This window comes from Deltaproteobacteria bacterium (genome assembly GCA_022340465.1).
Classification (GTDB): Bacteria; Desulfobacterota; Desulfobacteria; order Desulfobacterales; family B30-G6; genus JAJDNW01.
In genome coordinates, this window is the sequence record JAJDNW010000001.1 from 1 (window position 1) to 44,541 (window position 44,541).

A 44,541-nucleotide genomic window follows, 5' to 3' on the forward strand; every position below is an offset into this window, starting at 1 on the left:
GCCGGCCAGGCGACCCTCCGCAAAGGGCGCTTTGCCGTTGACAAGCACATGTTCAAGCTATACGAGTATCCCCGTACCAATATATCCCAACGTTGCACAAACCCACGGAGGACTACAAAATGGCCCCCTCGACCGATTATCCGAAATTGCTGACACCCCTCCCCGGCCCCAAAGCCCAGGCCGTCCTGGACAAAGACCGGCGGTTCATATCCCCCTCCTACACCCGGGGCTACCCTCTGGTTATCGAAAAAGGCGACGGCGTTCTCGTCACCGATGTGGACGGCAACGTCTTCCTGGACTTTACCTCCGGCATCGCCGTCTGCAATACCGGACACCGGCACCCGGAAGTCGTCAAGGCTGTCAAGGACCAGGCAAATCGTTTCCTCCACATGTCGGGAACCGACTTTTATTACGCCATCCAGTCCGAATTGGCCGAGAAACTTGCCGGGATATCGCCGGGTGCGAGTGATCGGCGCGTGTTCTACAGCAACTCGGGCGCCGAAGCCATCGAAGCCGCCCTGAAGCTGGTGCGCTACCACACAAAACGCTCCCTGATCATCTCTTTTTTCGGCTCGTTCCACGGCAGGACCATGGGCGCCCTCTCCCTTTCGGCCTCCAAATCGATTCACGAAAAAGGGTTCGCCCCGCTGGTGCCCGGCATCACCCATGTCCCCTACGGCTACTGTTACCGTTGCCCCTACAACCTCACCCACCCCGCATGCGACACCTATTGCGTGGACTGGATCAGGGAGGACCTTTTCAAACGAACCATGCCCCCCGAAGAGGTGGCCGCGGTTTTTTCCGAACCGATCCAGGGCGAGGGCGGCTACATCGTTCCACCTGCCAGTTTTCATGAAAAGCTGCAGGCCCTTTGCCGGGAGTTCGATATCCTGTACGTGGCCGACGAGATCCAGACCGGCATGGGCCGAACCGGAAAAATGCTGGCCTGCGAACACTTCGGCATCGACCCGGACATCTTCACCCTGGCCAAGGGCATCGCCTCGGGCATGCCCCTGGGGGCCATGATCGCCCGGTACGACATCATGGACTGGGCGCCCGGATCCCACGCTTCCACCTTCGGCGGCAACCCCGTGAGCTGCTCGGCCGCCCTGGCGACCATCCGGGTCCTGCAGGACGGCCTGATTCAGAATGCCGAAACCATGGGAGCGTATTTTAAAAAGCAGCTGCGGGCCTGTCAGCAGGAATTTGAGTTGATCGGTGATGTGCGCGGCCTCGGGCTGATGCTGGGCGTCGAGCTCGTCAGGGACCGCGAAAAAAAGACCAAGGCCGTCGAGGAAAGGGACAGGCTGGTGCATGCCTGCTTCAAGAGGGGGCTTCTGATTCTGGGGTGCGGGGAAAACAGCGTGCGTTTCATCCCCGGCCTGACCGTTTCCAAAACGGAAATCGACCGGGCCCTGTCCATCTTCGCCGAATCGCTCAAGGAGTGTTCATGAAAACAGCTCGCAGCGCAGCCGGCTGCATGATCCTGCTCATCATTTTTTCATCAGCCGCTTCTGCAGGGGATCTTCCGAAATTTTTCCTGTCGATCAGGCTGGCTGAAAATGGCGAATCGAACGTGCAGGGCCACCGGGGCCTGATCTTCGACAGCCGCTATTTCCTTACCGATCGCTTCGATTTAGGTTTATCTTATCAGCTGACGGATCCTCAAAGGATCGGTATGCCCTCCAAGATCGAAAACCGTTTATCTTCGGGAAGCATATCGAGTGAAGCCACCAGGCAAGTCTGTTCCTTTTATTCGCTGTACCACCCTTTTGCAAGGGATCGAACCGTCGATTATTATTTGGGCGCAGGCATCAATCTTCAACTGTTACATGTCGAAGACATCGTGGATGAGGATTACAGGGTTACATCGGAAACACCCCCTGCACTGGGCGTTAGCGCTAAAACGGGCGCAAATTGGTTTTTCCACGAAAATATAGGCTTAACCCTCGACGCAGAAGTCGGAACCCTGTTTCATGACTATTCAGCAAAAGAGCGGCATACAGGATTGTCTGCGGATTTTAAATCACCCTGGCTTGTAGGTCTTCTAAGCATCGGCATCAGTTTCCGCTTTTAGGAAAAGGGTTATTTGTCCACCGTGTCCCGGGAAGCCATCACCTCCGCCGCTGCGATGACAATGTGCGCACCCAGACGACTGCGGTTTGCCTCTTTTCCTTGCTTTTTTCCTGCGGCGGGGTCATTTGATTGCTCATCTCAATCAACATGCGGACGTTGGCCATGGTCCCGGCAAGCTGCGAGGCAATGGCGCGCATGCCCATGATGTCCACCTGGTCGAAATAGTCCGGTCGCTCGTGCTGCACAACCAGCACACCGAGTCTTTCGGTTCCGCGGCAATCGTTGGGCCGTATTTGGGGTTATAGACCCGTGTCTTTTTGCCCCGTGATATACAAAAAGCCCCGATTGTGATACATGCCCGGTTATGGCTATATCGCAAAAAACACCCCTTCCCGCGGAAATAGCCGACAGCGCCGGAGAAAAACTGGACGCATGCCGGCGGGCCATCGATGCCGGGGGGAGATCCCTCGACACCCCTCTGACCGACCTTCCCGCGGTCCGCCACGTCTGGGGATTCAGCGAATTCGTCTCCAGAATGTGCACCAGGAGCCCCGGCATCCTCGTCAGCCTGGTGAACAGCGGTGATCTCGAGACCCGGTATGGGCAGGGTGAGTACCTGTGGAGGCTGGAGGCTATGGAAGCCGTCGCGGAAGGAAATCCGGTTCCGCTGCTTCAGCAGCGCCTGCGGCACTTCAGGTGCCGGGAGATGATCCGCATCGCCTGGCGGGACCTGGGGGGCCTGGCCGACCTCGACGAGACCCTGACGGACCTTTCAGGCCTGGCCGATGCCTGCCTCGAGTACGCCCTTGCCGTCCTTTATGACCGGCAGTGCAGGACCCTGGGCGTCCCTTTTTCCATCGACGGCATCCAACAATTTTTAGTCGTGCTGGGGCTGGGCAAGCTCGGCGGCGAAGAGCTCAATTTTTCATCGGATATCGACCTCATATTCGCCTACGACCGGCCGGGAAAAACGTCAGGCGGCCAACAGACCATCACCAACGAAGACTTTTTCGTACGGCTTTGTCGCAGCCTTATCCGCACGCTGGGGGAAAGCGGCGCCGATGGCTTTGTGTTCCGCGTGGACATGCGTCTGAGACCGGACGGGGAGAACGGGCCGCTGGTGATGAGCTTCGACAACATGGAAGAATACTACCAGCGCCACGGGAGGGAATGGGAACGCTATGCCTGGATAAAGGCCAGGGTGGCGGCCGGAGACAAACAGGCGGGCAAGCGGCTGATCGAACGCCTGAAACCGTTTGTTTACAGGCGCTACTTGGACTTCGGCATTTTCGAATCGCTCCGGGACATGAAGCAAAAGATTGCCCTGGAGGTCAAGCGCAAGAGCATGGAAGACGATATCAAACTGGGTCCCGGGGGCATTCGTGAAATTGAATTTTTTGGACAGGTGTTCCAGCTGATACGGGGTGGCGTCACCCCCGGGCTCCAGGACCGCCGCATCCGCAGCGTATTGCCGACCCTGGTCCATGAGGGCTATATCGAGCAAGGCGTCTGCACGGAGCTGATCGAAGCCTATCGATTCCTGCGCCGCACCGAACACCGTCTACAGGAATTCAACGATCAGCAGACCCACCGGCTTCCCGAAGGCAGCCCGGCCCGGGCCAGGCTGGCCCTTTCCATGGAATTTTCAGATTGGGAATCGTTTCTGCTGCGGTTGGACCGCCACCGGGGACGCGTCCAGGCCCATTTCGGCAAGCTGCTTGAAACCGAGCGGTCGGTCGCCGTCGATTGTGACGACGATGCCAACCGGGAAGAGCTGGCCTGCCTGTGGCAGGACCTCGACACCGGCCGGCCCGCGCTGGAGGCCCTGGCCCAGTCGGGATACGATGTACCGGAAGAAGTGCTCAACACCCTGGTACAATTCAAAAACAGTCCCAGGACCCGCGCCTTGAGCTATGGCGGAAGGGAGCGCATCGACAAGCTGATACCGCTGCTACTCGAAGGGGCGACTGTCTCGAACAAGCCGGCCGTCATCGTCCAGCGCATCACCGGCCTGCTGGAGGCGATCGAACGGCGCACCAACTACCTGGCCCTGCTGGTCGAAAATCCCAACATCCTGGAGCATCTCATCCGCCTGGCGGATGCCAGCCCGTGGATCATCACCTTTTTATCGCGTCATCCGGTGCTTCTGGACGAGTTACTGGATAGCCGGAGGCTCTATTCCCCGCTCGACAGGGGCAGGCTCCAGCAGGAACTCAGGGAAACCATGGCCCGGATCGATAAGGACGATCTGGAGTACCAGATCGAGGCCCTGTGCATCTTCCGACAGGTGAACACCCTCAAGGTGGCGGCCGCCGACATTACCGAAGTCCTGCCGCTCATGAAAGTCAGCGATTACCTGTCCGACCTGGCGGAAATCATCGTGGATCATGTGGTGAACCTGTGCTGGAATCATCTGACCGCCAGGCACGGCCTGCCCGTGGCCCGCATGGGCGACGCGACCTGCACCAGAGGCTTTGCCGTCATCGCTTACGGCAAGTTGGGCGGCCTGGAACTGGGCTACGGTTCCGATCTGGACCTGGTATTCATTCATGCCGGTGCCGGCGGACTGACCCGCGGCGAAAAACACCCCATTGAAAATTCGCAGTTTTTCTCCAGGTTGGGCCAGCGGGTTATCCACGTCCTCACGGCCAACACGCCGGCCGGAAAAATCTACGATATCGACATGCGCCTGCGGCCCAGCGGCAGCTCGGGTATTCTGGTCAGCCAGTTCGAGGCCTTCGAGACCTATCAGGCTCAGGATGCATGGACCTGGGAGCACCAGGCGCTGCTGAGGGCAAGGGCGCTTGCCGGGGACGGCGGACTGATCGACTGGTTCGAACAAACACGCAAAAAAATCCTGATACGCAAAAAAGATCCGCAAAAATTGCGGCGCGAGGTCGTGGAAATGCGCAAGCGCATGCGCAAATCCCTGTTGAAATACGACCCCGGCACCTTCGACATCAAACAGGGACAGGGCGGCATGGTGGATATCGAATTTCTGGTGCAATACCTCATCCTGCTGCACGCCCATGATTTTCCCGAACTTACGACTTATTCAGACAATGTCAGACAGATAAGGGCCCTCGAAAAAGCCGGCATTCTGAATGAAAACAACGCCTACCTGCTGCGCAGAGCCTATCTCGTCTACCGTGCCACCACGCACCGGCTGAATCTCAAAGAGGCATCCACCGCCCTCTCCGAGGGAACCTACCGGAACCTCCGCAGGCGGATATCGGACGTCTGGTCGGAATATCTCGGCCCGGACGGTTAAACCAAGTCCTGCGGTCATCGTTACAAAATTGTAGTATTTTTTCGCCGAACCTGACAATTTTGTAAAGGGCCACCACGAAAACCGACATGAAAAATTGTTCCAACAAACTGTATTTTAACAATTATTTCATTTTAAGCCAGAGTGGCATGCTGCTTGCTTTTATAGATGGCACATTGATGAGTCCATGCCCAACAGGGATTGTAAGATGACGAAACCATATCTGCAAATATCAAACAAACTGAAAACAGATCGAGAAAAGCTCATTGCCTCCATCGACCGTCTGCCGGTGATCGATTTTTTGCAAAGCCACAGCCTGATCCTGGACAGCTATTTCCAGCAGAGCTTCGAAGAAAGCATGGTGGGTCCCAGGATCGGCCTCAATAAAAATCCCTATGCCATCATTGCCCTGGGCGGTTACGGCAGGGAAGAACAGTGCGTGCATTCCGATGTCGACATTCTTTTCCTGTTTAAAAAGCACATTCCCGATGAAGCCGTCAGCCTGATCCAGGAAATCATTTACCCGCTGTGGGATCTCGGGCTCCAGGTCGGATACGCCACCCGGACGCTGAGTGAGTGCATCGGCCTGGCCCGCAAGGACTATGAAATACTGACCCCCCTGCTGGACGCCCGGTTTATCTGCGGCATGTCCCTGCTGTTTTCCGAACTCATGACGGCAACCAGGGAAAAAATTCTGCGAAAGATGTCTAAAAAAGTCGTCGCCTGGCTGGTCAGGACCAATGCGGAACGCCACCAGCATTTCGGCGACTCCACCTACCTTCTCGAACCCAACCTGAAGGAAGGACAGGGTGGATTGCGGGATTACCACACCATGCTCTGGATCGGACGCATCAAGATGAACATTCGGCAGGCCAGGGATCTGGAGTATTTCGGCTACCTCTCCCACGACGAATACCTGACTGTTACCGAAGCGCTCTCCTTCATATGGAACGTGCGCAACCGGCTCCATCTGCAAGCCGGCCGCAAGATCGACCAGCTTTATTTCGAAAACCAGATCAAGCTGGCCCAGTCTCTTAATTTCAAAAGCACCAATGGGCTTCAGCCCGTTGAAAAATTTCTGGGAACGCTGCACAGCAAAATGGACTTTATGAAGCAGCAGCACCTCATGTTTCTGAGAGAACACGCTTTGACCAGGAAACCACGCTATAAAATCAAATCCAAAAAGAACCCGGGCATCGAAAGCATAAGAACAAAGGGCGACACCCTGGAATTCAGCTCTTCCGAAGCCATCCTGCAGCAACCGGGGCTGTTGATCAACATATTCGAGGAAAGCACCAGGATGAGCCTGCCGCTCAGCGCCGAGGCCAAGCGCATGGTGAGCGAATTCAGCTACCTGGTCAACAATCGGTTCAGATCTTCCGAAACCGTGGTCGAGTCTTTCGAAACGGTACTGAAAGAACCCGCCCCCACGTTCAACGTTCTCAGAGAAATGCTGAACACCGGCTTTCTGGTGAAACTGATTCCCGAAATGAAGGGCATCGCCAACAGAATTCAATACGACGAATACCACCTCTACCCGGTAGACAAGCACCTTCTGCGCACGGTGCAGGCTCTGAAAAGATTCAACAGCGACCTGGATGAATCCGGCTGCTCCCTGTGTGGAAAGATATGGAAGGGGTTGAAGAACCGTAAGCTGCTGCTGTGGGCCGCCCTGCTCCATGATATCGGCAAGGGCGAGTTGGGTAAGGACCACTCCAGTGCGGGGGCCGTTATAACCCGCCGGATTCTGAAAAGATTCGGCTACCAACCCAAAGACATCGATACCGTCGCTTTTCTCGTTCAGGAGCACCTTTTGCTGGTCAAGATCGCCACCCGACGCGACATTCACGATGAGGAAACCGCCATCCACTGCGCCAGAATCATCAAAAAGATCAGCAGGCTGCAAATGCTATACCTCCTGACCGTCGCCGACTGCGTCTCCACCGGGCCCAATGCCTGGAATGAATGGACCGCAACCCTTTTGAGGGATTTCTTTCTCAAAATCGCCAATGTGTTGACAAAGGGAGAATTGGCAACACAGCGTGCGGTGAAGGCCTCGGAGCACAAAAAGGAGATCGTGCTGGCATCCGCCACCTCGAAAGCCGGCAAAGAGGAGTTGGAGAAGTTGTACCACTATATGTCGCCCCGTTACCTGCTCTACACGCCGGACGAGGAAATCCTGACGGATATTGAACTGTACCGGAAACTGGGCGACCGTTCCTTCGTTTGGGACATCTCCCGCAACCGGATGGTCGACTCGAGAACGGTGAGGATCTGTGCCCAGGACCGCCCGGGTCTGTTTTCCCAAATTGCCGGCAGCTTCACCCTGAACAATCTCGACATTCTCAACGCCCAGATTTTCACCTGGCGCAACAACCTGGCCCTGGACATTTTTTACGTCAAGCCGCCGCCGGACAAACTTTTCGAAAAGGAGCACTGGGAGCGAGCGGAAAGGGATTTTCAAAAAGCCCTCGCCGGCGACCTGGATCTCTCCGCAAAACTGGCCGAGAAAATAAAGACCCGCCGGACCATCAGCCCCAAGGTGTCCAAGGTGCCGCACCGCATCGTCGTGGACAACCACAGCTCCAGCTTTTTTACCATTATCGAGGTGTTCACCTACGATTTCCCCGGGCTGCTTTTTACCGTTACGGATGCCCTTTACAGGGCCGGGCTGGACATATGGGTCGCCAAGATATCCACCAAGGTGGACCAGGTGGTGGATGTTTTCTACGTCAGGGATTTTGATGGACAAAAAGTGGATTCAGAGGAGCAGGCCGATGCCATCAAAGCCGCCATTGATGCACGTCTCCCCAAGATCGTCTAACTTCAGGGTAAGGGGATCGACATCATCGAGCTTATGAACGTAAAAAAAATGCAGTCGATCGAAAAAAACAGAAGCGGAAAAGGAGCTGCAACATGAAAAAAATCGAAGCGATCATTAAACCTTTCAAGCTGGATGACGTGAAGGAGGCCCTGAACGAGATCGGCATTCAGGGAATGACGATCTCGGAAGTCAAAGGCTATGGAAGGCAGAAAGGTCACAAGGAAATTTACCGCGGTGCGGAGTATGTCGTGGACTTCATCCCCAAAATCAAAATCGAAATCGTGGTCTCCTCGGAGCAGGCGGATGCGGTTGTCGAAAAAATCAGGGATGCGGCCAACACCGGCAAGATCGGCGACGGAAAAATATTCATCTTCGCGGTGGAGGAAGCCATTCGCGTCCGCACCGGCGAAAAGGGCACCGACGCCATATGACGGCCGCGTTCACGACCATAGCAGGCCCGGCGCACTTCCTGAACAATGGGAAAATGACAGCATGCACGTTTGACGAACAAAAAGGTAATCCAAATCCCACTATCAAAGGAGAAAAAAATGACAGCTAAACAGGTACTGGAAATGGCAAAAGAAAAAGAAGCAAAGATGGTTGATCTGCGATTCATGGACTTCCCCGGCGTATGGCAGCACTTCAGCGTACCCGTAGGTGAATTGGATGAATCCAGTTTCGAAGATGGCTTCGGTTTCGACGGTTCCAGCATTCGTGGCTGGCAACCCATCAACGCCAGCGACATGCTGGTAATTCCGGATGCGGCCACCGCCCAAATCGACCCGTTCTGCAAAGAGCCCACCCTCGTTCTGGTCGGCGACATCGTCGACCCGGTAACGCGCGAGGCCTACACGCGCGATCCCCGCCACATCGCCAAAAAGACCGAAAACTATGTCAAGAGCACCGGCATCGGCGACACCGTGTACATCGGCCCAGAGGCCGAGTTCTTCATCCTGGACGACATCACCTTTGAATCCTCGAAGCACCGCGCCTTTTACGAAATCGATTCCATCGAAGGCACCTGGAACACCGGCCGCGACGAAGCTCCCAACCTGGGCTACAAACCGCGTCACAAGGAAGGTTATTTTCCGGTACCTCCCATGGACAAGTTCCAGGATCTCAGAACCGACATGGTGCTCACCCTCGAAAGCCTGGGCATCGACGTCGAATGCCAGCATCACGAAGTGGCAACGGCCGGGCAGGCGGAAATCGACATGCGCTTCAAGCCCCTCCTGCAGATGGCCGACCAGCTCATGTGGTTTAAATACGTCCTGAAAAATGTGGCCTACCGCAACGGAAACACGGTGACGTTCATGCCCAAGCCCCTGTTTGAAGACAACGGTTCCGGCATGCACACCCACATCAGCATCTGGAAGGACGGCAATCCGTTGTTTGCGGGCGAAAAATATGCCGGTGTTTCTCAGGAAGCCCTCTATGCCATAGGCGGGATACTGAAACACTGCCAGGCCCTATGCGCTTTCACCAACCCGACCACCAACTCATACAAACGCCTGGTTCCCGGCTTCGAAGCCCCGGTCAACCTGGCCTACTCCAGCCGCAACAGGAGCGCCGCGGTTCGTATTCCCATGTACTCTTCGTCACCCAAGGCCAAACGCATCGAGTTCCGGACCCCGGACCCCTCGTGCAACGGCTACCTCGCCTTTTCGGCCATGGTGATGGCCGTGATGGACGGCATCGAAAATAAAATCGACCCGGGCGACCCGCTGGACAAGAACATCTACAACCTGCCGCCGGAAGAGCTGGCCGAAATCGGGTCCGCACCGGGTTCTCTGGATGAAGCCCTCGCCGCGCTAGAGGCCGACCAGGACTTCCTGCTCAAGGGAGATGTCTTCACCCAGGATGCCATCGACATGTGGATCGAGTACAAGATCGAAAACGAGGTCAATCCCGTGAGACTGCGCCCGCACCCTCACGAATTCTTCCTCTACTACGACATTTAAACGCAAAAACGGCCCGGCGCTATGATCGCCGGGCCGTTTTTTTCCCCGTTATCTGTAGTCCCGGTAATCCACCCCGTAACGTTTGGCCTTGTAGGCAAATTTCCTGACGGTCGTCTTGAGTATGTCCGACGCCTGGGTCACGTTCCCCCGGGTGTTTTTCAAAGCATCGATGAGAATCTCCTTTTCGAGTTTGGCCACAGCCTCCTCCAGGGAGTGGGTCGGCATGGTATCGGACTCCGTTCCCGTCTGCAGCGTCGGCGGCAGGTTGTAGCTGTGGATCACCCCTTCCTCGCAGAGCAGAACGGCCCGTTCGATGCAGTTTTCCAGTTCCCGGACATTTCCCGGCCAGTGGTAGTCGATCAGCATGTCGATGGCCGGCGTGGAAAAGCGCTTGATGGACTTATTGTTCTCCTTGGCGTATTTCTCCAGGAAATAATCCGCCAGCAGCAGGATGTCGGTTTTGCGCTCTCTGAGGGGCGGCATGTAGATGGGAAAGACGTTCAGGCGATAGTACAAATCCCCCCTGAAGGTTTCCGTCTCAACCGCCTCTTCCAGGTTTTTGTTGGTCGCCGCAATGATGCGCACGTCGATTTTTATGGTGGCGTGCCCTCCCACGCGCTCGAACTCTTTTTCCTGAAGCACGCGCAAAAGACGCACCTGGACGTCCAGCCCGATGGAGCCGATCTCGTCGAGGAAAATGGTTCCCTTGTTGGCCATTTCGAACTTTCCCAGCTTCTTGCTGATGGCGCCGGTAAAGGCCCCTTTTTCATGTCCGAACAGCTCACTCTCGATCAGGTTGGCAGGCAGGGCGGCACAGTTGACCTTCACGAAAGGCCCCTTGGCCCTCAAACTGTTGTAGTGAATGGAATTTGCCACCAGCTCCTTGCCGGTACCGCTTTCGCCGCGCACCAGTACCGTGGCGTTGCTTTTGGATACCTGGGATATCATCTGATAGACTTCACGCATCTTGTTGCTGTTGCCGACAATATCGGTAATGCGATATTTGTTCTTGAGTTCGCCCCTGAGCCTTCTGTTTTCTTCCCGCAACTGGTCCTTTTCGATGCGGATGGTTTCCAGGTTGATGACGTGTTGAGCAATCATCGTGGCAATCACGGCCATGAGATTCTTGCCTTTTTTCAAGGAATAGGTCTCGTCATACACCTTGTCCACACTGAATGCCCCGATGACCTGCTTGCCCCTTTTCACCGGAACACAAATAAAGGAGATCTCATCCTTCATTTTCATTTTGCGCGAGGCGGTCCGGTTGAGAAACAGCGGCTCCTGGCTGATTTTAGGAATGGCCAGCGCCTTTCCGGTTTCTATCACGCGCCCGGTGATGCCTTCGCCGATTTTGTATTTAACGCGCTCCATGGCTTTTTTTGAAATGCCGTGGGCCACTTCGATGTTGATCTCGTTCCGCAAGGGATCCAGTATGGTAACGGCCCCCCGTTCCATTTTCATGGAATTGGAAAGGATGTCCAACACCTTGTACAATGACGTTTTCAGGTCCAGATGTTCGTTCAGGGCCTTGCTGATCTCATAAAGCAGGGTGGTTTCTTCTATCTTTTTCATGGGTCCTCTGCGCTGCATCTTCCTGTCTTCACCGTTTCCGGTGAAAACAGAAAAAAACATTGAACACTCCCCGCAGCAAGCTTAAGGGGAATCTTCACCGTAAGGAATTCTATCAATTATGATTCACTCGCTTACCCTGCAGCAAGCTGCAGGGAATGCGCTCGCTATCTCGGTTCATCACGAAAGCGTGACAGGATGAACCCACGAAAATTTCGATCGCACTTTCGTGTTTTTCCCTGTTCGTGTTTTCATGATCATCTTTCATTATCCTACACTGACCGTCTAAATTGCCATATGTTAACATTTTTGTAATTATTTTCAAGCCTCGATTGATGCCCCCCCGCCGCAAGCTCAAGGGGAATCTTCACCGTAAGGAATGCTATCAATTATGATTCGCTCGCTTCAAAATTGTGCCCTGCCCTCCCCTGTTTGCGATCAGGCCCGTTATGCGGTATGCTGCCCTCATAGCGGCATGGTTCCGATCACCATGAAGGTGGCATGTCAATGGCTCTGAAAGGGCATCGTCTGTCTCACCACCCGCTGCGCTCGAACCAAAGAGGACGCCGAGGAACTAATTTTAGGGTTCGAGAGGCCGAGTGACCAAGTGAAAAAGAGGCCAGGTGTTGTCTGGATATCGCTGGAGCAGCCCAATGATTCTGCACATCGACATGGACGCCTTTTACGCCTCCGTCGAGCAACGCGACAATTCGGCGCTGAAGGACAAATGCGTCATCGTGGGGGGGACATCCGGGAGGGGGGTGGTTTCGGCCGCCAGCTACGAGGCCCGGAAATTCGGAGTCCATTCCGCCATGCCCATATTCCAGGCACGCCGGATATGCCCGGATGGTGTCTACATCCACCCTCGCATGGCGCGTTACCGTGAGGTCTCGCAGCAGATAATGGAGGTGCTGCAAGGCTTTTCCCCCCTGGTCGAGCCCGTATCCATCGACGAGGCGTTCGTTGACACCGCCGGCTGCGAACGCCTTAAGGGAACGCCGGAAACCATTGCCCGCTCCATCAAGGCCCGCATCGTGCAAGAAACCCGTCTGACCTGCTCCATTGGGGTGGCGCCCGTCCGCTTCCTGGCTAAAATCGCCTCGGACCTTCACAAACCCGACGGTCTGACTGTCATTCATCCACAGGAGGTTACCCGATTCATAGAAACGCTTCCCATTGAAAAAGTGCCCGGCGTAGGAATGAACGCCCGACGGATTCTGGAGGATGCCGGCATTCGCCACCTGGGGGACGTACCTCTCCATTCGCTGCGTTCCCTGGAGAAAAAACTCGGTAAATTCGGCCGCCGTCTTGCGGAGCTGGCCGCCGGCATCGACAAAACACCGGTTTCACCCGACAGTGACCGCAAATCCATCAGCTCGGAAAAAACCCTGGATCGCAACACCCGTGACCGGGAGCAATTGGAAAAAATACTGCTGCTGCAGGCACAGGACGTCGCCCGCGATCTCCGTATAAAAGCGTTCCGGGCGCGGACCATCACCCTGAAGATCAAACAGGCCGATTTCAAGCAGTTCACCCGCAACAAGACAATCGGCATTCCGACCCAGTCTTCCGAGACCATCTACGCAACCGCTCTCGAACTTTTCCGCCGGTGCCGCCTCACCCAGGCGGTCCGCTTGATCGGCGTGGGCGCCTCCGGGTTCATCAGCGACACCGTACCGGTCCAGATGGAAATCTTCGCCTCGACGGCAAAGAGCCAGGATCGAACATGGGCGGACGTGGACCGCGCTCTCGACCGGATATCCGAAAAATTCGGCCGCGATGCCGTAAAACGCGCCGTTCTGGCCGGAAACCGTCCCCTGCCCAAAAGCAGGACCTAACGCCTTTCGTAAGCCCCGGATCTGCCGGAGGTCGCTGACCTGGTCAGGAACAACCATTGACACACCCCCACTTTATTTATATGTTGGCGTCAGACATCCCCGTTCCGATCAACCATTAAAGAAATCGCGGCTTAAAGATCCGATAGCTGCGCACTAACCTTAAACGAAAGAAAGGTTAAAATGAAACGCATTGCGGCTCTAGTAGGCAAGCGGCTTTTCCTCGGTTTAGCGACCATCATTGTCATCTCCGTTTTGATCTTTGTCGGCATCGAAGCGCTGCCCGGCGATCTGGCCGAGGCTATCCTGGGGCAAGAGGCCACGCCGGAAACCGTGGCGGCCTTCCGCAGGGAACTGAAACTGGACCTGCCGGCCCACGTGCGCTACTTCGCCTGGCTGGGGGGTATTTTAAAAGGGGATCTGGGCAATTCACTGGCCAACGGCCGCCCCATTGCGGGACTGATCGGGTGGCGGTTTGCAAACACCCTTTTCCTGGCCGCCATGGCCGCCGTGATTGCCGTGCCCGTTGCCGTCATCCTGGGTATACTGGCGGCCTTGTACCGCAATTCCCTGTTCGACAAAATCATTTCCATGGCCACCCTCAGCACCATCTCCTTCCCGGAATTTTTTGTGGCTTACATCCTGATCGTCCTATTTTCGGTAAAGATCGAGCTCTTTCCCAGCATCTCGAACATTAACAGCCAAATGCATTTCTGGGAAAAGTTAGACGCCATCGTCCTGCCGTGCCTGACACTCACGCTGGTGGTCGTGGCCCACATGATGCGCCAGACCAGGGCCGCCATCATCAACATTTTGGCCAGCCCGTTCATCGAGATGGCGAGGCTGAAGGGCCTCAAGCCTGTACGCGTTATCGTCCTGCACGCCTTCCCCAACGCTCTGTCGCCGGTCATCAACGTCATCGCACTCAATCTCGCCTACCTGGTGGTGGGCGTGGTCATTGTCGAGGTGGTGTTCGTCTACCCGGGCTTGGGCCAGCTTTTGGTGGACTCCGTATCCAAAAGGGACATCCCGGTCGTCCAGGCCAGCGGACTGGTATTTGCGGCCACTTATGTCACCCTCAACCTGCTGGCGGATATTCTGTCCATCATCAGCAACCCGCGATTGAGAAACCCACGGTAAGCAAAGAGAGAAGGAGACAGAGAAGGATATGAACTTTTTCAAGTTGCTGCGACAATCTCCCTGGAGCGCCCGCATCGGTATGGCCATGGTACTTATCAACGTGTTGGCCGCCATTCTCGCACCGCTTATCTGCCCCTACGGTGAAACCGAAGTGGTCGGCGACGTTTGGATGACGCCCGGCGGTGACAACTACCTGGGAACCGACCATCTGGGCAGGGACTTGTATACCCGGCTTATCTACGGTGCCAGGAACACCATCGCCATCGCGTTCGTCACCACCCTGCTGTCGTTCTTCGTCGGTTCCATCATGGGTTTTTTTGCCGCGACCCTTGGTGGCTGGACGGACCTCGCCATCAGCCGCGTTATCGATATTCTGATGGCCTTTCCCACCCTGATTTTCGCCCTGATGGTTCTCTCCGTGGTCGGCACCGGTACAACGGCCCTGATTGTCGTCATCGCGCTGCTGGATTCGACCCGTGTATTCCGCCTTTCCCGGGCCGTGGCCATGGACATCGCCGTGATGGAATATGTAGAAGCCGCACGCCTGCGCGGCGAGCGCATCTGGTGGCTCATGCGGCATGAAATTCTGCCCAACGCGCTGCCGCCCCTGGTAGCCGAATTCGGTCTGCGTTTCTGCTTCGTCTTTCTTTTCATCGCCGCCTTGAGCTTTTTGGGACTGGGCATCCAACCCCCCACGGCCGACTGGGGGGGGATGGTGCGCGAAAATGCAGGCGCCATCACTTTCGGCATCTTGACCCCGCTGTTTCCGGCAGGAGCCATCGCTTTTCTGACCGTGGGAGTCAACTTGATTGTCGACTGGTTCCTGCAGATTGCCAGCGGGCTGAAAGACTAAATGACGCTAAGCAGATGACAGCGAAGCAAAATGACCGTAGTTAATATGGATACTATTGATCGGAACTGAATAAGAAAATTTACGAGACTGCAACCATCAAAGGAACAGATATGGCACCGTTGTTGAAAATGCGTAAAATCTTCATCGAGGGGATGAGTGACGAAAAGTGGAATCCCATCATCAAGGGCCTCGACCTCACCCTGGAGAGGGGCGAAGTGCTGGGGCTCATCGGTGAATCCGGGGCCGGCAAATCGACGCTGGGCATCGCCTCCATGGCCTATACGCGCCAGGGGTGCAGGATCTCCTCCGGTTCCATCGTTTTTGACGGCAAGGAGCTGTTCGGGGCGCCCAAGGAAACCCTGCGGAAAATACGCGGCAACCGCATCGCCTATGTGGCTCAGAGCGCCGCGGCCTCCTTCAACCCCGCCCACCGCCTGATCAAACAGTATGCCGAGTCCCCGGTTCGGCACGGTGTCATGAGCTTCGAGGAAGCCGCCAGGGAAGCCAAGGACATCTATAAGCGGCTGCTGCTGCCGGACCCGGATCACATCGGCTACCGCTACCCCCACCAGGTATCCGGCGGCCAGTTGCAGCGCGCCATGGTGGCCATGGCCATGTCCTGCCGTCCCGATCTGATCATCTTTGACGAACCCACTACGGCCCTGGACGTGACCACCCAGATCGAAGTCCTGGCGGCCATCAAGCGCATCGTTCGGCAGTTCAACACCTCCGCCATCTACATCACCCACGACCTGGCCGTGGTTGCCCAGGTCGCCGACCGCATCATGGTGCTGCGCTACGGCAACCTGGTGGAAGAAAACGACGCCCGGGAAATGATCGCCAACCCCAGGGAAGACTACACCCGCAGGCTTTTGTCGGTCCGCACACTCAAGGAGGAAAAGGATCTTTCAGAAAGTGAAAAAGACGTCATCCTGGAGGTCAACAACGTCACCGCCAGTTATACCGGCAAAACCAATGTCCTCGAAGATATCGATTTAAAAATCCGCAAGGGTAGAACGGTGGCACTGGTGGGGGAATCGGGCAGCGGCAAGAGCACCCTGGCCCGGGTGATCACCGGCCTGCTGCCGCCCACAAAGGGCAATGTGTTGTACGAAGGCAATGAACTGTCACGGGAGCTGAAATCGCGACCCAAGGAGCAGTTGCGGGTCATGCAGATGATCTATCAGATGCCCGACACCGCCTTGAACCCCAAGCAGAAGGTGCACAGAATCATCGGCCGACCGCTGCAGTTCTACTTCGGCATGCATGAAAAAGATCGTGAACAGAGGGTTTACGAACTGCTGGAAAAGATCGAACTGTCGGAAAAATATTACGACCGCTATCCTACCGAACTTTCCGGTGGTGAAAAACAACGCATCTGCATCGCCCGCGCGCTGGCCGCGGAACCCGACCTGATCATCTGCGACGAAGTCACGTCGGCCCTGGACCAGCTCGTTGCCGAAGGCATCCTCAAGCTGCTGCAGGATCTGCAGAACGAACTCAGGGTTTCCTACCTCTTCATCACCCACGACCTGGCAACGGTGAAGGCCATTGCCGATGAAATCGTGGTCATGCTCCAGGGCAGGATCGTCGAGCAGGGTGTCAAAAAAGAGATCCTGACGCCGCCCCATCACGAGTACACGGATCTTCTGCTTTCATCCGTTCCCGAAATGGACCCCGACTGGCTGGACAATCTGCTTGCGGAAAGGAAAGCAAAAGGAAAGCTGTCTACGTTCATGGACGCTTAAAAATAAAAAAGCCGCTTACGATTGAAATCGCGCGGGGCCTTTTTTATTTTGTTAACACCAGCGTGTCGGCCGGTTTCCAGGAAATCCAGACATCGCTGCCGATCAGGATCGACGTGGCCGTGTCGCTCTCTCGATTCCTCACTTCGACCATCAGTTCCCTGCCGGAGCTGTTTTCCAGAAATACCTGGCAGGTGCTGCCGTAGTAAACCACATTAACTACCCTGCTGCGGAACTTGATCCGCTCTCCGTCGGGTTCGACGTTTGTCAGATCGAGCTTTTCCGGGCGTATCGCCAGGATGACCTGGCCCTCGGCCCGCTCACCGGCGGGAAGCGTGTCCATCGGAACCAACGCCTTGCCGGCGCCCTCGATGTCGACCACCAGGCTGCGGCCCTCCACACCCATGACATCGGCCTTCAGCTGGTTGATCTTGCCGATAAAATCAGCACAAAATCTGCTGTTGGGCCTCTCGTACAGCTGCAGCGGCCCGTCCACCTGCTTCACTTCACCGTCCTTCATTACGGCAATACGGTCGGCCGTCGACAGCGCTTCCGATTGTGAGTGGGTGACGATGATGAAGGTAATGCCCACCGATTTCTGCAGGTTGACCAGTTCGATCTGCATGGCCTCCCGCAGCTTGGCGTCCAGGGCCGACAAGGGCTCGTCCAGGAGCAAAACCTTGGGTTTCTTCACCAGCGCCCTCGCCAGCGCGACCCTCTGCTGCTGGCCGCCTGAAAGCTGGTGCGGCATTCTGTGCTCGAATCCGCCCAGCTTGACCAGTTCCAGGGCTTCCGGCACCAGTTTCTGGATGTCGTTGTCCTTGATTCCGGTGACCTTCAGCCCGTAGGCCACGTTTTTGGCCACGGTCATGTGGGGAAAAACCGCGTATGATTGAAACACCATGTTGACCGGCCGGCGGTTGGGATCGACACCTTCCATATCCTGACCGCCCACGATGATCCTCCCGCTGGTGGGATTTTCAAAACCGGCGATCATACGCAGCAGGGTCGTCTTTCCGCATCCGGAAGGTCCCAGCAGGGCAAAAAATTCACCCTCGGCGATGTCGAGGCTGACATCGTCAACCGCCGTGACCGTGCGGTTGAAAATTTTCGTGACATTCTTGATGCTGATGATCGGTTGCTTGTCTGTCATACGGGCAGTCCTTTATTCTTCCCTCCGCGGGCCTGGAGAACCATGGTCACTACCGTCAGCAGCAGGGTCATGGCTATCAACACCGAGGATGCGGCATTGACCTCCGGCGTCACGCTGAAGCGCACCATGGAAAATATTTTTATGGGCAGGGTCGTGGATCCCGGTCCGGAGGTGAAAAAGGTGATCACAAAATCGTCGAGTGAGAGGGTCAGGGCCAGCAGCGCGCCCGCAACGATTCCCGGCATCATGTACGGCAACGTGACGTCCCTGAAGGTCTGCCACTGGTTGGCCCCCAGGTCGCGGGCCGCTTCCTCCAAGGATTGATCGAAGCCGGCCATGCGGGCCCGCACCACCACTGCCACGAAGGGCAGGCTGAAGGCTATGTGGCTGACCGTAATGGTAAACAGGCCCAGATCGATGTGCAGGCGCGAAAAGAAAGCCAGCATGGCAACGCCCATGCAGATCTCCGGTATGATGATCGGCAGGTGGATCCAGCCGTCGAAGGCGTTTTTGCCCGGAAACTTGAACCGGTACAGGGCCAGCCCGAGCATGGCCCCCAAAAGCGTGGAGACCGCCGTCGAGATGCCCGCCACGATGAGGCTGTTCAAAAAGGCATCGAAGAGGGAGTCGTTGTGAAAGGCCTTCACATAGTACTTGAACGTAAAGCCGCGCCAGGTAATGTTCCGCCGGCTGTTGTTGAAACTGAAGGCAACCAGGGCCACGATCGGAAAATAGAGAAAAATGAAATTGAGCAGCATCACCAGCTGAAACCACTTCTTGCGGGTGTACTCCAGCGGGGTCGGCCGCGCCTTTTTTACACGGGGCCGCGAACCCTTTTCGCGGCTGCTGTTTTGCAAAGACCTGTCCGACATGTCAGTAGCTGACTCCTTTCGACTTCGAAGACACCACCGCCCTCAGCCAGAGCGCGATGAAGGTGACGTACAAGAGTAAAAAAGAAAGGGCCGACCCAAAGGGCCAGTCCCTGGCCGGACCGAACTCCTGGGCAATCAGGTTGCCGATCATCATGCTGTCCGTACCCCCCAGAAGCACCGGCGTCAGGTAGGTCCCCAGAGAGATGATGAAAACCAGCAGCAGTCCCGAGAGGATGCCCGGGAAGGCCAGTGGTATGGTCACCGAAACCATGGTGCGCCACTGGCCGGCCCCGAGGTCCAGGCTGGCTTCCATGAGCGAGCGGTCGATTTTTTCGAGGGTGGCGTAAATGGGCAGCACCAAAAACGGCAGCGCCACATAGACCAGACCGATGACCACGGCGGAATGGTTGTACAGGAGGGCCAGGGGCTTGAACGTCCCCATGATGTCGGGCAAACCCACCAGGCTGAACAGGGCATCCAGCCTGCCGTGAACCCACTCGAGCCCGAAGTTCAGGAACCCCCGGGTCCTGAGCACCGCTATCCAGGCATAGGTGCGAATGAGCAGGTTGGTCCAGAAAGGCAGAATCACCAGCAGCAGCAGCATATTTTTGTAGCGCGCCGGTGCAAAGGCAATCCCCAGGGCCACGGGAAATCCCATGACAAAACAGATCAGGGTCGTCAGAAACGCCGTCCAGGTGGATTTCCACATGATGCCCAGATGGATCCACTTCAGCGCCCGGGCATAGTTGCTGAATGACAGGGCCAGCAAGGTCTGCCCCTGGGGTCCGCGCTGGCCGAAACTGTACACCCACACGATGACCAGCGGCAGGGTGAAGAATATCAAAATCCATGCGGAGGCAGGCACCAGAAGAATGGCCGCCACCAGTTTGTTGTCACGCCAGTTTTCCACGGTTACTTCTCTCGAACCCCTTGCAATGCATCGGAATCAACCACGATGATCTCACATCGATGCTCGGATCGGATTCCATCAATTTAATTACTCATATCGTGTCAATGGTAATGCCGAGCTACCGTAAACCGGCTCGGCACGCAGCTGATCGGTTCGGGAGCAAGGCATTTCAGCCTGAAGTTGTAGCTCTTTACCTCGATGGCTGAATAACGCAGCTCCTGGGCCGATCAGCGATGCCCAAAAGGTTAACATTGACACGCAGATCGGAGTTTATCAATTTAATTACTCATATCGTGTCAATGGTAATGCCGAGCCGGTTTAGCCGGCTTGAATCTTTACCCATGCCTCGTCGTACAACCTTGCCTTGTCGCCCACATCGATGATGACCTCGGATGCGGAGATGGCGCTCGCCGGCGGGTAGATCGCCGGGTTTTTCAGATCCACTGGCAGGATGTATTTTCTGGCGGCGGCATTGGGGGTGGCATAGTGGATGAAGTTGGCGATGTCGGCGCCGACCTTGGCATCCAGGATGTGGTTGATGAACGCGTGGGCGTTATCGGGATGGGGCGCCCCTTTGGGAATGCACATGTTGTCCATCCAGACCACGCCGCCTTCTTTGGGAACCACGTAGCCGATGTCGTCGTCCTCTTCCATCACCTGCACGATGTCGCCGTTCCATTCCATGACCACATCGCACTCGCCGGATAGCAGAAGATCCTGGCCGTTGTCCTCGGCAAAGGATTTAACATTGGGTTTCTGCTTGATCAAAAGGTCCCTCGCCTCGGCGATCTCCTTGGGATTGGTGGAGTTGAGCTTGTAGCCCAGATACTTCAGCGTGACGCCGATGCAGGCCCGCTGGTCCGCCATGAGGGCGATTCTGCCTTTGAATTCGTCGCTGTCCAAAACGGTTTTCCAACTGGTGGGAGGCGTTTTCACTTTCGATTTACGGTAGCCGATCCCGATGGTGCCCCACATGTAGGGAATGGCATACTTCATCCCCGGACTGTAGGCCGGGTCGGAAAAGTTGGGGTCCGGATCGATGTTCTTGATGTTGGGTATTTTGGAGTGATCGAGGGCCACCAGCATGTTCAGGGTCGTCATGGTCTCCACCATGTAGTCGCTGGGGAAAATGAGGTCGAAGCCCGGATTGCCCTCCTTCAGTTTGGCAAACATCTCCTCGTTGTTGGCAAACAGGTCGTACTGCACCTTGATGCCGGTTTTCTTGGTGAACTGCGGGATGGTGTCCTCACCGATGTAGGTATCCCAATTGTAAACGTTCAGCTGCTTTTCCTCGGCCCCCCACACCATGCCCGGGGCAAACGTCATGCCGACACCTACGGCGGCCGCACCCTTCATAAAGGATCTTCTCGAAATCGGTCTTTGCATCATCTTTTTCATGCCTTCCTCCTCCTTTTGCTTGTCTCCCTGGTCATCAAAAGTCTAACCCCAACGATGCATGAACCGCTTCGTTGAGGCAAACGACATGGTAGCGATTAGAAGCCATATAGCCAATCCGAACAAACCGGAATTTCCAATATCGAATGATAAAAATGAACATAGTAACCGATCAGCCACCGAAAATGGGGCGATACATGCGCACGAAATTACCCGCGCCGAGGACACGCGTATCTTTCACCAGCCTGCCGTCCACGGAAATGATGCCCACTTTTTTTCTGGGAATTCCCAACTGTTCTATCAAATCGAGAATGCGCATCCCTTCCGGAAGCTCCACTGTCATCCCTTTCAGCGGATCATGCTCCCTCAGATCCTTTCCCAGGGCGCCGTACAGTTTGACCCGTATTTCCATATCGCCTGTCTACAATTTGACTACAGCCGGAGCTGCCGCCCCGGCTATAGTCAAATTTAAAACTCCCAGGTGCCGTCCAGATCTTCCTCGGTGACGACCACCACCTTGTTGTGGGGCGGAAGCGGCTCTTCGTAAAACATCTTGGGCAGCCTGTCGTCCTCTTTGGTAAAGCCTGCCTTGCGGTTGAACTCCCTCTCGGCTTTCAGAATACGGATGCCCAGGGCGGCCCAGTCATCTTCGCCGAAAGGCTTGCCCAGCTTGGCCGAAACCATCTTGCACACCGTGTCCAGTCCCGCGGCAAAGCCGCTCTGGGCAAAGTCGCAGATGCCGACGGTGTCGACAGCCGCCATGTGCAGCTGCGAATTCCGCGAATTCTCCACCTGGCCCTCGGCGGAAAAGCGATCCAGTTTACCCCCGAAATCCTCCAGATTGTCGGCCACCACCCATCCGGCCGTATGATCGCCGCCCATGGGGGTCGTGGCGTAGGTTACCGCCATCCCCTGAATGGCCCGGGGGTCGTAGGCGGCCATGCTCTGCCGCTTCATCACCGGCACGCGGTCGTGATTGAAATGCTCGCCCACGGCTGCCGGTCCGTTTCCGATCAGTTTGCCCATTTCGGTGCCCTCGGCCACGGCTTCGACCATCTCGATGGCGGCCTGGGCATCCCCAAACGGTTTATAGCCCGCGTCCATGGCCACGGCCACGGCCACGCCGGTGCTGATGGTGTCCAGACCGATGTCGTCGCACAGGAAATCCAGTTTGGCGATGGCGTCCAGGTCGTCGTTACCCAGCATGCCGCCCATGGACCAGATCGTCTCATACTCGAGGGAAGAGGTGACATACGCCCCCTCTTTATCCACGTACTCGTTGGAACAGCGGATGATGCATTGAGCGCAACCCATGTGGGTACATGCGCCGCCGCGCTCCTTGATCACCTCCGCCATGGTTTCGCCGGTGATCTTTTCCACACCATCGAACTGGCCCTCCCGGGCGTTGCGCGTCGGAAACGCCCCCACCGCGTTGATGGATCCCACCAGCACGGCGGAACCCAGTTGGGCCAATACCGAGGTGAAGTCGTCATCCCTGACGGCCTGGGCATATTTTTTTGCACACGCCTTGAAGAGATCGGCATCCGCCAGCGGATCGGTGGCCTTGCCGCCCCGGTCCACGACAACGGCCTTCAACCCCTTTGACGCCATGACCGCCCCCAACCCACCGCGGCCGGCAGCCCGGCAGGGGCGACCGTCTGCATCGGTTGTCTGTATGGAAGCCGCCGTCAGCAAAGACTCGCCCGCAGGGCCGATGCAGGTGATGCTGTTTTTCTCGCCGTAGGCCTCTTTGAGACGGCGCACCAGTTCATAGGTCCGCAGGCCCCTGTAGGCGCCGGCGTCCACAAGCTCGACCTGGCCCTCGGCGTCGATTTTAATAAGATACAGAGCCTCCCGATCGGCGGGCTGCCCCTCCACGATGATGGCCGTTATCCCCAAGTGGGCGAGGTCCGCTGCCGCCGTGCCGCCGACGTTGCTCTCCTTGATACCACCGGTCAAAGGACTCTTGGCCCCGATGGACAGGCGGCTCGTGTTGACCAACATGGTTCCGCTCAGATAGCCCGGAGCGATAATCAGCTTGTTCTCCGGCCCCAGGGGGTCGCAGGTGGCGGGAACCTCCTTGTTGATCATGATGGAGGTCAATCCCCGGCCGCCCAAACCCTCATATTCCGTCGGGACATCGCCGGTAGTTATGCCTTGAGACGTCATGTCGATTTTCACAAATTTCATTGCACCCTCCTTTGGTTATACCCGTCATTTCTCACAACTGGAGCTGTTCTGTTTGATTTGTTTGATGGGAGAGTGCCCTTATATCACGATCATCGTATTTATGCGAGTCTAAATTCTAACCCGCAAGCTCTAAGAATAACCACGCTCACAAGCTGCTTTGTCGGTGCTTTGTCGGTCGCATGGTGGTAAAGCAAACAAAATGCCAACATTGAAAACTCCACATCTATCTGTTATCAATAACGATTTATTTTTTTGGTCTCCCGTGCACCAACATAAATTACGTTTTTGTCTTAATGCCGACCTCCCTTCTACATATTTGTAATTTTAGAATGCGGGCATCGATTTTCCGCTTGACCGGCCAACGGCAGTGACCTATATTTCGCTGAAAGTAGAACGTAAGACTTTCCACTCCTCAGTAACAATGCTGGGGTCCACCGATCGAAAACGGAGGCACCGATGAACATCCCCGAAAAAGGAATGGCAAAAGACGCGATACTGGACACCCTGAAATCCTACAAAAAAAAGGATCTGGATTGGAAATCGGGCAGGGTCATGGGTTATGTGTATGACGCCGGTGAAAAGGCCAAGGACGTCATCAACGATGCTTACACCATGTACCTTTCCGAGAATGCCCTGGATCCTACCACCTACCCGAGCCTGCTGCGCCTCGAAAACGAAGTCGTCAGAATGACCGCCAACCTCCTCCGGGGGGATGAAAATGTGGTGGGCAACTTCACCTCCGGCGGCACGGAAAGCCTGATCCTGGCCGTGAAGACCGCGCGGGACATGATGCGCTTCAAAAAGCCGGAAATCAAGAAACCGGAGATGGTGCTGCCGATCACGGCCCACGCTTCCTTCTACAAGGCCGCCCACTACCTGTGTATCGAGCCGGTGATCGTACCGGTGCATGACGGCTCTTTCAAAGCGGATGTCGCCGCCATGCGCGAAGCCATCACCGACAACACCATACTTCTGGTGGGATCGGCCCCCGGGTATGCCCACGGCATCGTCGACCCCATCCCGGAGATCGCCGGGCTGGCCCTCGAGCATGACCTGCTCTGCCACGTGGATGGCTGTGTGGGCGGCATCCACCTTCCCTACATGCGCAAAATGGGCTATGAGGTGCCCGAATTCGACTTTACGGTGCCGGGGGTGACCTCCATCTCGGCCGATCTGCACAAATACGGCTACGCCGCCAAAGGCGCCTCGGTTATCCTGTACAGGAACCAGGAAATCAGGCGCCACCAGATGTTTGCCTGTTCCCGGTGGACCGGTTATACCGTCATCAACCCGGCTGTCACCAGCAGCAAATCCGGCGGCCCCATGGCGGCGGCCTGGGCGGTGCTCCACTACCTGGGCGACGAAGGTTATAAAAAGATCGTCAAGGAAGTCATGGACGCCACCCAATTGACGCTTGCAGGCATCGAAAAGATCGACGGCATACGGGTGCTGGGCAAGCCCGATATGTGCATGTTCTCGTTTGCCTCCACCTCCGAAAAGCTGAACGTCTACAGGCTGGCCGACCGGATGAAAACCAAGGGGTGGCTGGTGCAGCCGCAGTTCGCCAGGAACAACTCCCCTTCCAACCTGCACGTGTCCTTCAACCGGCTTTCCGTGCCGCGGGCCCAAGAATTTCTCCTGGCCTTGGAACAGACCGTCAAGGAGGTGATGGCCGAGGAGATCGACGACAAAACCGGTGCGCTGCGGTCTGAAATCGAAAAGCTCTCCGTCAATTTCGACGAGGCGTCCTTTTTCAAACTGGCTGAAATGGCGGGCATCACGGGAATGGAGCTGCCGGAACAAATGGAAACCATCAACATGCTCCTGGAGGCGCTCCCCTACGATGTATCGGAGTTCATGCTGGTGGAGTTTCTGAATAATCTGATGAAATGAACATTATGTCTTTGTGGTTTGAAACCGTTATCGAACCAGTAAACCGAATCACCAATGAAAAATGGCCGCAACAAGGAAGAACCGCCTGAAAATAAGCCAGCTGGCCCGCAGAGCGGGGGTAACCGTTCCCACGGTAAAGCACTATGTCCGGGAAGGGCTCCTGCCCCGCCCCGTGAAAACCAGCCGCAACATGGCCTATTACAGCGAAGAAAGTATCGACAGGATCAGGCTGGTTAAAAAAATCCAGAAGGAACGGTATCTGCCGCTGGCGGTCATCAAGCGGCTGCTGGACGCCGGCGAGTCCTTCGACGAAGAACTGGCCCTGGGAAGGGCCATTCTGAAAACGAACCGGATCGGGTCCACGGAGACACCCCTAAAACGCGCCGGCATCGAAGCGGCGACCGGATGCCCCCTGGACAAAATCGACACCATAGAGGAAAGGGGTCTGATCCACCCGCTGACCGAAGGGGGTGAAAAGGCCTACCTGCCCGAAGACGTGGCGCTGATCCGTGTCGTGAAAGCGAGGGACGACCTGGGCGTGCCTTTCGAAGCCTCCCTTTCCACGCTGCGCATCTACGGGGATGCCCTGACCGGTGCCGTTCAGGAGGACATCAACTTTTTCGTACGCAACATCACGGCCAGGACGCCCACCCGCCGGGCCATCCGTTTTATCACCGAGGCGGATGAAACCCTCGATCGCTTCATCGTCTTCTTTCGTCAGAAAATGCTGCGGCAGTTCGGCGAAAAAACCATCGAGGCCCTCAACCGGCTCCCGGAAAACCTGGCCGTACTCAACTTTCTGCCGGTAACCGGCATCACGCTGCCCGACCATCCGCCGGCAACGCCCCCCTACAACCGTATTTACAACCTGCTCAAGGGAGCCACGCTGTTGCCGGCCGGTGCGGTTCGGCCGCTAGACCTGGTCGCAGAGCCCCCGCGCATGAAGGCGCTGGCAATTTTGTCGCTTCTGGTTACCGGCGACACGCAAAACGCGCTGAAGCTCGTCCAAGCCCTGATTCCCGAACCGGCGGAAACGGCGCTGGAAAACGCGGCGGCCGCCCTGACCTACCTTTTTGCCATGGATACGTCATCCGGTTTTGCTCTGCCCATGTTAAACGTCAACAAGGTGTTTCACCACCTGGCACGCATCGAAAAGCTCGAGCCGGAAACCACACCGGACCGTTTTTTCAGCCGCTATGTCTGCGGTTCAGTGTATCTATTCCTGCCGGGCGTCTTCAACACCCGCCGCACCGGAATCGATCTTCTGGGTGCCCTTAAAAAGGAATTGGACGGCATCGATTTTAAGAAATTCGATTGGCCCGTGTGGCTGATCCGGACCCTGGAAAAGGAAATCGCACCGCGGCTGAGGGTCAGAATCAACCGTTTCCTGGCGTCGGCCTACCTGACATGTGGAAACCGCAAATCCGCCGGCGCATGCCTGGACGCCGTCCTCCAAGGAACCGGCCCGCAAAGCGAACACGCGGCCTGGGCCAGGACCGAAAAAAGAAAGTTTTAAATCTTTCGTGATTTCATGATAAGCATTTATCTACGGTTTTGAATTTATGTCATTCCAAATTTAGATTGAACACTCCCCGCAGCAAGCTTAAGGGGAATCTTGACCGTAAGGAATTCTATCAATTATGATCCGTTCGCTTACCCTGCAGCAAGCTGCAGGGAATGCGCTCGCTATCTCGGTTCATCTCTGTTTCCGGAGAAGAAAAACATGTCGTCGAAGCAGTTGAAGGCACTCGACCTGGATGCCCTCCAGGAAGCCGCGGACAGAATCGCCCCCCACATCCACAAAACGCCGGTCATGACCTGCGGGAGCCTCGATGAAATGGCCGGTGCCAGACTCGCCTTCAAATGCGAAAACCTGCAGAAGGTCGGCGCCTTCAAATTCAGAGGAGCCGCCAATGCAGTGTTGTCGCTCTCAAACGAAGAAGCGCGCCGGGGGGTTGTCACTCACTCCTCCGGAAATCACGCCCAGGCCCTGGCCCTGGCCGCGCGGCTCAAGGGGTTGAAAGCGTTCATTGTCATGCCGGCAACCGCCCCCGGCGTAAAAATCGCAGCCGTGCGGGGGTACGGTGCCGAAGTCATTCTATGCGAGCCGACCCTCGAAGCGAGGGAGGCAGCTGTCGATGAGGTGATCGAACACACCGGGGCGGTGCTGATCCACCCCTATGACGACGCACGGGTCATTGCAGGGCAGGCTACCTGCGCGCTGGAATTTCACCGGCAGGTGCCGGGACTCGATGCCGTCATCGCGCCCGTGGGCGGAGGCGGCCTGTTGAGCGGCACGGCCCTGGCGACCCGTTTCGTTTCACCGAAAACACGGGTTATCGCCGCCGAACCCGAACTGGCCGACGATGCTTTCAGGTCGTTCCGCCAAAAGGCCCTCCTGCCGGCAGGGCCGCCGCGGTCCATCGCCGACGGGCTGCTGACCTCGCTGGGCCGGATCGCCTTCCCGCTGATACTGGCGCATGTGAATGACATCCTCACGGTCGGCGAAGAGAGCATCGCCGTTGCCATGCGCCACATTTGGGAGCGCATGAAACTAGTCGTGGAGCCATCGGGCGCCGTGCCCCTGGGCGCGGTCCTGACGCATGCGGACATGTTTGGGGGTAAGCACGTGGGCATCATTCTTTCGGGCGGCAATGTCGACCTACAAAAAATGCTGCGCATTTTTTGTTAAACGCGGCTTCGCCGCAAATATACCCCAGCGTTGCGGGGTATCCGCATGGAGCACAGTCACCTATGAAAATCGCCTTGATGCAGTTCCAGCCCGAATTTCTGGCACTGGAAAAAAATCTTGAGAAAGCGGCGGCCCTGCTGGACAACACAACCGCCGACATTGCCGTGTTTCCCGAGCTGTTCCTTTCCGGGTATACCTTTTTCGACGCGGACCAAACCAAAGCCTGCAGCGTGCCGTTCGAGGAAGGTCCCGGGCTGAATCCGCTGTTGCAAATCAGCCGGGAAAAATCCCTGGCCGTTTGCGGCGGCTACGCCGAAATCGATGGCGATGCACTTTACAATTCCGCCTTTTTCATCGGCGACGGGAAGCTTATCGCCAACTACCGCAAAGTCCATCTCTTCGACCGTGAAAAGCTTTATTTCACCCCCGGCAACCGGCGATTCGAAGTCTTCGAATACCGGGGGGTCACGCTGGGGATGATGGTCTGCTTCGACTGGATCTTTCCCGAGGCCGCCAGATCCCTGACCCTCCAGGGCGCTCAGGTGATCCTGCACCCGTCCAACCTGGTTTTGCCGTACTGTCAACAAGCCATGTTCGCCAGGGCCCTTGAAAACCGGGTGTTCATCGTTACCGTCAACCGGGTGGGCACCGAAACCAACGGCCCCCTCAAAAACACCTTCACCGGCGGGTCCCAGATCGTGTCCCCCAAAGGGAAGTACCTTGTCCGCCTGGCCACCAACCGGGAGCAGATCGAAACGGTCGACGTCGACCCGTCGGCCGCCCTGGACAAATTCATTACCAAACGCAACCACGTCACGGAGGACCGCCGCCAGGCGTTGTACGTGCTATGAAAAACGAAAAAAAGAAAGCGTCCGGACGCCACACCCCCTATTTCGAACGTCTCAACACCCTGATGCGCGAAAAGGGCCCGGGCCACCCGGTGCTGGTGCTGGATCTCGACATCCTGGACGCCAACATCGACGCAATGAAGACCCGAATCGGCGATGCCGGACGTTTTCGGCTGGTGGTAAAGTCCCTGCCTTGCCTGGAACTCATTCGCCATGTTCTCGAACAAACCCTCACCGCCAGGCTCATGGTCTTCCACCGCCCCTTCCTGAACCTGGCGGCCGCCGAGTTTCCGGAGGCGGACATTCTGCTGGGAAAGCCCCTGCCCGTCCAGGCCTTCCGCACCTTCTTCAAGGTCAAAAGCGCAGCCTCTCCCACGGCGCCGGACAAAAACATTCAGTGGCTGATCGACACGCCCGAGCGGCTCGATCAGTACCGCGACGCCGCCCGCAGGCTGGGTAAAAAAATACGCGTCAACATCGAAATCGACGTCGGTCTCCACCGGGGAGGCATACCCGATCCGGAACAGCTGGCTCCCCTGCTGAAAATCATCAACGAGGATCCCCTGCATCTCGACCTGTCCGGTTTCATGGGGTACGACCCCCACGTGGCCCGGTCCGGGAAGCTGCTCATCCCCCGCTCCGTCGCTCTGGCACAGGTAAGCGTTCGCTACGGCAGATTCGTCAAGTACCTGCAAAATGAATTTCCGGCCCTGTATCGCCCCCAGCTGACCTTCAACGGCGCCGGCAGCCCGACTTTTTCGCTGTACCGCAAAAAACGCATTCTCAATGATGTTTCCGTGGGCTCCGCTCTGGTCAAGCCCGCCGGTTTCGACCTGAAGACGTTAAAAGACCACCGGGCCGCCATGTTCATCGCCGCCCCGGTTCTGAAGAAAAACGATGGGGTCCGCATTCCTTTTCTGGGGCCTGTTTCCGGAATCTTGAAAAGGGTGAAACCCTCCTGGAAAACCACTCTGTTCATCTACGGCGGCTACTGGAAAGCCGTGCCGCTGTCGCCCAGGGGGCTGGTAAACAACCCCCTGTACGGCCGCAGTTCTAACCAGGAAATGCTGAACGGTCCGGCACACACCGCCCTGGAGGTGGACGACTATATTTTTTTGAGACCCGTCCAGAGCGAGGCGGTCATGCTCCAGTTCGGCGATCTTTTCGTGGTGCGGGGCGACCGGTACGTCGGCCGCTGGCCGGTGTTTGCGCAAGGGGCCTGATGTTGGAGTCCGCCAAGGGGAGGCAGCGAAAATGATACCAGAAAACGAAAACGGAAGTCACGCGGCCGATGCGCTGAAGCTGGGGCGGTCGGTGGGGCTCTTGGGCGGCATTGCCCTGGTGGTGGGCGGTGTGATCGGCATGGGCATCTATGCCCTCATCGCCGCGGTGGGTGCCCAGGCCGGAACCGGACTGTGGGTGGCGTTTCTGCTGGCGATCTTCATATCGGGCGTCGGCGTCGCGCCCCTGATTCAGATCGTCAGCGCCCTTCCCAGGGCCGGGGGCGGCTACCTCTTCACCAGCCGGCTGCTCCACCCCCTGATCGGCACCCTGGCCTCCTGCTGGGCGATATTCGGCGGTACCTGCATGACGGCCATGGTGGCCCTCGGCCTGGCGGGCTACATCGCCCCCTACCTCCCGGGAAGCCCGCCTGTGCGGCTGGTGGCCTTTGTCCTGCCCATTCTGTTTTATACGCTCTTTCTCTTCGGCCTGCGCCTGGCCGCCTCCGTTCAAATGCTCCTGGTCGCCCAGTTGATCGTCGCCCTGCTCGTTTACGGCCTGTCGGGCGCCTTCAGCTTCGACCTGTCCCTGGCCGTCGACATGCCCCGCGGCATCGACGGGCTCATCATGGCCACCATTCTGTGCTACAGCGTTTGCATGGGATTCCAGGTCATTGCCGAAATGGGGGAAGAGATAAAAACGCCCCGGCGAAATATCCCGCTCGCGCTCGTCATCGGCGGGTCGATCGTCCTTTTGGTTTACATCCTGGTCGGTACGGTATTCATCAACTCACTGCCCTACGACTTTAACAGCATCGGCGCCCTGACCGCTCCTCTCATGGACAGCGGCAAACGGTTCCTGTCCGGCTTCTGGGTCCTGTTCCTGAGCATCGGCGCACTCAGCGCGGGCCTCACTTCCTTCAATGCCGGCGCCATCGCTTTGCCCAGGGAACTGTTGGCTCAGGCTCGTGACGGTATTCTGCCCCGTTTCCTGGAACGCGTCCATCCCCGAACACGCACGCCGCTGAATGCCGTGACCGTCTATTTCGTTCTGATGCTCGCCCTGATATTGACGGGTCGCAGCATCGACTTTTACGGTGTCGTCACCGCCGTGGGCATTCTCATGATGACCGCCACCATTTCAATTGCGGCCGTGAGGCTGCCCAACAAATTTCCCCGTGCGTACGCCAAGGCTTATTTTCACATCCCCCGCGGCTGGCTGATCATCCTGGCCGCCGTGTCGGTCGTATCGTCCCTGGGATTCGTGTTCATCGTGACCGTGGAAATGCCGGCGGCCGGCTTGATCTATGTCATCCTGTCGCTGGCCGTTGCGGTTTACTACTTCCTGCGGGTTAGATGGCTGAAGCATACCGGTGTCGACTGGGAGCGGCGGGTTCTGACCGTACCGGGTGACGATGGCTGAGAAGATGCCGGGGATCGGCAGGGCCCGCTCTGGTCTCACCCTGCGTTTATTGTTATTGGGGACGTTGATAAATATATAAATAACGATAGGCGCGTGGCTCTGGCTTTCGTGACGATAAATTATTGATCATCAAACAACCTCAATTGACCTGACCTTCGAATGCTCTGTGCCGGCGACTCCGTCTTCAAGCCACTGCCCGTTGCATCGCTGTTACCATCAGGAGCCACATGGGGTGTCTTGTCATAAGTCACCATCCAGGTGTCGCCGTCCGTCTGGTCGACCCTCTCCAGCGCGTCGAAGAAAATCGCCTTTTCCTGGTTGGTCACTACGGGAAAGCCGTAAAACCGGCTGGTGTATTTCATCGGTCTGCCCTGCGCCGTCCGTTTCCGGACAAACGCTAAATGCGCCGCCAGCCGCCGTTCAATGCGCCGGTTGGCAAAGGATACGATGTTTGCGGCACCGACGCGCATGAGCGGTAAAAGCGCCGGTTCGATCTCCACATTGACGCTGTCGCGGCCGGCGGCCATGGCGGCGGCCATGACGGTACCGGTGCCGGCAAACGGATCCAGAACCGCATCACCCCTGACGGAATACATATTGATCAGACGATAGGCCAGCTCGAAGGGAAAGGCGGCGCTTCTGGTCCTGGCCCGTTTTTCACCCAGGTCCTGGACGGCCCCCTTGAGATCGGTCCACACGTCCGAATACCACTCGTTGCGTTCCTCCCAGAAGATGGCGCTCCGGCGCCGGTTTTCCTGTTCGGCACCCGTCTTGAACACCCGCTTTATTCCCTTTCTGACAATCAGGATGTATTCGTGCTCCAGGGTCACGTAGGCACCGGCCGGCAGCATGCCGGAACCCATAAACTTGGTGGGGGCATTGGTCTGCTTGCGCCACAGGATGTCCGGAAGCGCGCTGAAGCCCTTCCCGGACAGGTATTGCAGAATACGGGCATGGTTGGCGTATAGACAAAATTCACTGTCAATGGTGCGCGTGGCGTCCCCGATGTTGATGCAGGCAAACCCACCGGGCTTCAACACCCGGTACACCGTATCCCATACCGGAAAAAGTTCCCGGTGCATCAACTCGAACGCCTCGCCCCCCAGCCCCCCGGCGAGCTTTGCGGTAATTGCGGCATTCCGGCGGCCAAACAACTCATCCCACATGGCGATCATCGGATAGGGCGGAGAGGTGACCACCAGGTCTACGGATTCCGGCATGATCCCCCGTGCCACGGCGGCATCGCCGAGAATGATCCTGTGCTGGGTTGTAAGGCTCATTTCAGAACTGAAAACTCCATTGACACAAACACCTCACGCGTATGCAGAAAAGTAAAATTGCCATGAAATCCTTAGCAAACGAAGCCGCCGAAATCAATCGGTTACCACGGTATGCCTTGACACGAGGGGATGTAAAATTATAACCTTAATTGAGTGGTTCAGTTTCAGGGATCGGTTATTTCCATTTATTTTCGGAGGCTAAGGATTCACCGCCGGCTTGGCGGATAATATTGCATGGACAACGAATCGCCACTTTACAACAGCCGGATTACCAACACCTACCTGGAATATGTTGGCGAGCACTATCCGGAAATCGACATCGACAGGATTCTGCAGTCCGCCCGGATCGAACGCTACGAGATCGAGGACCCTGCTCACTGGCTGACCCAATCCCAGGTAAACGGATTCCACCGGGCCCTGGTTTTGGCGACCGGTAACGGCGAAATCGCCCGGGATGCCGGCCGGTTCACGGCATTGACCAAAAGAATCGGCACCATCAAGAAGGTCACTCTCGGCCTGATCAGTCCCTCATCGGTTTATCTCAAAGCCGGCAGGCTGTACGGGGCCATGAGCAGGGGCGCATCCATCGAAACCCGAAAGCTGGCTGCCAACAGAATCGAGGTCTGCGCCACCCCCAACCCCGGTGTGCAAGAAGAGTCGTTCCAGTGTGAAAATCGCAAAGGCACGCTTGAATCCCTGGCCCTGTTGTTCACCAAAGACTACGCCACCGTCAAGCATCCCGACTGCTTTCACAGGGGGGACAAAACCTGCCGCTACGTGATCACCTGGGCGCAGACGGACTCCATGCGCTGGAAGAGAATCAGCCGTTTCACCGGGCTTGGGACCCTGGGGCTTGCCTGCATCACGCCATTCATCCTTCCTTTCACAGCCAGCGCAATCGCCGTCCTGACGGCGGTGATCGTGAGTGCCGGATGTTTTATATCGTCGCTGGCAAAAGAAAAAAACGAACTGATCCAGACCATCGAAAACCAGGGCAATGTCGCCAGGGAAATGCTGGATGCCGCCAATAGCCGCTACAACGACACCGCCCTGATGCACGAAGTCGGCAGCGCCACGGTCTCAATCGAGGATGTGGAAAGCTACGTCGGTGCTGTTACGGCCCTCATGGAAAAACGGCTCTCCTTCGACCGCGGCTTGATCATGCTTCAAAACAATCAGAAGGGAAAACTGCAATACATCGCCAGCTACGGGCACACCGCGGAACAGCTGGATGTGCTGAAAGGGGCCGAATTTCACCTGGACAACCCTGATTCCAGGGGCCTGTTTGTCAAGGCCTTTAAAATGCAACGGCCGTATATCGTCGATGACGTCGAAAAAATCATCTCCTCCCTTTCGGCCAACAGCAAGGCTTTTGCCCGAACCATAGCCGCCAAGTCCTTTATCTGCGTGCCTATCGTGTACCAGGGCGAACCCTTCGGCATTCTGGCGGTGGACAATTACCACACGGGCACCCCCCTGACCCAGAGCAACCTGAGCATCGTCACCAGCATCGGCACCCAGATTGCGACGGGCATCGCCAACGCCAACGTCATCACCCAACTGCGCGAAGGGGAGGAGAAATACCGGGAGCTCTATCAGGAAGCCAAGAAGGCGGAAGCCGTTTACCGCTCCCTGATCCGCTCATCCGCCGATGCCATTCTGCTGTACGACCTGGATTACAACCCGCAGTACGCCAGCCCTGAATTTCAGAGCACCTTTCAGTGGACCCTGGAAGAGCTGCACGACAAGGGCCTGTCGATCGTTCCGGACACGGCCCGGGAATCCGTGGCCGCGGCCCTGCGCCAGGTCGCCGAAAACGGCGACCCCATACGTGGATTCGAAACGAAAATCTTTTCCAAAGACAACGAACTGCACCATGTCAGCGTGAGCGCCTCACGCTACGACGACCACGCGAACAAACCCGCCGGGGTGTTGTCCGTCATCCGCGACATTTCCGAAAACAAACGCCTCGAAAACCAGTTGCAGCACGCCCAGAAAATGGAGGCCATCGGCACTCTTGCAGGCGGCATTGCCCATGATTTCAACAACCTGCTATCCGTTATCCAGGGAAACCTGTCCTTGATGAAAATGGAGATCGGCCCCGACCACGCGGCTACCAAACGCCTCGACAACATCGACAAGCAGTTAAAAAGCGGCTCCCGGCTCACCAGTCAGCTGCTGGGGTATGCCCGCAAGGGCAACTATCAGGTCCAGGCCTTGAACATGACCAGGCACCTGAAGGAAACGGTCGAAGCCTTCGGCAGAGCCCGCAAGGAGATCATTGTCCACTTCGATCCCCCCCCAACCGACTACATGGTGGAGGCGGACCCGGGACAGATGGAACAGGTGCTGTTCAACCTGTATGTCAATGCCGCGGATGCCATGCCCGAGGGAGGCGACCTCTTTCTGAAAATCGGACTGGTGGACCACACAAAAATCAAGGCCAGACACTACTCCCCCGCACCCGGCAACTATGTCATGGTGGAAGTCGCCGACACGGGTCTGGGTATGAGCGCCGATGTCCGGCAGCGGGCCTTCGAACCCTTTTTCACCACCAAAACCATGGGCAAAGGCACGGGCCTGGGACTCGCCTCGGTCTACGGAATCATCAAAACGCACCAAGGCTACGTTGAAATCGAATCGCAACCCGGCCAGGGAACCGCCATTCAGATCTTCCTGCCGGTATCCGCGAAGCAGCACACCGCCGCCGAACAAAAAACCAACGACAAGCTCGCCAAGGGCCGGGAGTGCATCCTCTTCGTGGATGACGAGCCCATGCTGCTGGAGGTGGGGACGGAAATGCTCCAAATGGTGGGCTACCGGGTTCTGGCGGCCGGTTCCGGACAGAAAGCCATCGAGATCTTCGAAAACAACCGGGACGACATCGACCTGGTCCTGTTCGACATGATCATGCCCGGAATGAACGGCGGTGAACTTTTCGACAAGATTGCGAAAATAAAGCCGGACGTCAAAACGGTCCTCTCCAGCGGTTACAGCATCGACGGCCAGGCCCAGCAGATCATGGAGCGCGGCTGCAACGGCTTCATCCAGAAACCTTTCGATGTCAAAAAATTGTCGCGGAAAATCAGGGACGTACTCGAAGACAAGGAGGAAAATGACTGAACTGGTCACATGGTGGCAGCATCTCCCCGGGAGTTTATCACCGGTGCTGCTGGACCTGGGTCCTCTTAAGCTCCGCTACTACGGCCTGATGTACGTGGTCGCCTTTGCCGTCGTTTACGCCCTGGTGCTTTTCAGGATAAAAACGGAGGAAAAGATCGTTATCTCCAAAAACCAAGCCGCCGACCTGATGACCGCCATGATCCTGGGGCTGATCATCGGCGCCCGCCTGGGATATGTTCTTTTCTACAACCTTTCCTATTATCTGAACCATCCGCTCGAAATCGTTCTTCCCTTTGACTTTTCGAACGGGTTCCGGTTCGTGGGCATAGCGGGCATGTCTTATCACGGGGGCCTGATCGGTGTTATTGCCGCCGCTCTGATTTACTGCCGCAGAAACAAGGTCGATTTCTGGAAGGCCGCGGACCTGTTCGTCCCGGCCGTCCCGTTGGGCTACACCTTCGGCAGGCTGGGCAATTTCATCAACGGCGAACTCTACGGCAGGATCACCTCCTACGGCATAGGCATGTATTTTCCCCAGGCTCCCGGAAAGTCCCTGCGGCACCCCACCCAGCTTTACGAAGCTTTTTTCGAGGGCATCTTCCTTTTCTGCATCCTCTGGCTGACGCGCAAAATGCCCAAACCGGCCGGCGCCTCCATTGCCATCTACATCATGGGGTACGGGATTGTCCGCTTTTTCATCGAATTTTATCGTGAGCCGGACGCCCAGATCGGGTTTGTCTTCCTATCCTTCACCATGGGACAGCTCTTGTGCTTCTGCATGGTCGCCTGCGGTGCCGCGCTGCTCTATCTGCGTGCGCGAACGTGAGCTTGTGGAGTCCAAGGGGTCGAGTGAAAATCAGCTTACAGGTCATAACTCATAGCTGATAGCGGGCTATGGGCTGCGTGCTATCAGCTATGAGCTTTCCCATGGAATCCTCGAATCCTGGAACCTTCGAACCCTTTATTGAGTTTTGAATTGTGAATTTTTATGCAACGTTCAGGTATCGCGCCATTGGCTGAAAAGATTCGGCAGTACGTCGAAAAAGGCATCCTGCCCGGGCCGGACGTGCGGCATTACATCGCATCCACCTTCTCACACCCGACACGCCGTGACCTCCAAACCATTTTGAACGACCGGGGAAACTGTGAACGCGAAACGCTCCTGGAACTGATCTTTTTTCCCGACCTGGAACTGCAGGTGGCGCTGGAGGACACCATCGAAGCCGGGCGCTTTCATAGAGACGCGGAAGCGGACGTCCTCCGACGCCTGATGCGAAAAAAACCCGTCGCCGCTTTCTTCTATCCGGACGAGAATGCCGCCGTACGCTTCGCCCTTCCGGAAGATGCCGCCAGGCAGTTCATTGCCCGGCTGCACATTTCCAAAGACCTACCCGGCGACCTGCGAGAAGCCGTCGACGGCACCCTGCAGGGTGAGGACCGGCTGCGTGCGAGGGTGATGATCCGTAATGCGCGTTTCGCATGCCGCGGCGCCGGGGCCGCTTTCCTGGCATCCCTTTTTATATCCATGGACGGACAACCGGCACCCCTTTTCGAGTGCCTGGAATTTGTCCTGCATTTTCTGGAAACCGTCCCGCCCGACAGTGACCTGAAAACGGCCCTTGCCGCCCGGAAGCAACGGTACCGCAACCACCTTTTAAAAGCCGGATATGTTGAAAAAATGCGCGGAAGCCGCAATGCGGAAACCCTGATGGTGCAGGGGGTGCGCCTTCCCCATTGCGATCCCGGGGACGCCATGCGGAAAATTGTCATGCTCGACGCGGTCGCTCTTGCCATCTATGGACAAACCCTATAAATAATGCAAAAATTAAATTCGAGCGTTTTAAATTTCAAGCTTATGAAGCGGTAGGGGACATTATGAATATAAAATCGGCAACCATCACCTGCCTGATCATATTCCTGGTCATCGCGGCCGCCGGCATGCCCGGAAGTGCCGGTGCCCAGGAAGAACAGCCCGGCCAACCGGCCATGACGGTCGACCAGATCCTGGACGAAGTGGAAAAGGTATACACGGCTGCGGGGTTTTCAGCGAATTTCATGCAGGCGTCCACGGTAAAGGCCATGGACATCACCGACACGGCCGCGGGGAAACTGTGGGTCAAGTATCCCGGAAAGATGCGCTGGGTCTACGAGCGACCGGAGAAGCAGATCATCGTCTCGGACGGCGAGCACCTGTGGATCTACCGACCGGAAGACAACCAGGTGCTGAGGGGCCGGGCGGATGCCTTTTTCGGCGACGGCAAGGGGGCGGGATTTCTTTCCGATATCCGCAAGGCCCGGAAAGATTTCGACATCACGCTGGAGAATATCCGCTTCGGGGATCATTACAACCTGATGATGATTCCCCGGCAGAAAACCTGGGACCTGGCCCGCATCAACCTGCTGGTATCCCGAGAGAACTACCGCATCACCCAGGTCTACACGTACAATGCCTACGATGATGTCACCCGCATCGAGTTTGTCGACCTGAACTTCGATTCAAACCTTGCGCCGTCCCTGTTTGAATTCCAGATACCGGACAATGTCGACATTCTCGAGCTCGAATAACGCCTTATCCCGGTCGCTTTCTAAGCGACCGGGATAAGGCGTTGTGGAACGCGGCTTCCCTCTTCGCTCACCGAGCTACGCCGGGACCGGCCGCCCCTATTATAGGTTAGGAGAATCCTAATGAAGGAAAAAATAAAATCCCTGGTCAAGGAAAAAAACGCCATCATTCTGGCACACAATTACGAACCGGCCGAGATTCAGGACATCGCCGACCTGTGCGGCGATTCACTGGAGCTGAGCATCAGGGCCTCCCAAACCGACGCCGAGGTCATCCTGTTCTGCGGCGTGCATTTCATGGCGGAAACCGCTTCCATTCTTTCCCCGGAAAAAACGGTTCTGCTGCCCAGACAGGAAGCCGGGTGCCCCATGGCGGACATGATCACCCCGGAAGCTCTCGAGAAAAAACTGAAGGAGCTGCCACCCATGCCGGTAGTCACCTACGTTAACTCCCCGGCGGCGGTCAAGGCCCTTTCAACCATCTGCTGCACCTCCGCCAACGCCGTCAAGGTGGTCAACAGCCTTCCCGACGACGAGGTTCTCATGGCGCCGGACCGCAATCTGGCCCGTTACACCGCCGCCCACTCCGACAAAAAGATCCATTTGTGGGAAGGGTTCTGCCCGGTCCATGACCGCCTGACCGTAGAGGAGGTGCGAAGCGCCCTGCAGGCGCACCCCGAAGCGGTGTTCATGGCCCACCCGGAATGCCGCCTCGACGTGCTCGAGCTGGCCGACGCCGTGGTCAGCACCTCCGGCATGATCAGGTACGCCGCCGAAAGCCCTGAAAAGGAATTTATCGTCGGAACCGAGGCAGGCCTGCTCCATCCCATCCGGAAAGCCAATCCCGGAAAGACATTCTACCCGGTTTCGGAAAAGATGATCTGCCCGGACATGAAAAAAATCAGTCTGGAAGATGTCGCCAGAAGCCTCGAATTCATGACCGGGGTCGTCAAGGTGCCCGATGAGATCAGGATGCCGGCGCTCAAGGCCGTGGAGCGCATGATCGAACTGAAATGAAAAATGCGGGTAACACCCGCATTTCCCAGTATCCTGAGCCGAGCTTAGGATTATACAAATTTACATTCTCGACCGGTTCCGATTATCTCCGGAACCGGCTGTAATTTTAAATCAAGTCTTCCGGTATATCCGCGTTGGTATACACTTTCTGCACGTCCTCGCAGTCGTCCAGCATTTCCATCAGCCGGATCATCTGCTCGGCCTCTTTGCCCTTGAGATCCGCCGTGTTCTGCGGCAGCATGGTCACCTCGGCGTCGATGCAGGCGATGTCGTTTTCATCGATGGCGGCCTTCACGGCTTCGAAGTCCTCCGGTGCGGTGATAATCTCGAAATTGCTGTCGTCCTCGCGCACGTCCTCGGCACCGGCATCCAGGGCCACCTCCATGAGAACATCCTCGTCCACCCCGGAACGCTCCACCACGATATAGCCTTTTTTATCGAACATCCAGGCCACGCACCCGTTTTCACCCATGTTGCCGCCGCATTTGCTGAAAATATGCCGGATGTCCGCCACGGCCCGGTTTTTGTTGTCGGTCAAAGACTCGATGAACACCGCCGCGCCGCCGGGGCCGTAGCCCTCATAGGCGCTTTCCTCGTAGTTGACCCCCTCCAGCTCGCCGGTGCCTTTCTTGATGGCCCTTTCGATGTTGTCCTTGGGCATGTTTTCGTTTTTTGCCGCCGCAATGGCCGTTCTCAGCCTTGGATTGGCGTCCGGGTCGCCGCTGCCGCCCATGCGGGCCGCCACGGTGATCTCCTTGATCAGCTTGGTGAAAATCTTTCCCCTTTTAGCATCCGCGGCACCTTTTTTGTGCTTGATGGATGACCACTTGCTGTGTCCGGACATCTATAACCTCCTCTTCTTCAAACACACTGAAACGATTTCCCTTTTATATGGATGCATAGGAAAAAGCGCCCAGTCCTGTTTGACGGTTTTTTGCGTGTGTCGTGCACTAGCATATTAGGCAATCAGTATACCGCATCACCATTAAAAAACCAAACACGAAACACAACATATGAAACACTAACCTCGAAAATTTATAGCAACTATAAATATCTCCTTGCTGGCCTTGCGGCTGCTCTGGGGCTTGAAGGTCTTCTGCTGTCTGAATTTTTTTTGCACCGTTTCCGAGAACGCCTTGACATCCCCGCCTTGAAAAATCTTGCACACGAAAGCGCCGCCCGGTTTTAGAACGTTTTCGGCGAGGTTCAGGGCCGCCTCGCACAACCCCAGAGACCTGGCGGCGTCCACGGTTTTATTGCCTGTCGTGCCGGGGGCCATGTCGCTGAGAACCACGTCGAATCCGCTGCCGACGGTGCCCACGACCTTGTCCAGTTCGTCCAGGGCGTCACCGGTAAAGATTTTGGCATGCGGCGGCGGTGCCTGGATGCCGGCCGGTTTCAGGTCGATGCCCACGACCCGCCCTCCCGCGCCGGTCAACTCCGAAGCGTACAGTAACCAGGAACCCGGGGCGCAGCCCAGGTCAAGCACACGGTGCCCCTTTTTGATGATTCGAAACTTCTGCTGTATCTCCTTCAGCTTGTAGACCGACCGGGCCGGGTACCGCTCCCTTTTCGCCCTGCGGGTGTAGTGGTCCTCCCAGGGGTTTTTATTTGACGTTTTTCTACTCACTCCCAATCCTGTTCATTCACGCTAAAGGGCTAAATACATCTCACCGCCCGCTGCGCTCGAGACCCCGAGAACACAGAAAATTTTATCTGTAAAACAACTTTGTGTCCTTTGTGCCTTGTGGTGAACATCTAGAAAAGTTCCTCGATCGCCTCCTCGACGGTTCGGACCCCCACCAGTGCCAGGCCGTCGACCACCGGCATCCGTTTCAGGTTGCTGAACGGCACCAGGCAGCGGGAAAACCCCATCTTCCTGATCTCCGCGGCCCGGATATCGACCTGGCCGATGGCCCGGACCTCTCCGGTTAGCCCCACCTCGCCCAGGACAACGCTGCCCTCGGGCACCGGTTTGTCCAGAAAGCTGGAAGCGATGGCGGACACGATCCCCAGGTCAACGGCCGGCTCGTCCACCTTGACGCCGCCGGCCACATTCATGAAGATGTCGTGCCCCATCAGGTGCAGGCCGAGCTTTTTTTCCATCACCGCCGTCAGGAGGGCCACCCGGTTGTGGTCGAGGCCCAGGATGGTCCGCCGCGGCGTCCCGAAGCTGGTGCTGCTGGCAAGCGCCTGGAGCTCGAGCAGAATGGGACGGGTGCCTTCCATGCTGGCCGTGACCACCGATCCCGGAGAGCCTTCGGGCCGTTCCGAAAGAAAAATGCTCGAAGGGTTGTCCACCTCGTCGAGGCCGTGGCCCTTCATCTCGAACACCCCGATCTCGTTGGTGGAGCCGAAGCGGTTTTTCACCGCCCGCAGGATCCTGAACACGTGGTTCCGGTCCCCTTCGAAATAGAGCACCGTGTCCACCATGTGTTCGAGAAGCCGGGGTCCGGCAATGGCGCCGTCCTTGGTCACGTGGCCCACCAGGAAGGTGGGGACGCCTTTCTTTTTTGCCATCAGCATCAGGCGCATGGCGGACTCGCGCACCTGGCTGACGCTTCCGGGTGCAGAGGTCAGGTCGCCGCTGTACATGGTCTGGATGGAATCGACGACCAGCACGTCCGGCTGCTCCTTTTCCACCATAGCCAGGATGGCATCGATGTCGATTTCCGACACCGCCAGCATGTCCGGGGAAACGGTGGCGAGGCGCCGGCTCCTCAAACTGAGCTGCTTGACCGACTCCTCGCCGGAAACGTACAGCACCCGCTTTCCCTGCCGGGCGATGCCAAAAAGGGCCTGCAGCATGAGGGTCGATTTGCCGATGCCGGGATCGCCGCCGATCAGCACCAGGGTGCCGGTGACCAGCCCGCCCCCCAGGACGCGGTCGAATTCGCCGATGCCGGTAACCAGCCGGTTTTCATCGTCGGCCTCCACCGCATCGATGGCAACGGGCACGTTCTTTTCCATGACACCGCCCCTGCCGCCCCCCGTAAGGCGTTTGTCGGCCTGGACCTCTTCCACCAGGCTCTCCCACTCGCCGCAGTCCGGGCATTTGCCCATCCATTTCGCCGTCTGGTATCCGCACGCCTGGCAGGTAAATATCGTTTTCCGGGGTTTATTCACTATACCAAAGCCCGACCTTATGTGCTATAGTTGTCGTTTTGAACAATTTCGTTTCGTGATCTCGTGACGAGATATCGATCTGAACCGTTAACGATCAATAGCATGATTGCCACGCCCCATCAAGCCGGCAGTCATGCCCACAATGGACATCCAAAAGGAAATATGCCTGAAAAAATCTCCAAATATCTCCGAATATTCCTCTGCATGATGGTTATAGGAGCCCTGGGGGACGCTTTCGATGCCGCTGCCCAAGCCGGTCAATCCGAAAAAAGCCCCTATTTCTCGGGAGTCGAACAACGACTGGTCCGGGACGGTTTCCATGCCGACAGGATCGCGGCCCTGTACCGGCAGGCCGGCGTCACCTTCGAAACCCGGAACGTGTCCCTGTTCTTCATCCTGCGTGCGGGAAAAGTGGACCACAGCCAGTACACCAACCCCGAGTCGATCCGCAAGGCCAGGCGATACATGCAGGAGCACCGGAAAGACCTGCTCAGGATCGAAACCAGTGCCGGGGTGCAAAAATCGGTGGTAACCGCCATCATCCTCGTGGAAACCCGGCTCGGAACGACCCTCGGAAACAGCTCGGTCTTCAATGCGCTGTCGTCCATCGCCGCCCTGGACAACCCGGCCGCCAGGGACAGGGTCTGGAACAGTCTTGACGACAAGGGCAACCTCACCCGGCAGGTCTTCGACAAGAAAGCCAGGCAGAAAGCGTCCTGGGCCTACCGGGAACTGAAGGCCTTTTTGGAATATGTCCAAAAGCAGCATATCGATCCTTTGACCGTCAAAGGATCTTTTGCCGGCGCCATGGGCATCCCCCAGTTCATGCCCACCAACATCGGACACTATGCCAAGGACGGCAACGGGGACGGCACCATCGACCTGTTCAACCATGCGGACGCCCAGGCCAGCGTCGCCAACTTCCTGAAAAGGCATGGATGGAAACCGGGGATCGACCGGAAAAGGAAGAAAGAAGTGATCCACCACTACAACCACAGCGATGATTACGTGGACACCATTTTGAAAATTTCAGACCTTTTGGAGGCCTAACCCCCGGCGTTGCCGCTATGGGGGAAACTTCTCTGGAGATCAGACTATGGACCTAAAAACCATCGGGACCGTGCTCGTTTTGACCGTGCCGTTTTTCTTTCTGACGATCTGGGCGCTTGTCGACTGCCTGCAGAAGGATTTCGGCAGCATCGGCAAAAAGGCCGTCTGGGGATTAATCGCCGCGGTCCCGTTTGTCGGTGCCATCGTCTACTTCATTTTCGGTTTCAGGAAGGGAAAGAGAATATAAATTTCATTGACCGACGATGCGCTTTGTCAACAACGCATTGTCATCATACATTTTTTGCGGTTTTTCCCTATCATTGATCACATTGAAAATGTTAAAACGCGACGGCGTCGCTCAACGCCAAAAGAACAAAATTCTATTTGACAAAGGGAAATACCTTTTATATTGAAGTTTGGTTTACGGACTGCGAAAATTGGTCCCATCGTCTAGCGGCCTAGGACGCCGGCCTCTCACGCCGGAAACACGGGTTCGATCCCCGTTGGGACCACCAA

At 56.8% G+C, this 44,541-nt stretch carries 35 protein-coding genes and 1 tRNA gene; 24 read left to right on the top strand and 12 right to left on the bottom strand.

The window, feature by feature from the left end:
- The first annotated feature begins 119 nt into the window (after nucleotides 1-119).
- Both LJE94_00005 and LJE94_00010 read left to right on the top strand, forming a co-directional pair.
- A complete protein-coding gene (locus LJE94_00005; GenBank protein ID MCG6908486.1) occupies nucleotides 120-1,454 on the top strand; it encodes an acetyl ornithine aminotransferase family protein in 1,335 nt (444 codons plus the stop codon).
- Nucleotides 1,451-2,077: a hypothetical protein gene (locus tag LJE94_00010; GenBank protein MCG6908487.1), complete on the top strand. Its 627-nt coding sequence runs from the start codon at nucleotides 1,451-1,453 to the stop codon at nucleotides 2,075-2,077. The genes LJE94_00005 and LJE94_00010 overlap by 4 nt, the downstream gene beginning before the upstream one ends.
- Before the next feature lie 37 nt (nucleotides 2,078-2,114).
- On the opposite strand, the gene LJE94_00015 is transcribed toward LJE94_00010, so the two are convergent.
- Nucleotides 2,115-2,321 carry a hypothetical protein gene (locus LJE94_00015; protein MCG6908488.1) on the bottom strand — a complete coding sequence of 69 codons (207 nt, stop codon included), beginning with the start codon at nucleotides 2,319-2,321 and terminating at the stop codon, nucleotides 2,115-2,117.
- Nucleotides 2,322-2,440: 119 nt separating this feature from the next.
- Here LJE94_00015 and glnE point away from each other — a divergent pair, with 119 nt between their 5' ends.
- The 4 genes from glnE (at nucleotide 2,441) to glnA (ending at nucleotide 10,129) form a co-directional block, all read left to right on the top strand.
- Nucleotides 2,441-5,347: a bifunctional [glutamate--ammonia ligase]-adenylyl-L-tyrosine phosphorylase/[glutamate--ammonia-ligase] adenylyltransferase gene (gene glnE, locus LJE94_00020; protein MCG6908489.1), complete on the top strand. Its 2,907-nt coding sequence runs from the start codon at nucleotides 2,441-2,443 to the stop codon at nucleotides 5,345-5,347.
- A gap of 205 nt (nucleotides 5,348-5,552) precedes the next feature.
- On the top strand, nucleotides 5,553-8,168 hold the full coding sequence (gene glnD / locus LJE94_00025; GenBank protein MCG6908490.1) for a [protein-PII] uridylyltransferase: 2,616 nt from the start codon (nucleotides 5,553-5,555) through the stop codon (nucleotides 8,166-8,168).
- A gap of 92 nt (nucleotides 8,169-8,260) precedes the next feature.
- Nucleotides 8,261-8,599, top strand: a complete 339-nt coding sequence (locus tag LJE94_00030) for a P-II family nitrogen regulator (GenBank protein ID MCG6908491.1) — start codon at nucleotides 8,261-8,263, stop codon at nucleotides 8,597-8,599.
- Nucleotides 8,600-8,716: 117 nt separating this feature from the next.
- Nucleotides 8,717-10,129: a type I glutamate--ammonia ligase gene (gene glnA / locus LJE94_00035; GenBank protein MCG6908492.1), complete on the top strand. Its 1,413-nt coding sequence runs from the start codon at nucleotides 8,717-8,719 to the stop codon at nucleotides 10,127-10,129.
- Nucleotides 10,130-10,177: 48 nt separating this feature from the next.
- Here glnA and LJE94_00040 read toward each other — a convergent pair whose 3' ends face one another.
- Nucleotides 10,178-11,701 (bottom strand): sigma 54-interacting transcriptional regulator, encoded by a 1,524-nt coding sequence (locus tag LJE94_00040; protein MCG6908493.1) that lies wholly within the window; start codon nucleotides 11,699-11,701, stop codon nucleotides 10,178-10,180.
- A gap of 650 nt (nucleotides 11,702-12,351) precedes the next feature.
- Here LJE94_00040 and LJE94_00045 point away from each other — a divergent pair.
- The 4 genes from LJE94_00045 (at nucleotide 12,352) to LJE94_00060 (ending at nucleotide 17,274) form a co-directional block, all read left to right on the top strand.
- Nucleotides 12,352-13,536 (top strand): DNA polymerase IV, encoded by a 1,185-nt coding sequence (locus LJE94_00045; GenBank protein ID MCG6908494.1) that lies wholly within the window; start codon nucleotides 12,352-12,354, stop codon nucleotides 13,534-13,536.
- Nucleotides 13,537-13,716: 180 nt separating this feature from the next.
- Nucleotides 13,717-14,673, top strand: coding sequence for an ABC transporter permease (locus tag LJE94_00050; protein MCG6908495.1), 957 nt, complete (start codon nucleotides 13,717-13,719; stop codon nucleotides 14,671-14,673).
- A gap of 28 nt (nucleotides 14,674-14,701) precedes the next feature.
- Entirely contained in the window at nucleotides 14,702-15,526 is an 825-nt protein-coding gene (locus tag LJE94_00055) for an ABC transporter permease (GenBank protein ID MCG6908496.1), read from the top strand.
- A gap of 110 nt (nucleotides 15,527-15,636) precedes the next feature.
- A complete protein-coding gene (locus LJE94_00060; protein ID MCG6908497.1) occupies nucleotides 15,637-17,274 on the top strand; it encodes an ABC transporter ATP-binding protein in 1,638 nt (545 codons plus the stop codon).
- Nucleotides 17,275-17,317: 43 nt separating this feature from the next.
- Here the strand turns inward: LJE94_00060 and LJE94_00065 are convergent, their stop codons facing one another.
- From LJE94_00065 to LJE94_00090, 6 genes are all read right to left on the bottom strand, one after another.
- Nucleotides 17,318-18,424, bottom strand: coding sequence for an ABC transporter ATP-binding protein (locus LJE94_00065; GenBank protein ID MCG6908498.1), 1,107 nt, complete (start codon nucleotides 18,422-18,424; stop codon nucleotides 17,318-17,320).
- Nucleotides 18,421-19,296, bottom strand: a complete 876-nt coding sequence (locus tag LJE94_00070) for an ABC transporter permease (GenBank protein MCG6908499.1) — start codon at nucleotides 19,294-19,296, stop codon at nucleotides 18,421-18,423. Before LJE94_00070 ends, LJE94_00065 begins: the two co-directional genes overlap by 4 nt.
- 1 nt (nucleotide 19,297) lies before the next feature.
- Nucleotides 19,298-20,206, bottom strand: a complete 909-nt coding sequence (locus tag LJE94_00075) for an ABC transporter permease (protein MCG6908500.1) — start codon at nucleotides 20,204-20,206, stop codon at nucleotides 19,298-19,300.
- 318 nt (nucleotides 20,207-20,524) lie between these two features.
- Nucleotides 20,525-21,604 (bottom strand): extracellular solute-binding protein, encoded by a 1,080-nt coding sequence (locus LJE94_00080; GenBank protein MCG6908501.1) that lies wholly within the window; start codon nucleotides 21,602-21,604, stop codon nucleotides 20,525-20,527.
- Nucleotides 21,605-21,773: 169 nt separating this feature from the next.
- Nucleotides 21,774-22,013, bottom strand: coding sequence for a hypothetical protein (locus LJE94_00085; protein ID MCG6908502.1), 240 nt, complete (start codon nucleotides 22,011-22,013; stop codon nucleotides 21,774-21,776).
- 56 nt (nucleotides 22,014-22,069) lie between these two features.
- A complete protein-coding gene (locus LJE94_00090; protein ID MCG6908503.1) occupies nucleotides 22,070-23,791 on the bottom strand; it encodes an aldehyde ferredoxin oxidoreductase in 1,722 nt (573 codons plus the stop codon).
- 456 nt (nucleotides 23,792-24,247) lie between these two features.
- Here LJE94_00090 and LJE94_00095 point away from each other — a divergent pair, with 456 nt between their 5' ends.
- The 6 genes from LJE94_00095 (at nucleotide 24,248) to LJE94_00120 (ending at nucleotide 31,867) form a co-directional block, all read left to right on the top strand.
- Nucleotides 24,248-25,684: an aspartate aminotransferase family protein gene (locus LJE94_00095; GenBank protein ID MCG6908504.1), complete on the top strand. Its 1,437-nt coding sequence runs from the start codon at nucleotides 24,248-24,250 to the stop codon at nucleotides 25,682-25,684.
- Nucleotides 25,685-25,745: 61 nt separating this feature from the next.
- On the top strand, nucleotides 25,746-27,200 hold the full coding sequence (locus tag LJE94_00100; GenBank protein MCG6908505.1) for a MerR family transcriptional regulator: 1,455 nt from the start codon (nucleotides 25,746-25,748) through the stop codon (nucleotides 27,198-27,200).
- 207 nt (nucleotides 27,201-27,407) lie between these two features.
- The gene (locus tag LJE94_00105) at nucleotides 27,408-28,376 is read left to right on the top strand and encodes a pyridoxal-phosphate dependent enzyme (GenBank protein ID MCG6908506.1); all 969 of its coding nucleotides are present in this window, start codon (nucleotides 27,408-27,410) and stop codon (nucleotides 28,374-28,376) included.
- 62 nt (nucleotides 28,377-28,438) lie between these two features.
- Complete coding sequence (locus LJE94_00110; protein MCG6908507.1) at nucleotides 28,439-29,227, top strand: hypothetical protein; 789 nt, start codon at nucleotides 28,439-28,441, stop codon at nucleotides 29,225-29,227.
- Entirely contained in the window at nucleotides 29,224-30,447 is a 1,224-nt protein-coding gene (locus LJE94_00115; GenBank protein MCG6908508.1) for an alanine racemase, read from the top strand. Before LJE94_00110 ends, LJE94_00115 begins: the two co-directional genes overlap by 4 nt.
- A 31-nt stretch (nucleotides 30,448-30,478) precedes the next feature.
- Nucleotides 30,479-31,867, top strand: a complete 1,389-nt coding sequence (locus LJE94_00120) for an amino acid permease (GenBank protein ID MCG6908509.1) — start codon at nucleotides 30,479-30,481, stop codon at nucleotides 31,865-31,867.
- 119 nt (nucleotides 31,868-31,986) lie between these two features.
- Here the strand turns inward: LJE94_00120 and LJE94_00125 are convergent, their stop codons facing one another.
- Nucleotides 31,987-33,147: a site-specific DNA-methyltransferase gene (locus LJE94_00125; protein ID MCG6908510.1), complete on the bottom strand. Its 1,161-nt coding sequence runs from the start codon at nucleotides 33,145-33,147 to the stop codon at nucleotides 31,987-31,989.
- A gap of 234 nt (nucleotides 33,148-33,381) precedes the next feature.
- Here LJE94_00125 and LJE94_00130 point away from each other — a divergent pair, with 234 nt between their 5' ends.
- The 5 genes from LJE94_00130 to nadA all read left to right on the top strand — a co-directional run bounded on the left by LJE94_00130 (nucleotide 33,382) and on the right by nadA (nucleotide 39,849).
- Nucleotides 33,382-36,270, top strand: a complete 2,889-nt coding sequence (locus LJE94_00130; protein MCG6908511.1) for a response regulator — start codon at nucleotides 33,382-33,384, stop codon at nucleotides 36,268-36,270.
- Complete coding sequence (gene lgt, locus LJE94_00135) at nucleotides 36,263-37,096, top strand: prolipoprotein diacylglyceryl transferase (protein MCG6908512.1); 834 nt, start codon at nucleotides 36,263-36,265, stop codon at nucleotides 37,094-37,096. The genes LJE94_00130 and lgt overlap by 8 nt, the downstream gene beginning before the upstream one ends.
- Nucleotides 37,097-37,282: 186 nt before the next feature.
- Nucleotides 37,283-38,083 carry a hypothetical protein gene (locus LJE94_00140; GenBank protein ID MCG6908513.1) on the top strand — a complete coding sequence of 267 codons (801 nt, stop codon included), beginning with the start codon at nucleotides 37,283-37,285 and terminating at the stop codon, nucleotides 38,081-38,083.
- Nucleotides 38,084-38,145: 62 nt separating this feature from the next.
- Entirely contained in the window at nucleotides 38,146-38,835 is a 690-nt protein-coding gene (locus LJE94_00145) for an outer membrane lipoprotein carrier protein LolA (GenBank protein MCG6908514.1), read from the top strand.
- 120 nt (nucleotides 38,836-38,955) lie between these two features.
- Nucleotides 38,956-39,849, top strand: coding sequence for a quinolinate synthase NadA (gene nadA, locus LJE94_00150; protein MCG6908515.1), 894 nt, complete (start codon nucleotides 38,956-38,958; stop codon nucleotides 39,847-39,849).
- Nucleotides 39,850-39,955: 106 nt separating this feature from the next.
- On the opposite strand, the gene LJE94_00155 is transcribed toward nadA, so the two are convergent.
- The 3 genes from LJE94_00155 to radA all read right to left on the bottom strand — a co-directional run bounded on the left by LJE94_00155 (nucleotide 39,956) and on the right by radA (nucleotide 42,975).
- Nucleotides 39,956-40,693: a YebC/PmpR family DNA-binding transcriptional regulator gene (locus LJE94_00155; protein MCG6908516.1), complete on the bottom strand. Its 738-nt coding sequence runs from the start codon at nucleotides 40,691-40,693 to the stop codon at nucleotides 39,956-39,958.
- A gap of 177 nt (nucleotides 40,694-40,870) precedes the next feature.
- Entirely contained in the window at nucleotides 40,871-41,479 is a 609-nt protein-coding gene (locus LJE94_00160) for an RlmE family RNA methyltransferase (protein ID MCG6908517.1), read from the bottom strand.
- A 128-nt stretch (nucleotides 41,480-41,607) separates the two neighbouring features.
- On the bottom strand, nucleotides 41,608-42,975 hold the full coding sequence (gene radA, locus LJE94_00165; GenBank protein ID MCG6908518.1) for a DNA repair protein RadA: 1,368 nt from the start codon (nucleotides 42,973-42,975) through the stop codon (nucleotides 41,608-41,610).
- A 162-nt stretch (nucleotides 42,976-43,137) separates the two neighbouring features.
- On the opposite strand from radA, the gene LJE94_00170 reads away from it, so the two are divergent.
- From LJE94_00170 to LJE94_00180, 3 genes are all read left to right on the top strand, one after another.
- Nucleotides 43,138-44,025 carry a lytic murein transglycosylase gene (locus LJE94_00170; GenBank protein MCG6908519.1) on the top strand — a complete coding sequence of 296 codons (888 nt, stop codon included), beginning with the start codon at nucleotides 43,138-43,140 and terminating at the stop codon, nucleotides 44,023-44,025.
- 46 nt (nucleotides 44,026-44,071) lie between these two features.
- On the top strand, nucleotides 44,072-44,272 hold the full coding sequence (locus tag LJE94_00175) for a PLDc N-terminal domain-containing protein (protein MCG6908520.1): 201 nt from the start codon (nucleotides 44,072-44,074) through the stop codon (nucleotides 44,270-44,272).
- 192 nt (nucleotides 44,273-44,464) lie between these two features.
- Nucleotides 44,465-44,540: transfer RNA gene (locus LJE94_00180), tRNA-Glu, on the top strand.
- Nucleotide 44,541: the final 1 nt, after the last annotated feature.

Bases quoted from the DNA above. Each gene is read 5' to 3' on its own strand.
- LJE94_00040 (MCG6908493.1), bottom strand. From the start codon at position 11,701: ATGAAAAAGATAGAAGAAACCACCCTGCTTTATGAGATCAGCAAGGCC.
- LJE94_00100 (MCG6908505.1), top strand. From the start codon at position 25,746: ATGGCCGCAACAAGGAAGAACCGCCTGAAAATAAGCCAGCTGGCCCGC.
- glnA (MCG6908492.1), top strand. From the start codon at position 8,717: ATGACAGCTAAACAGGTACTGGAAATGGCAAAAGAAAAAGAAGCAAAG.
- LJE94_00070 (MCG6908499.1), bottom strand. From the start codon at position 19,296: ATGTCGGACAGGTCTTTGCAAAACAGCAGCCGCGAAAAGGGTTCGCGG.
- LJE94_00085 (MCG6908502.1), bottom strand. From the start codon at position 22,013: ATGGAAATACGGGTCAAACTGTACGGCGCCCTGGGAAAGGATCTGAGG.
- LJE94_00095 (MCG6908504.1), top strand. From the start codon at position 24,248: ATGAACATCCCCGAAAAAGGAATGGCAAAAGACGCGATACTGGACACC.
- LJE94_00110 (MCG6908507.1), top strand. From the start codon at position 28,439: ATGAAAATCGCCTTGATGCAGTTCCAGCCCGAATTTCTGGCACTGGAA.
- LJE94_00105 (MCG6908506.1), top strand. From the start codon at position 27,408: ATGTCGTCGAAGCAGTTGAAGGCACTCGACCTGGATGCCCTCCAGGAA.
- LJE94_00130 (MCG6908511.1), top strand. From the start codon at position 33,382: ATGGACAACGAATCGCCACTTTACAACAGCCGGATTACCAACACCTAC.
- LJE94_00120 (MCG6908509.1), top strand. From the start codon at position 30,479: ATGATACCAGAAAACGAAAACGGAAGTCACGCGGCCGATGCGCTGAAG.
- LJE94_00045 (MCG6908494.1), top strand. From the start codon at position 12,352: ATGATTCTGCACATCGACATGGACGCCTTTTACGCCTCCGTCGAGCAA.
- LJE94_00010 (MCG6908487.1), top strand. From the start codon at position 1,451: ATGAAAACAGCTCGCAGCGCAGCCGGCTGCATGATCCTGCTCATCATT.
- LJE94_00115 (MCG6908508.1), top strand. From the start codon at position 29,224: ATGAAAAACGAAAAAAAGAAAGCGTCCGGACGCCACACCCCCTATTTC.
- LJE94_00050 (MCG6908495.1), top strand. From the start codon at position 13,717: ATGAAACGCATTGCGGCTCTAGTAGGCAAGCGGCTTTTCCTCGGTTTA.
- LJE94_00030 (MCG6908491.1), top strand. From the start codon at position 8,261: ATGAAAAAAATCGAAGCGATCATTAAACCTTTCAAGCTGGATGACGTG.
- nadA (MCG6908515.1), top strand. From the start codon at position 38,956: ATGAAGGAAAAAATAAAATCCCTGGTCAAGGAAAAAAACGCCATCATT.
- LJE94_00090 (MCG6908503.1), bottom strand. From the start codon at position 23,791: ATGAAATTTGTGAAAATCGACATGACGTCTCAAGGCATAACTACCGGC.
- lgt (MCG6908512.1), top strand. From the start codon at position 36,263: ATGACTGAACTGGTCACATGGTGGCAGCATCTCCCCGGGAGTTTATCA.
- LJE94_00005 (MCG6908486.1), top strand. From the start codon at position 120: ATGGCCCCCTCGACCGATTATCCGAAATTGCTGACACCCCTCCCCGGC.
- glnD (MCG6908490.1), top strand. From the start codon at position 5,553: ATGACGAAACCATATCTGCAAATATCAAACAAACTGAAAACAGATCGA.
- LJE94_00055 (MCG6908496.1), top strand. From the start codon at position 14,702: ATGAACTTTTTCAAGTTGCTGCGACAATCTCCCTGGAGCGCCCGCATC.
- LJE94_00125 (MCG6908510.1), bottom strand. From the start codon at position 33,147: ATGAGCCTTACAACCCAGCACAGGATCATTCTCGGCGATGCCGCCGTG.
- LJE94_00145 (MCG6908514.1), top strand. From the start codon at position 38,146: ATGAATATAAAATCGGCAACCATCACCTGCCTGATCATATTCCTGGTC.
- LJE94_00175 (MCG6908520.1), top strand. From the start codon at position 44,072: ATGGACCTAAAAACCATCGGGACCGTGCTCGTTTTGACCGTGCCGTTT.
- LJE94_00155 (MCG6908516.1), bottom strand. From the start codon at position 40,693: ATGTCCGGACACAGCAAGTGGTCATCCATCAAGCACAAAAAAGGTGCC.
- LJE94_00080 (MCG6908501.1), bottom strand. From the start codon at position 21,604: ATGAAAAAGATGATGCAAAGACCGATTTCGAGAAGATCCTTTATGAAG.
- LJE94_00060 (MCG6908497.1), top strand. From the start codon at position 15,637: ATGGCACCGTTGTTGAAAATGCGTAAAATCTTCATCGAGGGGATGAGT.
- LJE94_00065 (MCG6908498.1), bottom strand. From the start codon at position 18,424: ATGACAGACAAGCAACCGATCATCAGCATCAAGAATGTCACGAAAATT.
- glnE (MCG6908489.1), top strand. From the start codon at position 2,441: ATGGCTATATCGCAAAAAACACCCCTTCCCGCGGAAATAGCCGACAGC.
- LJE94_00170 (MCG6908519.1), top strand. From the start codon at position 43,138: ATGCCTGAAAAAATCTCCAAATATCTCCGAATATTCCTCTGCATGATG.